Genomic DNA, 57,061 nt, shown 5'->3' on the forward strand with positions numbered 1-57,061 from the left:
AGATGGCCCTTCAAGTCGCTTCAATGAAAGCTCCTCCGCATAAGCGTCGAGGAGCTTTTTGCGTTTAGCTCCGTGTCCAACTCGCCGGCACGAAGCTTCTCAAGATAATCGTGACGCGTCAGCGCCTCGAAACGCTTCTCCATGATCGTCGCCGCTTCCATCGCCGCAGAGGCCGTTGCCTTTCTCGCCGGGCCGGTGCAGCCTACATCACCGGCTCGGGCAATCTCGTCGACGGCGGCATAAGTGCCTGAGTATCGTACGATGCGGCGACCTGCCGCCTCGTATGTCGCGTTCGGATTCTCCTGCCAAAGGGCAGACGATGATAAGGCATCTGGAAAACGGTTTCGCTGCGCTAATCATCAGGCTCACTGAAATTGAAGTGCAAGCTCGTGATTTCAGCTACGTTCCCCGTTCCGCCGTTGGGTTCTCCTAACGAGATTATTTTGGTGCCGCGTCTGGCGGCTGGAGCGGGCTGATTTTCGATGAAGCGCCATGTGACGAGACAGAACGAAACACGTGGATACGGAGAAATAATTTGAAGACGATCGGCATACTTGGCGGAATGTCCGCAGCCTCGACCCAAATTTATTATCATGAGCTCTGCAGGCTTACGCGCGAGAGCCTGGGAGGGCTTCATTCTCCTGAGCTTCTCATACGATCGGTCGACTTCGACGAAATCGAAAAGTTACAGGCATCCTCCGATTGGGATACGGCGGCAGAAATCCTGAGGGAAAAAGCCGTTGCTCTGGAGCGCGGAGGTGCCGACCTTCTCATCATGGCAACGAATACCATGCACAAGGTTGCGGACAAGATCTTGGGCGGGGTGTCGATCCCGTTCGTACACATCGCAGATGCGACTGCGACAGTTATCCTTGACAGCGGTTTCCGCAGGCCGGGACTGATGGCGACCGCCTTCACGATGGAACAGAACTTTTATACCGACCGCCTGGTCGCTCGAGGACTTTCGCCGATAATTCCTGAGGCTGACGATCGGGCGGAAACCCATCGCATTATCTATGACGAGCTGTGCCGTGATGTTGTTCGCGAGGAAAGCCGCTTGACGTATGAACTGATTGCGCAGCGGCTGATCGATCGAGGCTGCGACTGTCTTGTCCTCGGGTGCACGGAGGTGGGGATGCTGTTGAATCAGGATAATGTCGGGGTCCCCGTATTCGATACCACCCTGGTTCATTGCAAAGCTGCGCTTCAGGCTGCTTTGCAATGAGATGCCAGGCATTTTGACTATGCGACCCGCTCGCGAGAAAGCCTCGGGGAAATGGTCAGATCAGTTCTCCGAGGTGCTGTTGAACCCATTTCACCTCTTCCGACGCCGTGCGCCCGAAATGCCGTTTAAAATCGCGGCTGAACTGCGCCGGGCTGACATAGCCGACTGAAGCCGCCACCGTCGCGATCGTCCCGCTTTGGCGGGCGATCATAAGTCTCGCCTCATGGAGCCGCATCGCTTTTACGTATTGCATCGGACTTGAGCCGGTCAGGTTCTTGAAACGAACGTGGTAGGAAGGAACACTCATTCCCACGTCTCGAGCCAGATCCGCGACCGCAATTTCGGAGCCGTAGTTTGCCCGCAGCCACGCCACGCTCTCAACAAGTTTTCCGGACGTTCCTTTCCGCTGAAGGGCCGCAATCACCGCGCCGCCTTGCGGGCCGATCATGACGCGGTAGTGCAATTCGCGCAGGATCGAGGTGCCGAGCACAGCGACATCAACCGGGCTGCCGAGGGCCGTCAGTAAGCGCAGCAAGACGTCTTCGATACCGCTATCCATTTTGCTCGAAAAGAGGCCTCTCGGCTCGGCCTTTTCGGGGCTGGCGTATTGTTCGACCTGCAAGGCAATCTCGGCCGCCATCTGCATATCGAACTGGGGATAGACGGCCAGCAGTGGCCGCTGTGGACTGGCCGTAGACGTCATCCGGAAGGGAACGGGTACCGAAACGGCAAGATAGTGGTCCTCATCGTAGAGGTAGATTTCCCCATCTAGAATGCCGTGTTTGCTTCCTTGCAATACGAACACTGCCCCCGGCCAATAAAGAACCGGAATGTCATTAAGCACCGCTTCCGTCCGTAGGATACGCACACAACTGACCGCAGTTTGATTGTAGCCGAGACGAGGAGCTAGTTGTCCGGCCAGGATGACAAGCCGGTCATGCGGAGAGGGAGGCTTCTCGCTATTCATAGGATTTGGCAAAACTCTGAGAGAATCCGCAGTCGAACTAGCCGCTTTGCTAGAATATCTGTCACATGCAAGATTGATCAAGGAGTTTCAGAGATGTCGAGCAAAACCTTCTTCATCACCGGAGCGAATTCCGGTTTCGGCCTCGCCATTGCCACGGCCGCCACCCAGGCGGGCCACACGGTCATCGGGACCGTCCGCTCCGAAGCCTCACGAGATATGTTGTCCAGGACGCTTCCCGCACTCCATACCGTTCTTGGTGACGTCACCGAATTCGACCGCATTCCGGATGTGGTCCAACGGTCCAGTTGATGTCCTGATCAACAATGCAGGATATGGTCACGAGGGCGTGCTCGAGAAATCGCCAATCGAGGAGATGCGCCGCCAGTTCCACGTGAACGTGTTTGGCGCGGTCGCGGTCGCCAAGGCGTTTCTTCCGAGGTTCCGGCACGTCGCCGCGGGTTTATCATCAACGTCACGTCGATGGGCGGTATGATCACCATGCCCGGCATCGCCTGTTACTGCGGCAGCAGTTTGCCCTTCAGGGTATTTCCGAAGTCATGCGTTCGGAGATGGCGCCGTTCGGCGTTCACGTGACAACCCTTTGCCCTGGGTCGTTTCGAACAGACTGGGCAGGGCGCTCCATGGTCCGTACAGAGCGGTCGATTGGGGATTACGATAGCCTTTTTGATCCGATCCGCGAGGCGCGCCAGGCTGTCAGCGGTAAGCAAATCGGCGATCCGCAGAAGTTGGCTGCCGCGGTCCTAACGCTGGTCGCGTCCGAAAATCCTCCGCCGCAGCTTCTGCTTGGCAGCGATGCTCTCAAGCACGTGACGGCGCGGATCGACCGCCTGCAGCGGGAAATTGAAGTGTGGAAAGACATCACAGTGTCCACAGACGGACGATGAAAGAAACCAAAATATTTGTTATTGACGTTCTGCCTACTAGAAGGTAGACAGTTTGCATGAGCAATCTTTCGACCACCTCCGACGATATCTTGGCCTCTGCCCGAACCCTCATCATGAGCGGAGGCTATAATGGCTTCAGCTATGCAGACATCTCGAAAGTGGTCGGAATTCGGAAGGCCAGCATCCACCACCACTTCCCTAGCAAGGTCGATTTGGTACGTGAATTGGTCAAGCGCTATCGAGAAGACGGCCAGACAAGTGTAACGGTTCTTGAACAAAGCGTTCCAGATGCACTGGACATCCTGAAGGTTTATGCGAACCACTGGGCGAAATGCATCGAGGATGCCAGCAGGCCATATTGCGTGTGCGCGCTGCTTGCCAGTGAACTGCCATCCCTTCCGCCGGAAGTTGCAACGGAGGTCACGGCATTCTTTCGCTTTATCTCCTCCTGGCTTGCCTCGGTGATGGAACGTGGATCTACGCAAGGCACCCTAGTCCTTGCCAGCGCGCCTGAGGTCGAAGCCGAGGCATTTTTGGCGACGGTTTATGGGGCGATGCTTTCGGCGAGAGCCTATGGGAAGCCTGAAGTATTCGTGACAATACTCCAACCCGCACTCAGCCGACTGACGCCCACTGCTTCTCACTAATCCTGCGGTGGTTATGCCACCCAGGTAAAATCGCGTCCTTCAAAACTACCAACTAGTAGGAAGAATGAAATGAAGAAAATTTTCCCTGCACTGGCTCTTGGCCTTACGACTGTCCTTTCGGCACCTGTCCATGCTGAAGATAAAAAGGCCGCGCCGATCCACGTGCGCGGCAGTATCATCACCTACGCGGGATCCACGCTCAAGGTGAAGACGCGCGAAGGTGAGGCAGTCGATGTCGCGCTCGCCGACGACTGGAAGGTGGCAAGCGTAGCAAATGTCAAGGTGACCGACATCAAGCCGGGCGATTTTGTCGGCATCGCATCCTTGCCAAAGGCCGACGGTGGTGATGGTGCGCTTGAGGTTCTCATTTTCCCGCCGGCAATGAAGGGCACAGGCGAGGGTAGCTATGGCTGGGATCTTAAGCCCGAAAGCAGCATGACCAATGCGACGGTCGCAGATGCCGTCAAAGGCGTCGATGGCCAGACTGTTACCGTCACCTATCATGGCAAGGAAAAGAAAATCGCCATTCCGGATGGGACGCCCGTCGTGACGATTGCCGCGGCCACCAAAGATGATCTCATTCCCGGAGCCGTTGTCTTCATCACCGCCGAAAAGGCTGCAACCGGCCCGATCGCCCATCAGGTGGTCGTCGGCAAGAATGGCGTGGTTCCCCCCATGTAAGCCACGCCGTCACTGGCCGAAGCACCCGCCTTACTGCTTCGGTCAGCGACTACAGATCGACGCTGCTTGATCTGCAGCCGTAAAATGCCACAGATGAAAGGCGCTGAGATGAGCGCAAACGCTTCCAATGACAATGTTCGATTTCCTCGGACGATCTTCATTCGCCGCCACTCCGTTGTGACCCGGCTTACGCACTGGCTGAACGTGCTTTGCCTGAGCTTCCTTCTTTTAAGCGGGCTGCAGATCTTCAATGCCCACCCGGAGCTTTATTGGGGTCATCACGGCGCGAACGGCGACCCTGCCGTTCTGACAATTGGCTCCGACGACGATGGAGGCACGCCACGCGGCTTCGTGCGTGTCGCAGGGCTAGAGATCCCTACAACCGGCGTCCTCGGTGTTTCCAATGTTGATGGGGAACCGACTGCGCGAGCTTTCCCGTCCTGGGCAACAATCCCCTCGTTCCAGGATCTCGCGATGGGACGTCGCTGGCATTTCTTCTTTGCCTGGTTGTTTGTGATCAACGGCGTTCTCTACCTTGGATTCAGCCTGCTGAGCGGACATTTCAGGCGCGATCTTGCGCCTAAGGCGCATGAGCTCTCACCACGCCATCTTGGTCTTGAAGTCCTTGACCACGCTCGGCTACGCTTTCCGGAAGGGGATGAGGCCAGACATTACAACGCTCTTCAAAAGCTTACCTATCTGGCCGTCATTGTTGTCCTCCTGCCTCTGATGGTCCTGACAGGTCTGACCATGTCACCCGGGGTTGACGCCGCTTTCCCCGCCCTCATCGATATATTTGGCGGACGTCAGTCAGCGCGCACCATCCACTTCATCACAGCGTCAGCGCTTGTCATCTTCGTCATCGTCCATGTGGCAATGGTCGTCCTGTCGGGGACCTGGAACAACATCCGCTCGATGATCACTGGACGCTATGCGATCCAGGAAAAAGGCCCAAAATCATGAGCACGCTTTTTACGAGACGCCGCTTTCTGGTCGGTGGCACACTTGGCGCCAGTGCCTTGACTCTTTCCGGTTGTGATCTTCTGGATCAGAGCGCGGACGTCGCCAATGTCCTTCGCTCAGCCGAACGCCTGACCATGAAGGCTCAGAGACTACTCCAGGGTCGTGATGCTCTGGCGCGGGAGTTTGATGAAAAGGACATTTCCCCATCCTTTCGGGTGAATGGAACGAGTGCTCCCGATAGTGACGAATATCTTGAACTGGCCGAAGGCAAATTTACGGCCTGGCGGTTGAAAATCAACGGCCTTGTTGAGCGTGCGCGAGAGTTTTCGCTTGCTGATTTGAAGGCGCTCCCGGCCCGCACGCAGATCACCCGCCATGACTGTGTCGAGGGCTGGAGCGCTATCGGCAAATGGACGGGGGTGCCGCTTGCAAGCCTGCTGCGTCTGACCGGGCTCAAGCCGACAGCGCGCTATGTCGTACTACATTGTGCCGACGAACTCGAAAAGACGCTCGACGGGAGTGGCCGCTATTATGAGAGCATAGATCTCATCGACGCTGTTCATCCTCAAACCATTCTGGCCTACCAGATGAACGGCCAGGACCTCAGCGTCGGCCACGGCGCTCCCTTGCGCCTGAGGGTCGAGCGGCAGCTTGGTTACAAGCAGGCGAAATACATCATGCGCATCGAACTGGTCGACAGCTTCGCCGGCCTGTGGGGCGGGAACGGCGGTTATTGGGAAGACCGCGGGTACGAATGGTACGCCGGCATCTGAGGCAATTAAACGAAAAACCACAGGATCACAGCTCATGAGCAGACGCCAAGTTCAAAAAGTAATGCCCATCTCAGCGACCGCTTCTTCGCCCCCGGTTGAGATCGGCCAAACCAACTCGATCCTTTCTGATCCCGACGGCCGATGGGTCGCAAAGCGGCAGGGGGCGATCAACGAGGCGTTCGAAAAGCGCATGCGCTCGGAGAGCGATCACGGCATTGATTTAATGACTCCGTTGCACGGCAGCGCACAGGACGTCGAGTTCTTAGAGGAGCCAGCTGCGAAACTCTCCGGCGAACGCGACTGAATTGGTCGAAATGCGTGGGACGATAATACCGCATTTGGCAAACATGTCGGCTTCTTCTGACGGAACCCGCTTCAGTAATTTTTCATCCTTCGAGGAAATGGAAGAGAATAATGGTAAACGATCAGACCTCCCGTGCCGCCAGCGGCAACGAGCTATGGCTAAAGCAGTATTACTTTACGCGTGCGGCGTTTTCGGTGTTGTGGGTCACGGCCGCATTGACCGTCGGAAACCATTCCTTTGCGGTGGCTGCCGCCCTATTGATCATCTATCCGGCTTGGGATGCCGTCGCCAACGTCGTTGACGCTGCCAGGAGCGGTGGCTTTGCGGTCAACCGAAGCCAAACGATCAACGTTACTGCGAGCTCGATAATGACGCTTGCCGTAATCTTTGCGCTGACGATGAGCATGAACTGGGTTCTCGGCGCTTTCGGCCTCTGGGCGATCTTTTCAGGGCTACTGCAGCTTGGCGCTGCTGCCCGGCGTTGGAAAACGAGTGGCGGTCAATGGGCGATGATTTTGAGCGGTGGCCAATCCGCCGTGGCGGGCGCTCTCTTTATATTCCAAGCGCAGATGCCGCAGGAACCTTCTATTTCTACGGTCGCAGGGTACGCTGGCGTCGGGGCATTCTACTTCCTAGTTTCGGCAATATGGCTGAGTGTAGCCCTTTCGCGCCGCAGTATGCGCGGAGTCGAACTATAAGATACCAGCGTCTCATCATGAAACCTTCGCAGCAACTTTAGAGATATCCAGAATGATGAGCTATGATACGTCAGACCAACTTGCGTCCTATCGGAAGACCATCGACAATCTGGATTCAGCTCTCCTACATATCCTGGCCGAACGCTTTCGTTGTACCGAGAAAGTCGGCCATTTGAAAGCTGAACTGGCGATGCCGGCAATCGATAATGAGCGAGAGCGACGCCAATTGGATCGACTGAGGAATATCGCCAATGATGTCGGCCTGAGTCAGCACTTTGTCGAAGGCCTGATGAGAATGATCGTGGGTGCTGTGGTGGAGCGGCACAGGGAGATTGCGGCCGAGAAGTAAAGTGTCTGCCGAGCCTGTCTCCTACCGCAGCGGTTGAATGCAGTCGGTCGGCAGGGAAAATCAAATCTTCTTCGGGCGGCTTACCATGCGGGCGCATTCGCGAGATGGTCCGATACGGTCGAGATGAACGCACGAAGACGCTGAAGACGTCGTAGGTCCCGGTGATATCCCATCCAGATGTCTCGCGCCGGCGGGGGCTTGGGCAGTTCCAATCTGCGGATACCCGGGATCTGATTGCCCACTACGCGGGGCAGGACGGCGATCCCTACGCCCTGCTTGCACATTCGCCCCTGGACGTTGCGGTTGTTCGATCGCAGGACGGGTCTCGCGTTCGGGAAACTCTCGACGAGCCAAGCGATATCGGGGAACTGCCCGGTCGAAGTATCGTGGGTGATCAGCCGGAAACCAGTCCCGTCGCCATATTTGGGGTCAGGCGACTCCTCGGCGATGTAGACGCCGTATTCGAGCCTGAAGAGCCGCCGCTGAATGACATCGGCAGTGTTGAACGGAACGATACGAAAAGCGACGTCGGCCTCCCGTTGGGCGAGGTTGAACAGGCGAGTGCCGGTCAGGATCTCGACGTCTACATTAGGGTAGGCTTTCGAGAAATCTGCCAGGATGGGAGGCAGGACATAGGCCCCGAACCAGTCCGCTGATGAGATGCGCAGATTGCCTTTGAGGTTTTGCTCCTGCCCCGCAAGCCGGCGCTCCATGGCCAGCGCGCCTTCTTCCATCTGCTCTGCCAGCGCGATGATCCCATGGCCCTCCTCGGTCGGCACGAGACCGTCCGCGGTCCGCTGGAAGAGTGTGTGGCCGATCGCCTCCTCAAGGGCGCGCAGCCGTCTGCCGACGGTCGGATGGCTTGTATGAAGTGCACGCGCAGCGCCGCCGAGCGTGCCGGATCGCGCAATAGCAAGGAAGATTTTTACGTCACTCCATTCCACCGCCATGCCCTTACAAAAATGAACGTCGAAAATTCAATACTGTCACTTCAAGTACAAATATAAACTTCTAGATTCAAGTCATCTTTTGAAATCAAGCGGAGAAAACGTCATGAAAACCTGGCTCATCACAGGCTGCTCAAGCGGCTTTGGACAACGGCTCGCGCTCGCCGCAGCACAGCGGGGCGATCAGGTTGTCGCGACGGCCTGCAATGTCAAAGCAATCGAAAAGATGGTTGAGTCTTTCGGTGGCCGGATGATCAACTTGCCGCTCGACGTGACGGATGCGGCGGCAGCCAAAGCCGCAGTCGCAAAGGCGGTCGAGATATTCGGCGGCTTTGACGTGCTCGTGAACAATGCCGGCTACGGGCTGTTCGGCGCAATCGAGGAAGGCGCGCCCGAAGAATATCGGCCGATGTTCGAAGTGAACGTCTTTGGTCTGATCGAAACCACCAAGGCTGCTCTGCCGGTCCTGCGACGTTCGAGGGGAATGATCGTCAACATGTCGTCCGGCGCAGGGATCGCGGGCAGCGGCGGCGGAGGATATTACAATGCCGCAAAGTTCGCCGTGGAAGGAATTTCCGAAGCGCTCGCCGGTGAACTGAAGCCGGTCGGCGTCCGTGTACTGATCGTCGAGCCTGGGCCGTTTCGCACCGATTTTCTTGGACGTTCGATCGCGATGGTGGCCAAGGAGATGCCGGAATACGCCGCAAGCTCGCGCAAGCATTATCGCGAAACTAATAACGGCAACCAGGCGGGCGATCCCGACAAGGCAGTTGCGGTGATCCTGCAGGCAGTCGATGCCGATGACGCCCCGCTTCATCTGCCGCTCGGCCCGGTCGCGCATTCGATCGCCGAGCGAAAGCTGGCTTCCTTCCGCAGCGATATCGACGCCTGGCGCGATATCACGATCGCCACCGATTTCGACCAGGCTTAAGCGCTGGCCGCAGTTTCCTTCGAGCTTCAATACAGACTGGAAAAGATCATGATCCCAACTTTGAAAGGGTTTACCCAGCAGCTGGTGCCGGCAAATGGCATCAAGATCAACGCCGTCACGGGAGGCTCCGGTCCGCCGATCCTTCTGCTTCACGGATGGCCGGAAACGTGGTGGGAATGGCACCATGTGATGCCGCTACTGGCCGAGCATTTCAGCGTGGTGGCCATCGATCTGCGCGGCGCCGGCTTTTCCGACTGCCCGCTTGACGGCTATGACAAGTCGACGATGGCGTGCGACGCGCACGAGGTCATGGTTGCCCTTGGGCATGAACGCTACGCCGTGTGCGGCCATGACATTGGTGGAATGGTGGCTTTGCCCCAAGCCGCCATTTACCGGGAGGCTGTTACTCACCTGGCCGTCCTCGACGTTCCGCTGCCAGGCTGGAGCCAATGGGAGGCGACGACTGCGAAGATCTGGCACTTCGCCTTCCATATGAACCGTGACCTCCCTGAGCGCCTCATCCATGGTCGTGAGTACGACTATATCTCGGCCTTCATGGCGGAGCGATTCTACGATCACAGCACCTTCGAAACAGCGGACATCGAAATCTACGCGAAAGCGATGGCGCTTCCTGGGCGCACGCGTGGTGGCATGGAATGGTATCGCACCCTTGCCGGCGATCATGCCGCCGCGCTTGAGTACAAGAAGCAACCGCTCGACATCCCGGTGCTTGGACTTGGTGGCGACAAGCGCTTTGGCGCCCAAATGGTCCCGATGCTCAAGGAGTTCGCCAGCAATGTAACAGGCGGCGCGATTCCGCGATGCAGCCATTATGTCGCGGACGAGCGTCCGGATGAAGTGGTCGCCGCTCTGGTCGATTTCCTCAAGGCTAATTGAAGCTCTGCACCGCCCCGTCGCGGGCGGTGCAGACGACACTGCAGGCGAGTTGCGCCCGCACCCATCGCGTTCGATCGCTTAAACAAGAAAGGAAAACATCATGACCGCACCTGTCATTCACGGCGTCAACCACCTCGGCATCACGGTGCCCGACATCGAAGCAGCAAAATCATTCCTGGTAGAAGCTTTTGGCGGCCAGGTGATCTACCAGTCCTTCGGACCGCAGGATCCGCCGAGACAAGGACCAGAATTCGAGCGGGCCACTGGCGCTTTCCCTGGAACGATCGTGCGTGCGCAGGCGATGGTGAAGATCGGAACCGGACCGGATATCGAGCTCTTCGAAATGCACGGCCCCGAACAAGCTCAGCCGGTTAGACCGAGCGACATCGGCATCACGCACTTCGGTGTCTACACCGACGACATCGACGCATCGGTAGCGCGCTTCGAAAAGGCCGGAGGCACCGCGCTTACCGCGCCGCGCGCTATTCCGTACGCAACCGAAAAAGGTCCAGGAAACAAGGTCTGCTACTGCCGCATGCCATGGGGCACGACGATTGAGTTTATCACCACGCCCGACCGGATGGGCTATCACGACCAAACGGATCTGCGCAGGTGGCAGGACGGTGAATGAGCGTGAGCTTCGAACACAAAACGTCTCGCCGCAGCTTTCTATCGCTCTCGGCGATGGCTGCGGTCTCGGGGCTGGCAGGTTGCGCCTCCACCTCCGGCCCCGGCCGGCTGGTGGGGCCGCAACTGACGCCTGTCCCAGGTCCAATACGCCCCGTCCAGGTCGCCCCGGCGCCGACAGATGCCGAGTTGGCCGTCATGTACGGCCCGATTGAAGATGGCGGCTATCTGATCCCGGCGGTTCCCTACCAGCAGATCGATCCGCGCTACTATCGCCAGCAGGTCGTCGATCCGACTGGCGAGCGCCCCGGCACTATCGTCGTGGAAACACCCTCGCGCTTTCTCTACCTGGTTCAGCCGGGCGGAACGGCGATGCGCTACGGCGTCGGCATCGGCCGGGAAGGCTTCGCCTGGCAGGGCAAGGGCGTCATCCAGTGGCGTCAGAAGTGGCCCCGCTGGAAGCCACCGAATGAGATGGTTGCCCGTCAGCCGGAACTCGCCAAATACTCGATCGAGAACGGTGGTATGGAGCCGGGCCTGAAGAACCCAGCCGCAGTGACAGCCCCAGCCTTAGCGGACGCACGCAACATTGTGCTCGTCCATGGCGCGCTCGTGGATGGTTCGGGCTGGCGTGGCGTGTATGACATACTGACCCGCGACGGCTATAATGTCAGCATCGTCCAGCAGCCGCTGACAAGCCTGGACCAAGACGTCGCAGCTACCAGAAGCGTGCTTGATCAGCAGGACGGAGACGTCGTTCTCGTCGGTCACAGCTACGGGGATCTCGCAGGCCGCTGCAGTCGCAAAGGTTATCGAGGAAGCAGCCAAAGCTGCCAAGTAGCTGCGGCATGCATTCTGCATAACGCGCGTGTCTCGATGAACTTGCGAGCTGCGTCACGTCTGGGAACGTGACGCAGCTATTTTGAGACATGTACCTGAGCTTGGGAAAAGAGCCTTCCAAAACGCAGCCGTCTCTGGCTTAGCCATGAAGAGCGTCATCGGCTGAGTTGGCCTGACACCTTGTGAGGTTCATCACCGTTTTGAGCCACGTGATGAACCTCTTCGACAACTGCAAATATGCAGAGTTCACTCCGGCGGGCGAAGTGAAGGATTATCTGACATCGCTGGCCATTTCTACTTTGTTACCCAGCGGCGCTTGAGAATTCGCGACGCATGTTCCAGCGCCGCTAGCAACCAGCAAAGATTGCGAGGACCACTATGGATCGAGAGATCATCATACCCGACGAGATGCAGGAGATCGTCAGCCGAGCAGGCTATGCTCCCGCGGTTAAAGTCGGAGACACAATTTACGTCGTTGGCCAAGTTGGACGGACAAAGGATCTCAAGATTATTCACGATCCGTCAGAGCAATTCAGAGCTATGTGGGACAACTTGCGGATTGTCCTCGAAGCCGCTCATTGCACGTTCGATGACATCGTGGAAATGACAAGCTATCACGTCGAAATGTCCAGGCACATGGACGTTTTCCGGACTGTTAAAAACGAGGTGTTTCCGAAGGGAACCTATGCGTGGACTCGTATAGGTGTCTCCGAGCTCGCCCACCCGGGACTCCTCGCTGAGGTGAAATGTGTTGCCGTCAAGCGATAGCCACGGGTTCCTAAGAGACCCCGTGCGGCCAGATTAAGTCACGCGACTGGCTTCGGCAGGCGCGAATGGACGCATGGGCCAAGCGGTCCGGGTTGCAACTGCCGCCGCCAAAGATTCTCTCTTTGTGCGAGCGTTGGAAAAGACAAAGCCGGACGCTGATGCAGTTTTTGGTCAGAGCCATCGATGTCACCAACGCCATGAATTCGGTAGCCCTCGCAGAGGCATGTGCCGGGTTTGCAAAGCAGCTCTCGTCATGGGATCGACCCGTCAGTGCAGTATGAGGTCTCTAAAAGCTTCGGCGAGCATTCAAACAGAGCCAGCGCAGCCTGGCGGATGGCACCATAGTTCTATAATGGAACCTATGTCGTCGCGAACGATCCTTTACATTGAAACATAAAACTTACAACCGCTTAGAGAATCCGAGGCGGCGGACTATGGTTCGATTCCGCTCAAGAGCTTGGATCTGACGGTGAGGCTCTTAGAAAAATTTAGAGGCGTTCATTCATGCGCCGAGGTAGGGGATGTAGCAGGCAGTGAACGCAGGATAGGGCGGCGTCCGATCCGCCAGCGCCTATCTGAGGCTTCCGTCGGCAAGAGCTTGCGCCGCCGTCCACCGCGTAACAAGGCGTGAACAAGCTGGAGATAATTAGGCAGCTTCGAACCACTCCACGGTTTGCGACAAGCCCGGCCGCCTACTTCATCGGCCCCGCGCAACCTGTCGAAAGTTGGTGCGCCATTTGGAGCGAGCATCACCTCTCTGCCATCGCAAACGCACCGCTGCTTTGTACGCCTTGTTATCAACTATGGCCGTTCGTGAGCCATGAATATCTAACCCAAACGGCTCTGTTGCAAAATCCCGTTGATGTCCGAAAGATCGCCGAATTTTCAACGAGAATATTGATGAGCGATTTCAAGTGGCGTCATTTTCAGGGTGAAGTGATTTTGTGGGCGGTGCGATGGTATTGCCGGTATGGGGTCAGCTACCGCGACCTTGAGCAAATGACGGGCGAACGGGGTGTGCCAGTCGATCATTCCACGATTTATCGTTGGGTTCAGAGATATGCGCCGGAGATTGAAAAGCGGTTGCGATGGCACTGGCGCCGGCCGCAGTCAACGAGTTGGCGCGTTGATGAAACCTATGTGAAAGTCCGCGGACAATGGACGTATCTTTACCGGGCCGTCGACAAATTCTGCAACACGATCGATTTTTATTTGTCCCCGACCCGCAATGCCAAAGCGGCCAAACGCTGTCTCGGCAAGGCCTTGAACGGCTTGAAGGACTGGGAAAAGCCGACGACCTTCAACACCGACAAGGCTTCGACTTATGGCATTGCCATTGCGCAATTGAAGGCCGAGAGCAGATGTCCCGTAGAACTCGTGCACCGACAGATCAAATATCTGAACAACGTCGTTGAGGCCGATCACGGCAAGCTGAAGCAACTGATCAAACCGGTGAGAGGGTTCAAGACGCTGAAAACGGCCTATGCGACGATCAAAGGTTTCGAGGTCATGCGCGCTTTGCGCAAAGGACAGGCTGCGATTTTCAACCTGACGGGCGACATCCGTGGAGAAGCACGCATTGTTGAACGTGCTTTCGGCATCGGACCAAGCGTGCTGACGGAAGCGGTAGCACTGCTCGCTCAGAGTCTCGAAAACCGCGAGGCTGCCAGGTAAGCGACGTCCCAACCAACGGTCATTATGACCAAAATGGAAATTTGCAACAGAGCCCGCTGTCTTGCGGCTGAATGGGCACGCTATGATGTCACCGTAAATACCGTATCGCTGACGTTCATCCACACGGATGGTACAGCACCTTTTCTATCCGATGCCGACAATCACAAAGCGACGCTTGGTCACATTCCACTCGGCCGGATCGGCGAAACCGATGATGTGGTGGGTGCCGTCGTTTTCCTTGCATCGCCGGCCGCGAGCCTAATCACAGGCGCGAACTTGCTGGTGGACGGTGGATGGTCCGTCGCCTGAGGTTGAGGCGCTCCTGGAGTGGCGAGTCTTACGCGGACGAAAACGACAATCTCCCCGGATAAGGATCGCTAACGTCGTCAGCAAAGGCGATAGCGATCTAAGAGTTCGACCACCATTGCCTGGAGAAAACCTGTGCCCGGCCACTGGCGCAAAGCGGAAATCATTTCCTCTTTCGGCCTAAGGCTTGCAGCCAACAATCTACGTGTGATCAGGTCCATGCAACTAGATCCAACTGAAAGCCTCCCGCACGCGAAGCTTTTGCATTTGTGCCGCCGTGGGCGGATTTGGCCCAGCATCGACATGTTTTGATCTGCATTCATATTACTATTTACTAATTTAGATTCTGGTATACCGTCGGGGTGCGATCGGCACCTATGCCACACGTCGCTTCGCGACGGCCCTTGGAGGGGGCGCGCATGCGGCCGGCCGTAAGCCGCGAACGGGCCCTCGCAACCGCGGCCCTCGGGAGGAGTATTATGAAACAGCTGAAGCGGAAAAATGCAGCCTTGTTCTTCGCCGCGTTGATGCTGAGTGCAGCGCCGATGGCTGCATCACATGCGGCCGACAAGCCGACACTCGCATTCGTCGTCAATGGAGCGTCCGACTTCTGGAAAGCCGCCGAGGCGGGGGTGAAGAAGGCGCAGGGCGAGATGCCAGACTACAACATGGAGCTGAAATATCCTGAGCAGGCGGCTGTCGCCATTCAGCAGCGTCTCATGGAAGATCTCGTCAGCGCCGGCGTCAAGGGGATCATGGTCTCCGCTGTCGATCCCAAGACCCAGACGGACGGCCTCAACAAGATCGGCTCGCAGACGGCTCTCTTCACCACCGACAGCGACGCGCCGAAGACCAACCGCGTCGCCTATATCGGTTCTTCGAACGTCGACGCCGGCAAGCAGGCCGCCGAAATCGCCAAGAAGGCGATGCCGGACGGCGGTAAGTGCATGGGCTTCGTCGGTCTGCTGGGCGCCGATAACGCCCGCGAACGCATCGAAGGGATGAAGGAAGGGCTCAAGGGTACCAAGATCGAGCTTGTCGATGTTCGCGGTGACGACATCGACCAGACGCGCGCCAAGAAGAACGTGGAGGATGCGTTGGTGGCCAGCCCCGACCTGACCTGCATGGTCGGCTTCTACTCCTACAACACGCCGCGCATCTATGAGGCGCTGCGCGACGCAGGCAAACTCGGCCAGATCACCGTCGTCGGCTTTGATGACGATCCGATCACGCTCGGCGGCGTCAAGGAAGGCACGATCGCGGCAACCGTCGTCCAGCAGCCGTTCGAATGGGCCTATCAGGGCATGAAATTGATGGCCGCCTACCTCAAGGGCGACAAGTCCGGTGTTCCCGCTGATGGCTTGATCATCATCCCGACGGTGATCATCGGCAAGGATGACGTTGACAAGTATGCCGCCAACCTGAAGGCCATGGCTGGAAAATAACCTCCTTCGCGGCGGCGGCACTCACCGCCGCCGCGAAAGGCGTTTCATGCCGACAGTACCAGCAGCCATGGACAGGCGATGAACCATAGTTCCGACATCCCGTCACCGGGCGCGCCCGCAACGCCATTCCTTTCGCTTTCCGGCGTTGGCAAGACCTATCCAGGCGTCGTTGCGCTCGAAGGCCTGTCAATGGACATCATGCCAGGCGAGGTCATCGGCCTTGTCGGCGAAAACGGGGCTGGAAAATCGACGCTGATGAAGATTCTCGGCGGTGTGATCGCACCCGACCGGGGCACGATCCTGCTCGACGGGGCAGAGCTTCGTTTCCTCACTGTGGAATCGAGCATCTCGTCCGGTATCGCCTTCGTGCATCAGGAACTCAATCTCTTTGAGAATCTCGACGTCGCTGCCAATATCTTCCTAGGGCGCGAACCGCTGAAGGCGGGACCTCTTAAGCTCGTCGATCGCGATCGACTAAGGGACATGGTGAAGCCGCTCTTGAGGCGCGTGGGAGCGCATTTTTCCGCCGACACACCCGTGGCGTCGCTTTCGCTGGCCGAGCAGCAGATGGTGGAAATCGCCAAGGCGCTGTCCATCAACGCGAGGCTCGTCATCTTCGACGAACCCACTTCCAGCCTGCCGCTGGCTGAAACCGAGCGGCTGCTCAGCATCATCAAATTGCTGAAGGCGGATGGCATCAGTGTTATTTTCATCTCGCATCGGCTCCGCGAGGTTGAGCGCGTAGCCGACCGGGTCGTCGTACTCCGTGACGGCGCGCTTGTGGGCACGCTCGCCAAGAGGGACATCGGCCACGACCAGATGGTCAAGCTGATGATTGGCCGGATGCTTGCGGCGCGTACCGCAAAGCCGCAGCGCTCACCCGGCTCAGTTGCGCTGACGGTAAGTGCCGTGCGCACCGAGGCCTATCCCGGCCGTCCCGTTGATCTGGAAATCAGGTATGGAGAAATCCTGGGACTTGCGGGCCTCGTCGGGTCCGGCCGTACCGAGCTTGCCAGGGTGCTCTTTGGCATTGATCGCAGTTACGGCGGAGTCATCCTGCAGGACGGGCAGCAAATTGCAGTCCGTTCCGCGCGGGACGCCGTTGCTCGCGGCATTTTCCTGGTGCCGGAGGATCGAAAGCGCAACGGCATTCTTCTTGATTTCCCGATCGCCCAGAACATAACCCTTGCCGATCTTCCCATGCTCGCCAGCCGCTTCATGCTTTCCGCCGAGCGGGAGACGGCGGCAGCCGAAAAGCAGCGCATTCGCCTCGGCATCAAGGCGCCCTCTATTTCGAGCCGAACCGGCACACTGTCAGGCGGCAACCAGCAGAAGGTGGTGCTTGCCAAATGGTTGTCGATGAGCCCGAAGGTGATGATCTTCGACGAGCCGACACGCGGCATCGATATCGGCGCGAAGAACGAGATCTACGGCCTGATGCGGGCGCTTGCCGATGCCGGTGTCGCGATCCTGATGATCTCCAGCGACATGGAAGAGGTGATCGGCGTTTCTGACCGCATTGCCGTCATGCATGAGGGCCAGATCGCCGGCATTCTCGATGAGGACGAATTCAGTCAGGAAAGCGTCCTTTTGCTTGCTGTCGGCAAAGGCGTAAAATAGCCGCGGCACCAATATGATTAGGTATCGGGGAATGGATCTCGAATGATCAAGAAAGATCTTGGACTGCTGCTTTTGATCGTCGTCGTCGGCATCGTCGTCGCCATTATCAATCCGCGGTTCCTGCTGCCGATCAACCTGGCGAATACCGCCAACCTGATCGGCCTGTTCGGCATCCTGTCGATTGGCCAGGCCTACGTCATCATTACAGGCGGTATCGAACTTTCCGTGGGTTCGCTCGTAGCGCTTCTTGGCGTGCTGTTTGTCGATTTCGTCGCGGTCCAAGATATGTCATGGATGCTGGCGCTACCACTCATTCTCGTGCTCGGCGCGGCCATTGGTGCCATTCATGGCTGGCTGATCACCCGGCTGAACCTGCAACCCTTCGTCGTCACTCTCTGCGGCCTCCTTATCTATCGCGGGGCGGCGCGCTTCTATACGGCCGACGGAACGGCGGGTTTTGCGTTCGGCCAAAATTTCCCGGACCTTGAGTTCCTGACCGCCGGACGGTCCTACGGCGTTCCCAACACCTTCATAGCGCTCGTCATCATTTCCGTGGTCATGTGGGTGGTGCTGCATCGCTCTGTCTTCGGGCGTTATCTTTACGCGATCGGCAAGAACGAGGAGGCGGCCCGCTATTCCGGTATCCGCACCGGCCGGATGGTGATGTCGGCCTATGTCATCTGCGGCCTGCTTACGGCGCTCGCAGCAATCTATTTTGCCATGTACACACGCTCGATCTCGCCGGCCAGCCATGGCCAGTTCTATGAACTCTACGCGATTGCCGCTGCCGTACTCGGCGGCTTTTCGCTCCGCGGCGGCGAGGGATCGATCGTTGGCGTCGTGCTCGGAACGGTCCTGCTCCAGGAGTTGCAGAACCTCGTGAATCTGCTTGGCATCCCCTCGTCGCTGAATTTCGCCGTCATGGGTGGCGTGATCCTCATCGGCGTCCTGATCGACCAACAATGGCACGCGATCCGCGCACAGCGCCGGCTCGTCTCTGCCGCCCGCCACACCGAAGCCCGTATTCCGGACGAAGGCAAATTGCCGGTGGTTGCCAATCAGGACCAGGTCGGTGGATGAGACCAGTGGGCTGCCGTTAGCGAACCATGCAGCCTCTTGCGCATTGGCATGCTGGATGTTCGTGCCTTGCTGCTCGCCGATCTCAGCCAGTTCCAATTCGTCTGATCTTCTCGGCCTCATCGATTGTCTTGAACTCAAATGAGGTTTTGCCTCGACATGTGTATTCGACGGGCGGCGGGCTTCCCGTTCTTGCCGTTATGTGATGCGCGAGCGAGGCAAGAAATACAAGTCGCCGTGTGATCTGGCCCCGGCAACCAACGCATTTGGGAAAATCGATAGACGACGCCTTAGCCATCTGCACCGACGTCCTTCGTCAGCACGCGCCTTGATCAGTAGAACCCGATGAAGGGCTGCGCCAGCCAGAACGCCTTCTTCTTCAACTCGCCGATGAGCGCGGCCCTGCAGTCAGCCTTTAAAGAGATCGGCGAGCCGCTGTCCAACCTGCGCGTCATGAGGTAGCGCGGAACCGGTCCGCCGCTGAGAAGGGGGAACGACAGCGCGGCCGTTCGCGCCTCGCTGGTGCCGATTCTCTCAGTGGCAGCTTTGCACTACGTCGTGCCTATTGAGCTGCGATATCGGGATGGTGCAGGGATTTCGATCTGTCGGCGGTTTGGAATGAATTCAGTCCGTTTCGCTTATATGTGAAATATATTTCATCTAGTGAATTATATTGACATACATTTCGTCTTCGCCTTTATTGTTCTCATCGGACTTCGAGGAGGAAGTTCGGTTTCAACGCGATCAGCGGCGTCCAAGTGACGCCCTCAGGCTTTTGGGAGGGGCTTCGGCCTCGAGGAGGAATCTTGCGCAAATTTATCAGCTCGACCGCCATGGTGGTCCTTGCAGCAACGCTTTTTGCCGGCACAGCATCCGCGGAAACGGACAATCCGTTCCGCTGCAAGCCTGGTGAAAAATACGTCATGAACGTCATGGTCTCGGGCGTGGAATACTGGTTCCCGGTCTATGAAATGTTCAAGCAGGCAGGCCAGCAGCTCGGTTGCGAAACCGAATATACCGGCACGCCGGAATATGACGTCAACAAGCAGATCGCCACCTTCGACCAGGCTCTGGCCCAGAATCCGGCTGGCATCCTTGTCCATCCGATGAACTCCGATCCGTTCATCGAGCCGATCAACCGCGCCATCGAGCAGGGCACGGCCGTCGTCACGTTTGCCGCCGACTCGCCGCTTTCCAAGCGCGTCTCGTTTATCACCTCGGACAACACTCGCGAAGGCATCTATGCCGCCGACGCAATCGCCGAGAAGCTGGGTGGCAAGGGCGAATATGCAGTTCTGGAAAATCCGGGCCAGGACAATCACGACAAGCGCATCGCCGCCTTCATCGGCCGTATGGAAGAAAAGTGGCCGGACATGAAGCTGGTCGGTCGCGCCGCTTCCAACCAGGACCCGACCAAGGCCTATCAGGGGCTTTCAAGCATCATCCAGGCCAATCCGAATCTCGGCGCGGTCTTCATGCCGGAAGCGAACTCCGCGATCGGCGCCTCACAGGCGTCCAAGGAAAACGGCGGCAAGGTTCTTGTCATGTGCGCCGACGTCAACGCCAACATTCTCGACATGATCAAGGCTGGCGAAGTCTTCGGCTCGATCAACCCGAACCAGGGCATGCAGGGTTACATGGGCTTCATGCTGTTGTGGCTTGCCAAGCATCAGGAACTGATCGACCCGATGAACGACGCCAAGCGTTCGGGCTTCAACCCGATGAGCATCCCGGTGGTCGATAATGGTCTTTCGATCGTCACTGCCGAAAATGCCGACGACTTCTATTGGGATAAGTACCTGAAGCGCCGCGGCACGAAGGGTATCGAGGAGTAAGGGCATCGGCCCTTTGTCTCCTTCTCCCCGGCGGGGAGAAGGTGGCCCGGAGGGTCGGATGAGGGGGATGGATGGCTCTGAACTTGCCGCACTCCCCCTCATCGCCTTGCAAGCGAGGCACTTCTCCCCGTCGGGGAGAAGAGGCAGATTATCGCAGCCGCCTCGATCCGGGACCGGCTATGAATAAGGAAAATGAAGATGGCGGAGCCGGTGCTCACCATTCAAGGTATGACTAAGCATTTCGGGGCGATCCGGGCGCTGGCGGATGTCAACTTCACGCTCGAGCGCGGCGAAGTCCATGCGCTCTGCGGCGAAAATGGCGCCGGAAAGTCGACGCTGATGAACATCATCGCTGGCGTCCTACAGCCGACCGACGGCGAAATCCGCGTCGATGGAAAACCCATCCGCATCGCTTCACCGGCTGCCGCGCAGGCGCTCGGCATTGGTCTGGTGCATCAGGAAATCGCGCTCTGCCCTGATGCGACGGTGGCCGAGAATATGTTCATGGCCGCGACCAGTCGCCGGCGCTCCCCTTTCATGAATTACCGTGCTCTGGAGCGCGATGCCCAGCGGGTGATGAACCGGCTGGCTGCCATCGACGTCCGCCAGAAGGTCGCGGATCTGCCGATTTCCAGCCAGCAGCTTGTCGAGATCGCCAAGGCGCTGACGCTCGACTGCCGCGTGCTCATTCTGGACGAGCCGACCGCAGCGCTTACCGAAACCGAGGCGCAGCAGCTCTTCTCCATCATCCGCGACCTCAAGGCGAACGGCATCTCGATCATCTATATCAGCCACCGCCTGGCCGAGATCTTCAGCCTCTGCGACCGCGTGACCGTCTTTCGTGACGGCCGGTATGTCTGCACCGACAAGATCGACGATGTCACGGCCGATGATGTTGTGCGCCGCATGGTTGGCCGCGAGATCACCCAGCTCTATCCGGAAAAGCTCGGGGCCGAAGACGCCTCCAGCGAAACCATCCTCGAAGTGGATGGCCTCGGCGATGGCGCTCGATTCCATGATGTCAGCTTCGATCTGCGCCGGGGTGAAATCCTCGGCATCGGTGGCCTGATCGGCTCCGGCCGCACGGAGATCGCCGAAGGCATTTGCGGGCTTCGCGCACATACGGCAGGCGAAGTCCGCCTGCATGGCAAGCCGCAGGCGATCCGAGCCTATGCGGATGCGGTCAAGACGGGCATCGTCTATCTGTCGGAAGACCGCAAGGGGGCCGGCATCTTTCTGGAAATGTCGATTGCCCAGAACATCTCGGTGCTGAACTTGAAGGCGCTCACTAACCATGCGGGCCTGCTGAACGGCCGTACCGAGGCGGCGCTGGCGCAGGATTTCGCGCGGCGGCTTGCCGTGCGCATGGGCGGCGTCGAGGCGCCGGTAAAGTCGCTGTCCGGTGGCAACCAGCAGAAGGTGGCGATCGCCAAGCAGCTTGCGGTGAAGCCCAAGGTGGTTCTGATGGACGAGCCGACGCGCGGCATCGATGTCGGGGCCAAGACCGAAATCCATCGGCTGCTGCGCGATCTCGCGCGCTCAGGCATCGGCATCGTCGTCATCTCATCGGAAATGCCGGAATTGCTCGGACTTTGCGACCGCGTGCTGGTCGTCCGGGAGGGACGTCTTGCCGGCGAGCTTGGCCCGGAAGACATGACGGAAGAAGCCGTGATCCGCCTTGCATCGGGGATTAGTGCGGCAAGGACGGCAGATCATGCCGCGTAAGGAGGGAGAGACGGGAATGGCAATCGACACGATGGCGGCGGACATGCCGAAGACGGGGCACTGGAAACGCATCGGCACCATGCGCGAAGCGGGGTTGATCGCAATCATCCTGACGCTCTGCGTGATCATGAGCTTTGCCTCGCCGCACTTCCTCACGCTCGGCAACTTCCGCGCCATGCTGATGAGCTTTTCGGTGGAAGGCATCGTCGTCGTCGGCATGACGATCCTGCTCATCGTCGGCGGTATCGATCTCGCGGTCGGCTCGGTCGTCTGCTTTGCCATGGTGCTCTCCGGCTCGCTTTTCCTAGCCGGGCTCGATCCGTGGACGGCCTCGCTGATCGGCATTCTCGCCAGCGGCGCCATTGGGGCGATCATGGGGTTCTTCGTGACGGTGGTGGGACTCAACCACTTCATCACCTCGCTTGCCGGCATGGTGATCGTGCGCGGGCTTTGCCTGGTCATCACCAAGGGCACGCCGCTGTCGCTCTTCACGCTGCCGGCAGGTTTCAAGGCGGTCGGGCAAGGCACCTTCTACGGCGTTCCCTATGTAATCCTGATCTTCGTCGCCGTCGTCATCCTGTTTGATTTCCTGCTGCGCCGGGCAACGGCCTTCCGCAAGGTGTTCTATACCGGCAGCAACGAGAAGGCGGCGCTCTATTCCGGCATCCGCACCAACCAGGTGAAGTTCTGGGTGACGGTTCTGTGCTCGACGCTCGCCGGTGTCGCAGGCGTCATCTATATGTCCCGCTTCGGTGCCGCGACGCCCACTTTCGGCGTCGGCATGGAGCTGAACATCATCGCTGCGGCGGTCATCGGCGGCGCTTCGCTGAACGGCGGCTCGGGTACGATCTTCGGTGCCATCCTCGGCATCGCGCTGCTCTCGGTCGTCACCTCATCGCTGATCCTGCTCGACGTTTCCGTCTATTGGCAGGACATGATCAAAGGCTGCATTCTGCTCGCTGCCGTCTCCATCGACCATTTCCTGCACAAGCGGAAGGCCTGATATGCCGATTGCCAAACTGAAACCCAAGACAACTGCGCCGCGTGAGGAAATCGTCATCGCGCGCCAGATGCACCAGGCGCTCGTGCTGCACTTTCTCGAAGGTTTGACGCAGTCGCAGATTGCCGACCAGCTCGGCATCTCGCACGCCACCGTGAACCGGCTGATCAAGCGCGGCCGCCAACTCGGCCTCGTCGAAATCAAGATCAAGTCGCCGGTCGAACCGCTGGTGGATATGGAAGAACGCCTGCTGGCACTCGGCGGCATCGGTCGCGCCGTGGTGGTGCCGACCGTTTCCGATAATCCGCAGACGGCGCTGCAAGCGGTTGGGGAAGCGGCGGCACGGTTGCTGCTGGAGGAAATTGCTGATGGCGACACGATCTGTATCACCGGCGGCAAGGGTGTCGGCGCCGTCGTCGCCGGCCTGCAGCCCGCTCGCCGCTTCGATGTCGAGGTGATCCCGGCGACCGGCTGCGTGCAGGGCAAGCATTATACCGACGTCAACCACGTCTCGACCCTGATGGCAGACCGGCTCGGTGGACGCTCCTATCAGATCCATGCGCCGCTCTTTGCCGATGATGCCGAGCAGCGGGACATTCTGATCAATATGCGCGCCGTCGCCGATGTCTTCCAGCGGGCGCGGGAGGCCAAGATTGCGGTGGTCGGCATTGGCTCGATCCTCAGCACAGATTCGACCTATTATGATCTGCACCCCTCCTCCAGCGAGGACCGCAAGGCCATTGAACATTCCGGTGCGAGCGCGGAACTGCTCGCTCATCTGCTCGATGGTGAGGGCCGGGTCTGCGACTACAGTCTCAACCGAGTACTCGTTTCTCTGACGTTGGAAGAGTTCGCCTCGATCCCGACGAAGATCGGCGTGGCAAGCGGCCTCAACAAGGCCAGCTCGATCCTGAGCGTGCTGCGAGGCAACCACCTCGATATGCTCGTCACCGACGAGGCGACCGGGGCACGCATTCTTGAAATAGCATCCGAGGAAGGGTTTTCGGCATGAGCAGCGAACAGTTGATCCGCGAGATCGGGCGCTCCGGCGTCAAGGCGTCTGCCGTCGGGCTCGGCACCTGGGCGATCGGCGGCTGGATGTGGGGCGGGACCGACGAGCCGCAATCCATAGCCGCCATTCAGGCCTCGCTCGATGCCGGCGTGACCCTCATTGACACGGCTCCGGCCTATGGTCTCGGCCGCTCGGAAGAGATTGTCGGCAAGGCGATTGCCGGGCGCCGCGACAAGGCCGTCATCGCCACCAAATGCGGCCTTGTCTGGCATACGCGGAAGGGCAACCACTTCTTTGATCAGGACGGCAAACCGGTTCACCGCCATCTCGGGCGCGACTCGATCATCCATGAGGTCGAGGAAAGCCTGCGCCGGCTCGGCACGGACTATATCGATCTCTACATCACCCACTGGCAGGACGCGACGACGCAGATCGAGGAGACGGTGCGGTCGCTGGAAGAGCTGAAGGCGGCCGGCAAGATCCGCGCCATCGGCGCCAGCAATGTCGATCGCTCCGAGCTTCAGCAATATATCAGCACCGGATCGCTCGATGCGATCCAGGAGCGGTTCAGCATGATCGACCGCGAGATCGAGGCGGGCCTGCTGCCGCTCACCGTTCAAAATGGCGTGTCGACGCTCAGCTATTCCTCGCTGGCGCTCGGCCTGCTCTCCGGCACCATCGAACCGGACCGCGTCTTTTCGGGTGATGACCAGCGCAAGGACAACCCGCGCTTCTCCGTCGCCAACCGGCAGAAGGCGAAGGCGTTTTCCGAGGCGATCCGGCCGGTCGCGGAGCGGCATGAGGCGAGCATCGCGCAGGTGGTGATCGCCTGGACGCTGGCGCGGCCCGGCGTTACTTTTGGCCTCTGTGGCGCGCGAAACCCGGCGCAGGCGCTCGACAATGCGCGGGCCGGAACACTCAGGCTTACTGCGGAAGAACTTTCGGCCATCGACGTGGCGCTGGCTGCGAAACTGGCCAACATGGACGGATAACAGGCTGTCATCATGAACCGTGAAGAGACATTGGACGGGCTCCGCAATAGCCCGAAGGTGGACGTGTGCGTCCTCGGCGGCGGCATCAACGGGCTCAGCGTCTTTCGTGAGCTTGCGCTGCAGGGTGTGAACGTGCTGCTCCTCGAGAGGGGCGATTATTGCTCAGGTGCCAGTGCAGCGCTGTCGCGAATGGTGCATGGCGGCCTGCGCTATCTCGAAAATGGCGAGTTCAGCCTTGTCCGGGAATCGCTGGTTGAGCGTGACCGGCTGCTGCGCAACGCGCCGCATTACGTCGCGCCGCTGCCGACCACCGTTCCGATCTTCGATGTCTTCTCCGGCCTCGGCAACGGCATCGTGCGTTTCCTCGGCCTCACCCGCCGCCCGAGCCGCCGGGGCGCCATCACCATCAAGGCAGGGCTCGGCATCTATGATTTCCTGACCCGCAAGCGCGCATTGATGCCGAAGCATCAGTTTCGCGGTCGTCGCAGCACGCTTGCCAAATGGCCTGCGCTCAATTCCGCGATCCGCAATTCCGCCACCTATTACGACGCCTGGGTTAGTCACCCGGAGCGCATCGGTGTCGAGATCTTGCGCGACGGGCTCTCTGCCGGCCCGAATGCCGCTGCTTTGAATTACGCTACGATCGAGCAAGCCCCGGCCGGAGGTTTCCTCCTGCGCGACGACGTCTCCGGCGAGGTGCTGACGATCAAACCGTCTCTCATCATAAACGCCACCGGCGGCTGGATCGATATTGCCAACGGCGCGCTCTTTCCGGAGGATACACGGCCCGCGCCGCTGATGGGCGGTACGAAGGGCTCGCACTTGATCATCGATCATCCCGGCCTGCGCGACATGCTCGACGGCCACATGATCTATTACGAGAACGAGGACGGACGCATCTGCATCCTGTTTCCCTATCTCGGCAAGGTGCTGGTCGGTTCGACGGATATCCGGGTGGACGACCCTGGAACTGTTCGCTGCGAGGCAGACGAACGCGATTATATCCTACAATCGCTCGCCTTCGTGTTGCCGGGCATCGTCATTCGGCCGGAAGAGATTGTCTTCCAGTTTGCGGGCGTGCGGCCGTTGCCCGCCAGCACCGACAGTTTTACCGGCCGCATTCCGCGCGATCATTTCTGCACGATGCTTGAAGGCAGCGATGGCGGTCCCCCGGTGCTCTGCATGATCGGCGGCAAGTGGACGACTTTCCGTTCCTTCGGGGAACTCGCCGCCGACATGGCGCTGGAACGGCTTGGCTTGCCGCGCCGGCTGGATACAGCCGAACGCACGTTCGGGGGAGGGCGCGGCTTTCCTGATGATCGCGATGACTGGCTGCGGCAACTTTCGGCCACGACTGGCCTTGCCGCCGATCGAGTCGCCACGCTCTTTACACGCTATGGCACCGATGCCGCCGAGATCGCCCGCTTTATCTCCGCGGGTGCGGATCAAGCCTTGCCCCACGCCGGCTACAGCGCCCGCGAACTTATCCATCTCATCCGCTCTGAGGCAGTCGAGCATCTGGATGATCTGCTGCTGCGGCGAACGACGCTGGCCGTCAGCGGCGAGCTTTCGCTTGATGTTGCAGATGTCGCCCTTGCTATCCTCGCCGCCGAGAAGGGCTGGCCGCCCCAGCGCGCGGCCGAAGAGCGCGCCCGTTTTCTGACCCTCCTGAACGACCGCCACGGCGTTTCGGAGGAAACCCTTTCCGCGAGGAACGAACAAAGGAGTGAACTATGCGAGACATCAGCAAGGTCCGGATGAACCGGCTGTTCGGCAACGGCCGTTGCCTGGATGTGGCGATCGATCATGGCGTTTGTAACGAGCCGTCTTTTCTCGACGGGCTGGAAAATATGCCGGCCGTTCTGAAGGCGTTGGTCGATGCGAAGCCCGATGCGATCCAGATGAATTACGGCCAGGCCGACCTTCTGCAGGACCTGCCCGGCAAGGACAAGCCGGCGCTGGTCATGCGCATCGACATGGGCAATCCCTACAACCGCATCCGTCACCGGGATATGTGGGCCGTGCTGCAGAACGAGGTCGAGCCGCTGATCGGCGCGCTGCAGATGGATGCTGCCTGCGTCGTTGTCAATCTGTTCATGCTGCCGGACGAGCCCGATCTCTTCCGCCAGTGTGTCCAGAACATTGCCCGCGTCCGCGCCGACTGCGAGAAATACGGCATGCCGCTGATGATCGAACCGCTGGTGATGCAGCCGGTAACCGAGCGCGGCGGCTATATGGTCGATGGCGATGCTGAGAAGATCGTGACGCTGGCGCGGCTTGCCCGCGAAATGGGCGCCGATATCGTCAAGGCCGATCCGACGACCAACGCGGGGGACTTCCACCGCGTGGTTGAGGCAGCGCGCTGCCCGGTGCTGGTGCGCGGCGGCGGCAAGGAAGAGCTGTTCGCCGTCTTCGCCAAATCCGCCGCCTTGATGCGGCAGGGGGCGATGGGCATGGTCTATGGACGCAATATCTATCAGCATACCAATCCGAACGCCGTCGTGCGCGGTCTGATGGCGATCATCCATGAGGACAAGAGTGGCGAGGAGGCGTTTGCGCTTTATCAGCAGCGATGAGGTTGGGTTTCCTCTTCTCCCCAACGGGGAGGAGAGGGTATCGGCGCTGGGCTTTCGGCCCGAACCGCGCAAGACTGTCAGAACCTTGGGAGGCGTTCGGAATGGAAAGATATCTGTTGGGGCTCGATGCCGGAAACACCGTCATCAAGGCCGTGATCTTCGATCTTAAGGGCAGGGAGGTGGCCTATGCCGGAGAGGAGGGCCATAGCCGCATGCCGTGCCCCGGTCATGTGGAGCGCGATCTCGGCGAACTCTGGGCCAATGCCAAACGGGTGATACGCACCTGCCTCGACAAAGCGGGCATTGCTGCCAAGGATATCGCGGCCATCGGCTGCGCCGGCCATGGTAACGGGCTCTATGCGCTCGATCGCAACGGCCAGCCGCTTCTCGGCATCCAGTCGCTCGATACGCGCGCGACCGGGCTTGTTGAGGAATGGGTGGCCGAAGGGGTCGGCGACCGCACAGCGCCGATCGCTCGCCAGCGCCCCTGGCCCTCCCAAACGCCGACGCTGCTCGCGTGGCTGAAACGCCATCGTCCCGAGCTCTTCCAGCGCATCGGCACGGTGTTCTTCTCCAAGGATTTCGTCGTCAACCGGCTGACGGGAAACCGTGTCAGCGAGGTTTCCGACATGTCCGGCGCCGGCTTGCTGGATCTCGCCGCCCGCCGCTACGACAGAACGCTGATGGCGGCCTACGGGCTTGCCGACAGCATGCATATGCTGCCGCCGTTGATCGAAAGCACCGATATCGCAGGGCATGTAACGGAAGATGTGGCGACCGAGACCGGGCTTGCCGCGGGCACGCCGGTTGTTGGCGGGCTGTTCGATGTTGTGGCGTCGGCGCTCGGCTCGGGCGTGTCGCGCACCGGCAGCGCCTCGATCATCGCCGGCACCTGGAGCATCAATCAGGTGATCATCGATGGCCCCGACCTTGATGGCCCGGTTTTCATGTCCTCCACCTTCGACCGCAGCCGCTACATGGCGATGGAAAACAGCGCCACGTCGGCCGCCAATCTCGAATGGCTGGTGCGGGAATTCTTCGAGGACGAGCATCAGGAGGGCGTCTCGCCCTTCGACGCGGCTTGCGCGCTCGCGGCTGCGGTCGCGCCGGTTGCGGATGATCCGCTCTATCACCCCTATCTCTATGGCGCCCAGCAGGATGGCCATGCGCGGGCCGGTTTCTATGGCATGGCTGGCTGGCACACCAAGGGGCATCTGATCCGCGCACTTCTGGAAGGTGTCGCCTTCAGTCATCGTCAGCATATCGAGACCATCCGCAAGGCGGGTGCGACCTTCGAGGAGGCGGTGCTCTCCGGCGGTGGCTCGCGCAGCAGGCTCTGGCCGCAGATTTTTGCGGATGTACTGGGCGTTCCCGTCACCGTTGCTGTGTCGCGGGAGACCGGGGCGCTAGGGGCTGCGATTGCGGCCGGGACGGGTGTCGGGTTGTTTGCCGATTTCACCGAAGGAGCCACCGCCATGGTGCGGACCGATCGGCATTATCAGCCCAATGCAGTGCTTTCGGCCCACTACGCCCGTCGTTACGGACTTTACAAGGATATTAACGAGGCGATGACGCCGCTGTGGCGGCGGCTTTCGGAGGCGCAAAGTCTCGCAAAAGGAGTTGCAGCGTGACCATGCCCATGAATGAAGCGCCTATGGATGAAGGCGTTTACGATTTCATCGTCGTCGGTGCGGGGTCGGCCGGTTGCGTGCTGGCAAACAGGCTCTCGGCTGATCCGAGAAACCGGGTGCTGCTGCTCGAGGCCGGCGGCTCGGATCGGTATCACTGGGTGCATGTGCCGATCGGCTACCTCTATTGCATGGGCAATCCGCGCACCGACTGGATGATGAAGACGGCAGCTGAGGCCAGCCTCAATGGCCGGACGCTCAATTATCCGCGCGGAAAGGTGCTCGGCGGCTGCTCCTCGATCAACGGCATGATCTATATGCGCGGGCAGGCGGCGGATTTCGACGGCTGGCGGCAGGCAGGCAATGCTGGTTGGGGCTGGGATGACGTGCTGCCCTGGTTCCTGAAATCGGAAGACAATTATCGCGGAAAATCGGCCTTGCACGGGGCGGGAGGCGAGTGGCGCGTCGAACGCCAGCGGCTGTCCTGGCCGATCCTCGATGCCTTTCGCGATGCGGCCGAGGAACTCGGTATCCGCAAGACCGACGATTTCAACGACGGCGACAATGAAGGGTCCGGCTATTTCGAGGTCAATCAGAAGGGCGGCCTGCGCTGGAACACGACGAAAGCCTTCCTGCGCCCGGCGATGAAGCGGGAGAACCTGCGCGTGCTGACGGGCGCGGAGACCGAGCGGCTGGAATTTGATGGCAAGGCTGTATCCGGCGTGCGCTTTCGCCTCAATGGCCGCTCCTGCGTCGCCCGCGCGTCGCGCGAGGTCATTCTGTCTGCGGGTTCGATCAACTCCCCGAAAATTCTGGAGCTTTCGGGGGTCGGGCGACCGGATGTGCTGTCGAGCCTCGGCATTCCCCTGCATCACGAGCTTCAGGGTGTCGGCGAAAACCTGCAAGACCATCTGCAGATCCGAACCGTCTTCAGGATCGAGGGTGCGCGCACGCTGAACCAGCTTTACCATAACCTGTTTACCCGTGCCGGCATGGGTTTGCAGTATGCGATCAGCCGGTCCGGTCCGCTCTCGATGGCGCCAAGCCAGCTCGGGATCTTCGCCAAAAGCGATCCGTCCGTGGCTACCGCCGATCTCGAATATCACGTTCAGCCGCTCAGCACCGACCGGCTCGGCGAGCCGCTTCATCGTTATCCTGCCGTGACTGTCTCTGTCTGCAACCTCCGGCCGGAAAGTCGCGGCACGGTGCATATAACGACACGTGATGCCTCGGCCGCCCCTGAAATTCGTCCCAACTATCTTTCGACCACGGGCGACCGGCTGCTCGCGGCAAATTCGATCCGTCATGCGCGCAGCCTGATGGAAACGAAGGCTATCTCCCGCTTTCGACCGCAGGAGATGCTGCCGGGCCGGGAATATCAGAGCGATGACGAGTTGATCCGGCGTGCAGGTGACATCGCCACCACGATCTTTCATCCTGTCGGCACCTGCAGGATGGGAAGCGATCCGATGGCGGTGGTGGATGCAAAGCTGCGCGTGCGCGGGCTTGAGAAGCTGCGCGTCGTCGATGCCTCGATCATGCCGACGATCGTGTCCGGCAATACGAACTCCCCGGTGATCATGATCGCGGAAAAGGCAGCGGAGATGGTGCTGAGGATGCAATAGCGGGACGATGTTTTCTTCCATCCGACTAGACATCCGGGAGCATCTACAGGTACCGTGATCACGACAGGCTGATCACGGGGCTGATCGAAGCTTCGCTCAGTGATTCTGGATCGCTATGATCCTGCTCCCTCTCCCGTCCGGCCGTGTTGATCTCCTTTCGCGCCCAGAGGCTGGTGCTGGCGATAATGGCGCCACCGATGACCAGCACTCCGGCCCATAACAGGGATAGGTCGAACGCGGCCGTTGTGAATGAAGCGACGAAAAGGGCTCCGACAAACGGCTCGACATAAGAGAAGGCCCCGAGCGCCTGAATGTCCCCTTTCTTCAGCCCATGGTCCCAGAAATAGATGGCGAGCCCCATAGGCAAGCAGCCAAGCGCAGCCATTGCCAGCCATTCAGCCGTCGTGGGCCTAACCCACTCTTCAAACGACAGGTGGGCGACGTATGAGACGATGGCGGAAGCGGCGTAAAACATTCCGAGAGCCGAGGAAGGAACTTCCGGCAGTGTTCTCGTCAGAACAGAATAAATCCCCCAGAGCGCCGCCGCAACGCCGATCAGCGAGAGATAGAAGGTCGCTCCCGCCGAAAAGGACGCTTCGCTGCTGCCGGTATCTACCAGACTGATGACGCCCGCCAACCCCATCAGCGCGCCGACAATGTGCCACCATCGGAGCCTCTCTCCCGGGAGGAAAGCAGACCCGAGCACGATCATAAGCGGTGTCGTTCCCTGAAGAAGGGCCGCGGCTGCCGCGGGCGCCTTCTGCGTGGCGTAGTAAATGCAGGCATGGTAGCCCACCAGCGAAATCACCACGAGCAGCCAGACGCGGGGTGGTTGACGAAATGCGGCAAGCGGGTGGCTGCCTGTGACAAGCCACACGAAAGGCGACATGGCGGCGGCGAAGAGAAATGCGGTCGCCACTGTCTGAAGAGGCGGAATGGCCGTGGTGAAGGTAACGAGTGTCGTCTCGGTGGCCCAGAGGATGACTCCCACAGCTCCGACCAGCGAGGCGACCAAACGGCTGGAGCTGAATAAAGACATCGCGCTTTGCCTTTATTCACCCAGTGCCACGACGGTGTCGGCATAGAAGCCGTTGAACTGCGTGCGCATCGACAGGCTGTACGCACCCATCATGCCGATTTCGATCCAGTCGCCCTCGCGAACGTCTTCAGGCAGATTGAACGGTGCTCCCAGCACATCGTTCGAATCGCAGGTGGGCCCATAAATCTTGAAATCGACATTGGGGGCCGCCCAGCGTGTGCCGTTCCTGATAAGCCGGGTCGGTCGGTGCTCCTTGGGGTGACCGAGCTCCTGCAACGTACCAAAAACGCCATCATTGACGAAAATGTTCGATCCCCGGCGCATCACCACCTGAACGATTGTCGTCCCCGCTGTTGCCACGAGGCTTCGGCCCGGCTCGCAAAGCACGATGCAGCCGCGCGGCAGCTCGATCATTCGCACCGCTCGGACGATGTTCCCGAAATAGTGCTCTCGCGCCTCGATCTTGTCGCCGGGATAAGGTGCTGGAAAACCGCCCCCGACGTTCAGCACGCTTAAGGGAACGCCCGCCTTGGTCGCGATCTTTCCAGCGAGTTCCACGGCGGCGGCAAACGCGCCGGGTGCCAGACATTGCGAGCCGACATGGAACGAGATCCCGGCCCTGATGCCTCGCGCGTGAATGGCCTTCAACATTTCGGCTGCGTCGTTGGGCTGGGCACCGAACTTGGTGGCGAGAACATACCTTGCGTCAGCGGGACGGGTAGCCAGGCGGACGGCGATCACCAGGTCGTCCCTGGAGCCGGCTTCGTCGACGATCTTTTCAATCTCTTCCATACAGTCGGCGGTATAGAAGCGAATGCCATGATGTTCGCTTGCAGCACGTATGGCGGGCCGTGTTTTCGCCGGGTTGTTGAAAAACTGGCCGGCAGCCTTCCCAAACATGCCGTCGATCAGACGGATCTCATCCAGCGACGCGACGTCAAAATCGGTAATGCCGGAACGATAGAGGGTCTCGAGCACGAATGGGTGAGGATTGCACTTGACCGCATAGAGCGCTCGGCCAGGAAACGACTGAAAGCTCTGCGCAGACTCCCGCAACTTCGCGGGCGAAATGCAAAAAACCGGTTCTGTTGGCTGCAATTCAGCAATAATAGTGTTCACGTCAGGATAGCTCGCGAGTGGAGTACCTGTGTGGCGAGCCTTCTCCAGCGATGGAATGGAACTTTGTATCCGTGCCTGGAGCTGGCGCGGGGACAAATCCGGCTCGTCTAGGACGGCAGACGCGGTTTGCGCAGTCATTTCAATTTTCCTGTTTGATTTCTGTTTGCGGCTAGGCTGCTACAATTGATAATATGTCCGACCCTTCCCAGCGATCGATGAACGCGGTGAGTTCCGTTGCTGTGATGGGCTTACTGAAATAAAATCCCTGGAGTTGGTCGCATCCTTCCTTGGTGAGGAAGGTGGCCTGCTCGATCGTCTCCACTCCCTCGGCGGTCGTCACCATGTTCAAGCTCTGACCGAGACTGATGACCGACTTCACAATCGCGCCGGACTTATCCTTGCTGCTCATATCTCCGATGAAGGATCTGTCGATTTTGATTTTGTCGAACGGAAACGAGTTGAGATAACCCAAGGATGAATACCCGGTGCCGAAGTCGTCCATCGCAATCCTGACACCGAGGCTCTTCAAACCGTTCAATATCTCGAGCGCGGCTGTGGCATCGTTGATAAGGACACTCTCGGTAATTTCCAGTTCCAGACGTGCTGGATCAAGGCCCGTTCGAACAAGAACACCCTTTACGCTGTCGACAAGGTCACGGCCTCGAAATTGGACAGGCGAGAGGTTGACGGCGACCCGGAGCTGCGGCCACTCCAGCGCCTGCAGACAAGCTGTTTCAAGAACCCATTCGCCAATGGCGACGATCAGGCCCGTCTCCTCTGCGAGTGGAATGAATTCCGCTGGTGAGACAAGACCCCGTGTCGGGTGGCGCCACCGCACTAGCGCCTCGACTGCTGCCACTGCACGCGCCTCAAGATCGATGAGTGGCTGGTAGTGAACTTCAAGCTCGTTCTTGAGGACTGCCTGGCGCAGGTCATATTCCAACGCCTTGCGGGCTTGAAGCTCCACGTCCATCTGCGCTTCGAAAACCCTATAGGTCGCGCGGCCGGCTTGCTTTGCCCTGTAGAGCGCGATGTCGGCATTCTTCAGGAGCCGCTCGGGATCGTTGTCACGAGTATCCGCAACCGCGATGCCAACGCTGACGCCGATATGAAGGTCCTGGCCGTCGAGTTGGAATGGGGCTCTCACAACCTCGATAAGCCGTCTGCTGAGTTGTTCGGATTCAAGAGGCTGGTTCACACCGACCTGGATGATCGCGAATTCGTCGCCGCCGAGCCGGGCGACGGTGTCGCTCGCACGGACACAGGCCAAAAGCCTGCTCGACAGTTGCTGGAGAAGGATGTCGCCGGCACCGTGCCCAAGTGTATCATTGATCTCTTTGAAGTGATCGAGGTCGAGACAGATGATGGAAACGCGCGATGTCTCGGCGGCATTCGCCGCCAAGGCAATGTTGAGCCGTTCACGGAAAAGTACGCGGTTCGGCAGGCCGGTCAGAGCATCATGGTGTGCCAGGTGCGTTGCGCGCTCCTGTGCCTTGACCTCCTCGGTGATGTCGGTTGCCGTACCACGGAAACCGAGGAATTCACCGCTCGCACCTGTAATGGGACGTCCTGCGAGCCGGCAGATGCGCGTTTGGCCGCCTGCGTCGCGATAACAGCATCTCAGATCCCGGAATGACGTCCGCTCGTTGGTTTCCTCGATCAGCCGGCGCCAGCCGTCGGTATCGGCGTCGCTGGAAAAAAACTGTTCAAGCGTCTTGCCCAAAACGCTCGCCGCCGCAACTCCTGTCACTTCCGTGAAGCGGGTCGAGAAGTATACCAGCCGCAGAACGTTGTCGCTCTCCCAGATCCAGTCAGAGGATGCCTCCGCGACATCCTTAAAGCGAGATTCACTCTCCTTGAGCGTCTGTGCATACGCTTCGACTGTCCTGGCCGACTCCTCCAGAGCGCGAGTGGACCGGCGGGCATTGCGGACCACCAGCATGGAAAAAGCGGCGAGGATAACAAGCGCGACTGCCAACGGCGGCAGGATGAAGCGGAGCAACTGGTAACCAGGCTTGGCTGGAAACCAGGTAATCGAGCCGAGGTAAACCCGGTCCTGCGTGAGCAAGGGGATCGAAGCCTCTGCGTCGGTGGGTTTGGTGGGCGAGATCGCCAGCCCATCTAAAAGATAGTCGCGGCCGATGCGGTCAAGGAACTTCTGATCTAGTTTCTTGGCAAACACCAGCATCGACAAATCCCTAGGCCGAACCGTCGATCTTTCGATGGAAGGGGGAAGAATTCCGGTGGCGGCGACAATGAACACGTCTTCCCCGGACTTGATGATGCTTGTGACTGGATCAGTCTGTATCGAGGCGACATGTAGGAGATCTTTCAAGCCATGCGGCATCACTTGAAGCGCATCGACCTTTTGGGGCGTTCCGTGGACCACCGCGTATACGGTCTTGCCGCTTGGATTGATCGCAAAGGCCATCTCGTAGCCTAGACCTTCGTAAATGTTCGCCCCAACGTTTCCGTCGGTCGCGGCCCATTCGGCGTTCACGGTGTCATGGAGGTTCTTGTAGACATCTTCCCAAACCGCGTAGTCGCGGAGGTTGCGGGCAACTTCCCTCGCCTTAACCTGAAGGGCGGTGGTTGCGAGTTTGGTCGAGGCTTCGACCTCAAGTTTGTTCTGACCGCTTGCGGATACAAGCACGAAACCCAGCACGACCGCGATTGCGACCACCACGATGCTGGCCATGGGGAAAATAATACGTCTGGTGAAAGTCTCTGCCGACAGAGTCTGACTGTTTAAACTGACTGTATTCATGGCGCCCCGCCCCAGTTCTGTTTCATAAACTCTATGCTTCAACTGCAAACGATACGTTAAAATCTGGAGTTGCATAACTATACGGTTAATTCAAAGCTTACATTTGATGCGAATTACTACGGTCTATAATTCTCGCAGGTCGATCCCGGGCTACGGACTGGCTGGCAGATCGTAGACGAGTGACGTGCCCCCGTTAAATTAGGCTGACGTGCCCCCCCGCTGCGGTTCAGCACCAACGCCGCGTCTGGCATTTCTCGGCACCCCTAGGATTGCATTGCAATCTCATCTGCGTGGCGACGTTGCAAAAGATCTGTCGCAAAAACTCCGCATCGCAGGTGGATTCAGACGCCAAACCACCTTTCGACGCTACCGGCGACTGCCAGCCGCTGTCGATCCGATGTTGCGGGCGAGGAGGCGAATGCGGAACATCATTTCGAGGCTCTGAATGGCGAGTATCAGTTCGGCAGACTGCATGGTGGTCATCCACCGAGGAGACCGGTTGCACGCAGGATCTCGTTGATCCGTGCTGTTTCCATTTGATTGAGAGCGGCGCGCGGGCGCGGCATGACGGCGGTATCGATGATGCCAAGGCTCTTCATTGCGGTCTTGAAGCCACCGATGCCGGAGGCGCCGCCGCTGACGCGGCCCTGGGCAACCCAGACGATTTCGAAGAGACGGCAGAGCCGCTCCTGCTCCTTGCGTGCTGCCACCCAGTCGCCACGCTGGGCTGCATCCCACAGGCGTACGTAACCATGCGGATCGACGTTTGCGATACCCGGAACAACGCCGTGGGCGCCCATCAGCAAGGCACTGTCGACGGCAATCTCCGACCCCGTCATCAGGAACACGTCCGGCTGGTCGGCAAGATCTAGCAGCGCATAACGGAAATTGCCGTCGTCGCCGCTGGAATCCTTGAGGCCGATAATCGTGCCTTCTCTTGCCAATGTCACCGTCGTCTGGCGTTGCAGCTTGACGTGCACGCAGACAGGAATGTCGTAGGCGACGAGCGGGACATCGACGGCGTCACGGATAAAGCGGAAGTGGTCCAGGATCTCCGATTGGCTGGTGACGGTGTAGAAGGGCGCGGTGGCAACCACGGCATCGGCGCCCGCCCGCTTGGCGACGTCTGCATGATGAATGACGCGATCCGTGGTCGGATCGATGACGCCGACGATCAGCGGCACGCGCCCGTTCACCACCTTTGCTGAGTGCTCAATGATCTCGCGGCGCATCTTGTCGTCGTGAAAGATCACCTCGCTTGTCGAACCAAGCACGAAAACGCCGTGGCATCCGCCCTCGATAAGATGCTCCAGAACCCGCGCATAGGACGGATAATCGACCGTGAAATCCGCATTGAGAGGCGTCACGACTGGGGGAATTACACCCTTAAATTTTGTCATTGTCTCTTTCTTTCGCGGGATCAGTTTGGTTCAGCGCGGGGTCAAAAACGGCCCCAAGACCGTCGCCGATGAAGTTGATGGCAAGCACCGCGACGATGAGTGTGCCGCCTGGGAACAGCCGCTGCCAGGCCGGGCGGGTGAAGCCCGACGTCACGGCTGTTGCCATCATCGGCGATCGCGATCGACGAAAGTCGGGGCAAAGGTTTCATTGCGTTCCTCCCACATTTGAACGTGTCTTGCTGGTTGCGATAACCTGGGTGATATCCTCGTAATGGTGGTCGAGGCGCCGGCGGGCCTCGTCCAGTTCCCGGGCTTCAACAGCATCGACAATGGCGGCGTGATCCCGCCACGTGGCCATCGGATCGACATTGACGAGATTGACGAAATCCGAGGCCTTATAGAAAGCGAGCCAGAACACGTCGATCAGCCGGCTCAGCGTCTCGTTCTCCTGGCAGCGGAAGAGCAGGCGATGAAAAAGCTGGTCGTCCTCGGCAAACGATTCCCCGCGTTCGGCATGCGCCTTCATCCGATTGACGGTAGCGCGCAGCTCAGCAATGTCGTCCGTGCCGATTGTCTCAATCGTCTTTCCGATCAGGCCGACCTCCAGGGTTCGGCGGATCTCAATGACTTCCTCGATCTGGCGAAGAGCGCCTCCAAGACCATAGGCAAGATTGTCCAGCAACGGCTCAAACGAGAACGCTTTGACGAATATCCCGACGCCGCGCCGCGATTCCAGCACGCCGAGAGATTCAAGTGCCTTGATACCCTCACGCAGGGAGTTGCGGCTGACACTAAGCTGGGTCGCAAGCTCGCTCTCGGCCGGCAGAAGGGTTCCCGGTTTCAGGTCATTGTCACTGATGAAGGCGCGCAGGCTCTCCTGCACGGAAACATGCAGCAAGGGGGCTCTCGTCAAAGGCTTCATGATCTTGAGTGGCATGTCGATCTCACTGCGGAAACTCCTGATGGCGCGATACATATCTACTTGTAGGATATCCGTCAAATGAACCTGTGTCGGGAGTGCCAAGGGAGATTCGTGCTCGGGATTTCATTGGGAAAGTTAGGCGTGGGGGGCGGTGCTTAGTCTTCTGACAGTCGCGGTCGCCCTACATCGACCACTCGACCGGTTTGCCGATAGCTTGCAGCCAGAATCTAAGCGGTATTGAGGTTTGCGTAAACGCTGCCGGGCCTAGCCCGTCAAGTGCCATAGCTTTTTGTTATCGTAATGATCAGTAAATCCAACTTAGCATTATGGCCTGGTTCCGATATGAAGGGGTAAAGGGAGGAGACGCGTCGACCGGTACCCTCGGCTTGAGTGCCGAAAACCGTTTCCAGACGGCGCAGCTGGACCTGATGGTTTGGCAGATCTCCCTTTGGACGGCAGAAAATTCAAAGCAATCAAGGAGAACGTTATGGACCAGAAACCCGACAGCGCAGGCAAATGTCCTGTCGCGCACGGCAGCACGCCCCGTGGTCGATCCAACCGCGACTGGTGGCCGGACCGGCTGGACGTTCAGATTCTTCACCAGCATTCCGGTCTTTCCGATCCGATGGGCAAGGCGTTCGACTATGCCGAGGAATTCAAGACGCTCGACCTCGATGCGCTGAAGAAGGACCTTCACGCGCTGATGACCGATTCGCAGGACTGGTGGCCGGCCGACTTCGGTCACTACGGCGGTCTCTTCATCCGCATGGCCTGGCACAGCGCCGGCACCTATCGCATTACGGACGGCCGCGGCGGTGCCGGTGCCGGTCAGCAGCGGTTTGCGCCGCTCAACAGCTGGCCCGATAATGCCAACCTCGACAAGGCCCGCCGTCTTCTGTGGCCGATCAAGCAGAAATACGGCAACAAGATTTCCTGGGCCGACCTGTTGATCCTGACGGGCAACGTCGCGCTCGAGTCCATGGGCTTTAAGACTTTCGGTTTTGCCGGCGGCCGCGCCGACGTATGGGAGCCGGAGGAACTCTTCTGGGGTCCTGAGGGCACCTGGTTGGGCGATGAACGCTATAGCGGTGAACGCGAATTGGCAGAGCCGCTAGGCGCCGTGCAGATGGGCTTGATCTACGTCAATCCCGAAGGTCCGAACGGCAATCCCGATCCGGTCGCCGCGGCGCGTGACATCCGAGAAACCTTCGCCCGCATGGCGATGAACGACGAAGAGACCGTGGCACTGATCGCCGGCGGTCATACCTTCGGCAAGACTCACGGTGCCGGCGATCCCTCGCTGATCGGCGCGGATCCGGAAGGCGGGGCGATCGAGGATCAGGGCCTCGGCTGGAAGAGCTCGTTCGGCACCGGTGTCGGCAAGGACGCCATCACCGGCGGTCCTGAAGTGACCTGGTCGCAGACCCCAACCAAGTGGAGCAACTACTTCTTTGAGAATCTGTTCGGCTACGAATGGGAGCTGACGCAGAGCCCGGCCGGCGCGAAGCAGTGGAAGGCCAAGAACGCCGAGGCTTCGATTCCTGATGCCTACGACGCGTCGGAGAAGCATCTCCCGACGATGCTGACCACCGACCTGTCGCTCCGTTTCGATCCGGTATACGAGAAGATATCTCGTCGCTTCCTCGAAAATCCGGATCAGTTTGCGGATGCTTTCGCTCGCGCCTGGTTCAAGTTGACCCACCGCGACATGGGCCCGAAGGTGCGCTACCTCGGCCCGGAAGTCCCGGCGGAAGACTTGATCTGGCAGGATGTGATCCCGGCCGTTGATCACAAGCTGGTTGACGATGCGGACATCGCCGAACTGAAGGAGAAGGTTCTCTCAACCGGCCTGTCCGTGCAGGAGCTGGTCTCGACCGCCTGGGCATCCGCCTCCACCTTCCGCGGCTCCGATAAGCGCGGTGGCGCCAATGGTGCGCGCATCCGGCTTGTGCCTCAGAAGGACTGGGAAGCGAACCAGCCGGCGCAACTTGCCAAGGTGCTCGGTGTCCTCGAGGGAATCCAGAAGGACTTCAATGCTGCCCAGACGGGCGGCAAGAAGATTTCTCTCGCCGACCTGATTGTTCTCGCTGGTGCCGCCGGTGTCGAAAAGGCGGCAAAAGCTGGCGGTCAAGACGTCACCGTTCCGTTCACGCCTGGCCGCATGGACGCCTCGCAGGAACAGACGGATGCGGCCTCCTTCGCTGCGCTTAAGCCGCGCGCCGACGGTTTCCGCAACTATGTCGGCGGCTGGCAGTTCATGAAGCCGGAAGAAGCTCTCGTCGATCGCGCCCAGCTGTTGACACTGACCGCTCCGGAAATGACGGTTCTCGTCGGCGGACTGCGCGTGCTGAAGGCCGGCCAGCCCGAGCACGGCGTCTTCACGTCTCGTCCCGAAGCGCTGACGAACGACTTCTTCGTCAACCTGCTCGACATGGGCACCCAGTGGTCTCCGGTTGTCGGCAAGGAAGGCGTTTACGAAGGACGCGACCGCAAGACAAACGAACTCAAGTGGACCGGCACCCGCGTCGACCTGATCTTCGGTTCGCACTCGCAGCTTCGTGCCCTTGCGGAAGTCTATGGCCAGTCCGATGCCAAGAAGAAGTTCGTCAAGGACTTCGTGGCAGCCTGGACCAAGGTGATGAACGCTGATCGTTTCGATCTCGTTTGATCGTTAAATCTTGCTTGGACGCGGCCCGGGCCGCGTCCAAGCTCTTTCGCACACAGGACCACCTTGATGGGGGCTGATGTGCGAAGATGGAGGGCGATCCGATTGCCCGTCAACAGTGGCTCCGCCGGGACAGGCCGTCCGCGCGACGCCGCAAGGATTCGCATGTCCGACGAAACGTGCTGTTCCGGATCATTGCGGGCGGCCGAAGCTGAGTATGGCCTAGAGCCGACACGCTTCCTGTGCCGCCACGTCGCTGCGTAGAGTTTCGGTCGACGCCAAATTCAATCTAAAATGGACATTTTCGAAGCATGCGGGAAATGTTATGTGTTTCCGTATAGGGCCAGCTAGACAGAAAAGTCCTCCATGGGCGGGAACGCGGATACGACGGAGCATATTCGCCGGCTGCAACACGGCCTGTCGCCGCCCGTGGTCGCGGAAGCTTTTTCTGGTGACACGCGGCTGGTAAGCCGCTGGCACAATGTTCCTTTTGAGTATGATCTGCCGCCGCTCGAACACCATGTCATTTCCGCGATCTATGCCGGCTCCGGCACAGCTTCGGTAAAAGTGGGTGGCCAGGTGATCTCGGGCGTTCCCGGGATGGGTACCGTCACGTTGGCTCCGCGGGGGCACGGCGGCTTCTGGCGAGCCGACTGCTCCATCGAAGCCTCGAATGTCTTCCTCGGCCATGACCGCGTTCGCGCATGCGTCGACCAAATCGGAAATAGCCGCGAGCCCGAACTCGTCCACCGCGTACATCACTACGACCCGAAACTTTTCGCGCTCATGTCGCTGATCAACGACGAGATTGGCTCGTCTGACGCGATCTCGCATCTCTACATCGAGCAGCTTCTTGATCTCCTGTGCCTGCAGCTGCTTCGTGCCCATTCCGCAGCCGCGACGCCGATCGCGCCGGGGCCACGGGGCGGGCTTTCGGGATGGCAGGTGAAGCGGGTGACCAGCTACATGCGCGACAGACTGGCGGACGATATCAGGATCCAGGAGCTGGCGGATCTCGTCCATCTCAGTCGCTTTCATTTCTGCACGGCCTTCCGTATCGCCACGGGCCACACGCCTTACGAATGGTTGACCCGCCAGCGAATTGCCTATGCCAAGACACTCCTCAAAGACAGAAGGTTGCGGATCGGAGATATCGCGCTTGTCGTCGGATATGAGACGCAATCTGCTTTCTCCGTAAGCTTCCGCAAGGTCGTGGGCATCACGCCGCGTGAGTTCCGCCAGAGGCTTTGACGATTCCTAGTATCTGTTGGTGCGGCGTCCTTGGGACGGCGGCATCTGCTTTTGCTCTGTCGATTGTCGCAACATCCAAACAATGTCGCAACATCGCGAAAGTCACTGAGCAACTCAAAGCCTATTCTTCGTGCGGTTATCAGAGGTGGGGCGTCATCCAACTCGATCCAAATGAATTTCGATGACCGTCTGCCTTCTGTGAGGGCCGGATCGGTACGCCGCACCGTCATGCGGCGGCATGATATTTTTATGCTGATTTGTAGTGCTGAATTTGCGCGCCCGACGATCCGCTGATGTCGGAAACGGCGCGTGAGGGGAAACGAAGTCATGCAACTTACCTCCCGTCAGGCGCAAGCCATTCTGGACGGTGGCGAAGCCAAGGCCAATGAACTCGGTCTTCCGGTGGTCGTCGCCGTGCTGGATACCGGTGCTCACCTGAAGGCTTTCCGCCGTATGGACGGAGCCGTCCTCGCCTCGATCGATATCGCTATCCGAAAGGCAACCACCGCCGCATTGTTTCAGGCAAACAGCGAGGCGGTCTGGGAATACTGCAAGCCAGGCGCGCCGGCGCAGGGGCTGCAGCTGACAAACGGCGGCCTTGCCACCTTTGGGGGAGGTATTCCGCTCCGATCGCTAGACGGCACGGTGATCGGCGCTCTTGGCGTATCCGGCGGCGCCGTCTCGCAGGATATCGAGGTCGCCCAGGCGGCGCTTGGTGCGTTTGAGAAACTGATCCGCTGAGCACTGCGATCCTCATCACGACTAGCAACAGGCAAGGAAGGAAGTACGATGTCCAAGACCGTCCTCATCACCGGCGCGGGGTCCGGCTTCGGTGAAGCTGCCGCCATCGGCATGGCTCAGAATGGCCACCGCATCATCGCCACGGTGCAGGTTTCGCCGCAGGTCATGCCTTTGCGTGAGAAAGCCAAAAAGCTCGGCCTCGACAATCTTCGCGTTGAACGCCTCGATTTGACCGATCCATACGATATAGCGCAGGCGCAGTCCTGGGACTTCGACGTGCTTTGGAACAATGCTGGCCAAGGCGAGGCGGGTCCAGTTTGGGAGATTCCGATTGATCTCGTGCGCCGCAACTACGAGGTCAACGTCTTCCTGCCGCTTGTGCTGACGCAGGGCGTCGTGAGGAAATGGGTGGCCGAAAAGAAGAAGGGTAAGGTCGTCTTCACCTCTTCCATGGGCGGCCTGTTTACGCCGGCAAATTGGGGCACTTATGTCTCGACCAAGCACGCGCTAGAGTCGATTGCTGAAGCATTGCAGCAGGAGTTGGCGCCCTATGACATCAAGATCCAGACGATCAATCCGGGCGCCTATTACACCGGCTACAACGAGACCATGGCCGACAACCCGTTCCGCTGGCTGGACGACAGCAAGAACGTCACCAAGCGCGAGGCTCTACGCAAGGGCTTCGACGATTTCTTTGCTACGCCGGAAGGCAAGATGGATCCTCAGGAGATGATCGAGCGGATGATCGAGATCGTTCCGGCGGACACCGGAAAGTTCCGCAACGTCGTTCCGAAGAAGATCGAGGACATGCTCAAGGCCCACCAGCTCGCCGCTTGGGAAAATCAGATCTGAAGTTGCTAACGGTGAGAATTTGCGTGGGCTGGCGCGCGACGACCTTATGGCGCCGGCCTTTCTGAGACGATGGGAGAGATCAAATGACAAGTTTCGGATTTGCGCAGATCACGGCTACGGCGGCAGGACTGTTGCTGACCTCCTTGCCTCCTGTCGTGCAGGCCCAGACGGCGAGCGACGAGACGGGAAACAAGGCGATCGTCCAACGCGCGTTCGATGCCTGGACGTCCGGCACTGGCAGCCCATACGACCTGCTTGCCGAGGATGCCAGCTGGACCATCGCCGGCAACTCACTGGTTTCAAAGAACTATCCGAGCCGTGAGGCCTTTATCACGGAGGTCATCAGGCCGTTCAATGCTCGTATGAGCGTCGGCTTGAAGCCGGCGATCCGCAATATCTATGCGGACGGCAACACGGTCGTGGTCTTCTTTGACGCCAGCGGCACGGCACGTGACGGCAAGCCCTACGCGAACACCTATGCATGGTTCCTTGAATTGGATGACGGCAAGATAACCGAGGCATCGGCCTTCTTCGACAGCATCGCGTTCAATGATCTTTGGAACCGGGCGCCGGTAAATCCCTAAGCCTTGAGACATCTCCCAGCACGTCATGAAAGGAGTGATAATGAAGACGTGGTCATTACCGATGTCCGCGCCGCGGCGCCCAACGCTTCGAATCTCAGATCGCCGAAGGGCTCTATGCTGGCAAGGAGTATTTTCAGGGCAATCAGCCGGCGCCCGCCCCTGTGACAGTACCACGTCGATCCTCTACAGCCGGTAGTGTGGAAGTAGCAGCTCTTCTTCGATGACCTGCGTCGGAGAACGATTAAAGCAGCTCCAATCGGCTGCTCGGCCGGCGGAGGCGGGTATCGTGCTTATTGCGCGGGTCCGAGCTTCCAGTCAGAGTCGCCGGACGGGCAGGCAAGGCCCTTGAAGCGGGTTTCTCCCTCGAGCGTGCGCTGGGTCGTTACAAAGGCGCGGCATGAACTTTCGGGATCAACGCCGATTTCTTCAATCACGCCGGCACTTCCGGTCGATGGGTTAGCCCAGGCAAGGGGCTTCACTCCGACGGGGCCGCGGCTGACTGTATCAGCAATAACCGCCTGATCCGTCTTCGCGGGTGTCGGAATCGACTGTGTGACGGCGGCGGTTTCCAAGGGCTCGACCCTGGTACATCCCGCCAGCAGCACGGCCAGAAGAGCCAATTGCAATGCGCCTTTACTTTTCCGCGTCATCTGGACTTTCCGATGATTGTTCTCCCGCATCGTAGCGTGCAATTCTGACAGCTAGCTGAGGAGCTACTATAGAAATGGGAGCAGTGCCAGTCCGTTCCGTCGATTCCGATGTTTTGCTGGCATGTTCCACCACAATCTGGTCCTTTCCCGACTCAGGCCGGAACTCGATGCTGATGCCGCTTCCTGTGCCGTCGGGGTCTTTGGGAAGGCCTTCAATGAGCTTCGATTGCGGGCCTAAACCTAACCTGGATGGTTGCCAGATGTCTGGTTAGCAAGCCAGCTCCTTACCGCAGCCACAGATGCGAGATGACGAGGCTTGCGTGGCGAGACCACGTAAAAATCGGTGCCAACAGTAAGTTCCGTTGGCAGCACGCGGAGAAGGCGACCGGCTGCTAAATCGTCTTCCACGAAGAACGTGCTCGTCAGAGCAAGGCCCTGACCGGCAATCGCGGCCTCAATCGCCAGCGACGTTTGATTGAACCGAATGTTCTTGGCGCCTGTCAGCGGAGTTGCAGGAAACGCCAACGCGAGAAACTGCGGCCAAAAATCGTGGCCGTCGTGAAGAAGCGGGTAGCGTGAGAAATTGCCACCTTGAGAGGGGCGGCCGAGCTTCTCCACTAGCAGCGGGCTGCCGACGGCAATAATGACGTGGTCGAACAAAAGTTCTGCGTTCAGGTTCGGCCCAAAGGGAGGTCGGCCATGACGGACGGCGAGATCCACTGCGTCGGTTTGGAAATTGGCAATGCGATCACTCGCCAGAATGCGCAGATCGATGTTCGGATGGGTTGCGGTAAAATCGGGCAGGCGCGGGATCAGCCACTTCGAGGCGAATGTCGGCGTAACGCTGATCGTCAGACGGAGCGGTTCCGGCTTCAGCGTTTCGGTTGCTTCGGAGATCAGTTCGAATGCGCGACGGATATTCGTCACGTAGCTCTGACCCGCCTCCGTCAACGCCAGCGTTCGCGGAAGCCTGTCAAACAGCTTCAAGCCTAGCTCTGCTTCCAACCCCCGTATCTGTTGGGCTACAGCCCCCTGAGTCACCCCGATTTCCTCCGCTGCCAGGCGGAAGTTCAAGTGCCGCGTGACGACCTCGAACACGCGAAGGCCATTAAGAGAGGGAAGACGCCTGATACCTTCTGTCATTCGATAGATTTTCTACTGCTTGCTGAGAACGGAACTCGTTCGCATTGCTGATGTCGTAGTGATATCACGCTTCACATGCGGCTGTAGACGGCAATAGTGCGGATCCCTCTGAAAATAGGAGAGAGTATAATGTCAGTAGAAAAGGTAGCGGTGATTACGGCCGGCGGCAGCGGAATGGGCGCCGCCGCGGCGAAGCGTCTTGCAGCCGACGGGTTCAAGGTGGCAATCCTGTCATCGTCGGGCAAGGGGGAGGAGCTTGCCAAGACACTCGGGGGTGTCGGTGTGACCGGCTCGAACCAATCGCCCGACGATCTCGGCAAGCTCGTTGAGCTTGCAGTCTCGGCGTGGGGACGCATTGATGTGCTCGTAAATAGCGCCGGCCACGGCCCTCGCGCGCCCATCCTCGACATATCAGACGAGGACTGGCACCGCGGCATGGAGGTCTACCTCCTGAACGTCATCCGCCCGACGCGCCTGGTGACGCCGCACATGCAGAGGCAGAGGGTCGGATCCATCATCAACATTTCCACGGCATGGGCTTTCGAGCCGAGTCCAATGTTCCCGACGTCGGCGGTGTTCCGCGCCGGGCTGGCGTCGTTCGCTAAGATATTCGCGGAGACATATGCGGCTGAAAACATCCGCATGAACAACATTCTTCCCGGCTGGATCGATAGCCTGCCCGCCACCGAGGAGCGCCGCGATAGCGTTCCCATGAAGCGCTATGGCACGAGCGAAGAGATTGCCGCGACTGTTTCGTTCCTTGCGTCGGCGGGCGCAGCCTACATGACAGGACAGAACATTCGCGTTGACGGCGGACTGACCCGTTCGGTGTGATGCCGGCGGGCACTGCTGGAGAGCACATTGCCTCCGGGGTGGCGTACCACAGAACGTCGATCAGAAGCGGATAACCGCTCCGAAAATCGGGCCGTGCTCGATCACGTCGTAAAGCCGTCGTTGCTATAGTCGACACCGAGGGCGCGGTAACCCGCAACTGCGGAGATCGTGTCATTGAACTTATGGTCAACGCCTGCCAGCACGTCCCAATCCACATCGGCGCCACCGGCGCCGATCATGCTCCAGCCGGTGAGGGAGACTTTGTCGGTCAGCCAGTAGTTGCCCTTAGACGACGCGACCCCGTCCACCCAGTTAGCAGAGTCGGTCCGCGACACGTTGCCGATAAGGCTGCCGCTCAGCCCGATCGTCGTTTCGGCATGCCAGTATCTGGCGCCGGCAATCACATCCAAGCGAGCCTTCGGATCTTCGGTCGCGCAGTCTGAGGCTGCGGTGCCGTGGCGGGCAAGAGATCCGCGGCGTGCAGAGGCGCCACGAACGCCAAAGCGGCAACGGTGCATGCGATCAGCGAAATCCTGCTACTGGCGTCGGGCTTGTCCGCTTGATCCCCGCCAGAACCTTTTTCGCTCCATCAATTCATCCAGGGATGATTGGGCGGCGCTGACCAGTTTCTCGCTGTTGCCAAGGACGATCAGGGAGTCGGCGTCGGGATGTGACTCCAGCTCCAGGGTGCGAACGACTGTCGGCGCGGTTGCCATGTCGTTCAGAAGGCCGAGTTCGTCCTGCAGTTGTTCCATCGTCTTGATGAACTTGCCGTATCGTCGCTCTGCCTGCCTACTGGTGAACAACGAGCCCAGGAATTCGCTTGCATATCTAAGCTTCTTCGCCGCCTTGCGCGCTTCGTGCCGATGCTCGTCGTCGGCTTCCGCCAGAGATTTACCCCGCTTTTTCAGCTTCTTGCGTTGACGGTCGAGAACCTCGATTGCGAAATCGACCACCGGTCCGTTACGGATCTCCGCCGTTTCCGGCAGCGTGAGATACTCCCCGCAGTGGAGCCATTCGTTCAGGTCAAGCATAAGGGCCTTGGCGCGGAAGCCGTAGAGCGCGTTAAGCACCTCTTTATAGGCGCCGTCGCGCGCTTCGAGCAGGCGGCCCTTGATGTCGCCGCTTCCGAGCCTGGCAATCATCACATCAATATTGCGCGCCGCTCCGAGAACGCCAGTCAGCCACTTCAACTCGTCCTTCAGTCGCTGGGACTCCGCATCGACCAGGATCTGCTTGTAGAGCGAGAAGGCCGAGCGCAGTCGCCGCAGCGCCACGCGAGCCTGATGGAGTGCCAGCGGATTTGCATTATCCAGGAGGATGGATTCGTTCAGCCGGAAATGCCGAAAACATGCTTGAACAATGACCTGGAACGAAGCCCCGACCCGCAGGTCGCGATCGAGATGCACGGGTTCAGCCTTGAAAACCGATGCCTGCTCGCCGAGCAGGCGGTATCCTCTCTCCGCCTTTGAAGCGACACCAAAGCGGACCGGGACAAGCGCTTCGATCTTGCGAGCAAGGATGAACAGCGCGCTTGGCTTGCCGTCCTTCAGTTCCAGCTCCAATTCCCGTATCTGCATCTGGCGATCGCCGGCGACGATCAAGCCTGTGTCCAGGGCAACTTCAATCTTGCTCCCGTCCTCGTCGACGTTCCACCGGTGCCGTTCCACCGGGGTGGAAAACTGTTGGATGAGAGCGCTGTCTTCGATATCGAGCTCGGCCCGCAGCGGCGTCGTGTAATCAATCACAGGCGTGTCGCCTGTTACCGCCGCTTCCCATTCGGAGCGCGCAAAGATGGCACTGTTCAGGCCCGTCGCCTTTACGGTTTGGACGTGCGCTGCGCCAACCGTACGGATCCGCAGAGAATAGCCGCCCTCCCATACCTCGTGGTCGGGCGTGTCAAAATAGATGGACGTCAGGGGACCCGCCGACACCGGGTTGCCCAGCAAGCCGGATCCCAGCAGTGTGTCAACCGCGTCAGCGCTCAGCTCAAGCTTCAATTCTGTTTCGGTTGCCAAGTGCGGTCTCCGCTCGGTCACATGATGATCGGTGGATACAATTCTCTGACGAGAGATAGAGCGGTGCCATGCGGACAAAACGTCTTGATGACAAAATCCTCAGTGGCAGTACGACCGCAGCGACATCCCACAGGAAAATCTGGCCGTCAGAGCTCAGACGATCGACCGGAGCAAGAATTTGGCTTGGGCTTCGTTCGATCTAGGATCCCGATTGGCGAGCCGCGCTATCCAAAACAGCGAAATCCTCGTCATCCAGAGCGATGCTCGCCGCAGCGACATTCTCCTCAAGATGCTTCACCTTGGAGGTTCCGGGGATCGGCAACATCACGGGGCTGCGCTCGAGCACCCAGGCCAGCGCAATCTGGCTCGGCGTCGCCTCATATTTCTTGGCCAGCCTGTCGAGGATGGAGCCTGGCCGGGCAAGCTCACCCGCCGCCAGCGGGTACCACGGAATGAAGCCGATGCCCTCGCGCTCGCAGTAATCGAGCACGTCCTCGCTGCCACGGTCGACGAGGTTATAGCGGTTCTGAACTGTCGCGACAGGGAATACCTTTCGAGCCGCCTTAATGTCTTCAACTGAAACTTCGCTTAGGCCGGCATGAGCAATGAAGCCCTGGTCCAGAAGCGTCTTTACCGCGCCGAACTGCTCGTCGCGAGGAACTTTCGTGTCTATGCGGTGCAACTGCCACAGATCGATTCGGTCGATGCGAAGTTTCTTGAGGCTGCCTTTCGCTCGCTCGAGAAGATAGTCCGGCCGCCCATTCGGCGTCCAGATATCCGGTCCTTCGCGGGTCAGACCGGCCTTGGTCGCAATCAACAGCTCCTTGTAAGGATGCAGCGCTTCGCTGATGAGCTCCTCGGACACGTCGGGGCCGTAGGAATCGGCTGTGTCTATGAAATTGACGGCGATCTCCGGTAACCGGCGCAAGGTTGCCAGTGCTTCGGCCTTGTTCGCAGGCGGTCCCCATATGCCGGGCCCCGTGACACGCATCGCGCCGAAGCCGAGACGATTGATGGTGATGTTGCCGATCGAAAATTGACCCGATGCGGCGGCTGAGATCGTGGAACTGTCTGGCACTGACCTTCTCCCGATTGCCTGTCTGGTTGGTGGGCTCAATCGGGCTTAAGTGGAGCGGGCTAGGCACTATGCAAGTCACCAAGGCGCAATCTGCCACTGCCTTCCGCACGCTGGTCCCCAAGGCGGCAAAGTGCGGTCCGGCGCCCGGAATCTCAGTGGACAGCGACAGCGCCGGGTCTCGGGATCAGGGCCGCCCTGAATCTCCCGGACGTCCTGAGATCATGCGCAGCCATGGCGGTAGGTGGAAGACGCACATCAGCAGATACATCGCCGTCATGCCGTCCATTGGAAAAACGTCCGGCATTGCGGAGCAGATCATATCTGCTCCGCCGCCTGCCAAGGTGACAATCGCCATGATGGCGAAGATTGGCGCCGCTGCAAGGCACAGCCAGTCGCCGAGGCTTGCTGGGTTGTCTGTCGGCGTCTTGACCGAGGCGCCGTGCCGTGTTTGGCCGGAGGAAGGCATGACCGTCATCCCCGGCCGTATTCGTCGTGAAGCCGCCACCAGATGCCTTGCTCGTTGCGGCCCAGGGGTGCGCGGTCGAGCCACTGATACACGCCCCAAATACCGTCCACGCCGCGTGCATAGCTGGAGTAGGTGTGGTAGACCACGCCGCCATCGAGCACGAAGGCGCTGAGGCCCGGCCGGTCGCGCGTGTAGGTGGCGACGTCGGTTCCGGTCATTGCGGCGATCTGAGCGACTGGGCTCTCGCTGCCGCGCAGTTTCCATTCCTGCACGGTCTGGCCTTCGAGAGGCACGCGAGCTGGCGGTTCACGGCGGTAGTTGTATTCTATCCCGCCTTCGCGCTGCTGCTGCTCGCTGAACAAGACGCTGAAGTCGAGGTTGAAATCGCTACCGAAAGAGGATGCCCAGTCGAAGGTCCATCCCATCCGTTCCTTGAAAGCCTGCAGCTTTGGAAGCGGCGCGCGGGAAACGGCGGTGAAGGCAACGTCATGGTTCTCGAGGTGAACGACGACGCCGTTGAAGCCATCGGCGATCGACGAGCAGGACGGGCACCCGGCGGTATAGTCGGGGCCGAACATGAAGTGGTAGATCAACAGTTGAGAACGGCCCTTGAAGAGATCGATGAGCGAAGCGCTGCCGTTGGCGGTCTCGAACCGGTAGTCCTTGTCGATCCTGACCCACGGCAGCTCCTGGCGGCGTAGCGCCAGCATATCGCTGCGCCGCGTCAGTTCCTTCTCTTCCGCTAGCAGCTCGAGCCGTGCCGCAAGCCATTCTTCGCGTGTGCCTGTAATGTGCATCGTCATCATGCTTCTCCTCTTGGTGTCCGTTGGCGTAGCATGCCGCCACTTGCGGCTGCTTGGTGGTCGTGAGCAGACTATGGCCAGAGCGGGAGAAGGTGGGAGTTACAAGTTTGACGGGATTCCGATGGACTCGATGATCATCGCTGCGGCGAGGCTGCTTGCGACCGGCGATCTTCTCGGTGCCTTGAAGAGGGTTGCGTTGCGCAATGATGCGCCGGCGCTCGCCCTTCGTGGCATCGCGATGGCGCAGCTTGGTGATCTCGCCCGGGCAAAGGTTTTGCTGAAAACGGCTGCCCGCGCGTTCGGGTCAAAGGAGCCGGTCGCGCGGGCACGCTGCCTCGTGGCCGAGGCGGAAATCGCGCTTGTCTCGCGTGATCTGACCTGGCCGGCCAAGACACTCGCCGTCGCGCGGGAAGTGCTCGAAGCTCACGATGATCGCTTGAACGCAGCGCATGCGCGACATCTGGAGGCAAGGCGGTTGCTACTCATCGGCCATCTCGATGAGGCCGAACGCCTACTCGCCAGCGTCGATCCGGCAGCGCTTCCACCGCCGCTGCGGACTGCCCACGAGCTGGTCGTTGGAGGGATTGCCATTCGGCGTCTTCGCACGAGTGCTGCAAGTACAGCTCTCCGCCGGGCGGAAAATGCTGCGCGCGAGGCGGGTATTCCTGCGCTCGATGCCGAAGTCGAGGCCGTGTCCCAGGTTCTGAAAACGCCGGCAGCGCGGCTGATCGGACAGGGAGGGGAGCGCTTCCTGCTGCTGGAGGAGGTAGAGGCGGTTCTGACGTCAGGAGCGCTGGTCGTCGATGCATGCCGTTACGTCGTGCGCAATGGTGACGAGGTTGTTTCGTTGACGACGCGTCCGGTGTTGTTCGCGCTCGTTCGTGCACTTGCGGAGACCTGGCCGAAAGACGTGTCGCGGACCATGCTTCTTGCCCGCGCGTTTGGGGCGAAACATGTCGATGAATCGCATCGAGCCAGACTGCGTGTCGAAGTCGGGCGGTTGCGCGGCGAGCTTCATCGCATAGCGGATATCAATGCGACCAAGGACGGTTTCGTGCTCGCGCCGCGTCGGGCAACCGACGTGGTCATGCTCGCCCCGCCCGTCGAGGAACAGCATGGCGAGATCCTCGCATTTCTCGCCGATGGGGAGGCCTGGTCGAGTTCGGCGCTCGCAATCGCGATTGGTACCAGCCCACGCACGGTGCAGCGGGCGCTTGATGCACTCGCGGAAACAGGCAAGGTGCAATCCTTCGGACGCGGGCCGGCGCGCCGGTGGACGATCCCATCGCTGCCGGGGTTCCCGTCAACTTTGTTACTCCCAGGTCCACTACCCAACGACTAGGATAGGCTCATGAAACACTCCAAAGCTGAAATCCTTCGTGAATATGGCCCCTTTCCGGATGTGAAGCAGGTGGGCGGCGTCACCTATGATGGTCGACATGTCTGGTTTGCGTCCGGCGACAAGCTTAATGCCTTCGATCCCGATGCAGGCGAGGTTGTCCGCTCGATCGACGTTGCGGCACATGCCGGAACCGCTTTCGATGGACGGTATCTTTTTCAGATTGCGGAGGATCGAATCCAGAAGATCGATCCGAAGACCGGTACTGTGCTCTCGACGATCCCGGCACCCGCGAACGGTGGTGATTCCGGGCTCGCCTGGGCTGAAGGAACGCTCTGGGTAGGAGACTACCGTGGCCGAAAGATCCATCAGATCGATCCGGAGACCGGCGCACTTCTTCGCAGCATCGAGTCCAACCGTTTTGTTACCGGCGTGACCTGGGTCGATGGCGAGCTTTGGCATGCCACCTGGGAAAGCGATGAGAGCGATATCCGACGCATTGAACCCGAAACCGGACGGGTGCTGGAACGCATCGACATGCCGGCGGGCATAGGCGTATCGGGACTTGAGTCCGATGGCACGGATCGGCTGTTTTGTGGCGGTGGCAACAGTGGCAAGGTCCGGGCCATCCGCCGGCCCGGAGTTAGCCAAACCTGATGTCTCCTGCCGTCTAGTCCAATGTCCTGCGGAAGCGGCGGACAGCAATCAGCATGGCGACTGTCATCAGGCAGGCGAGGGCGATCGTGTCATAAGCAAGGATCTGGATACTGGCGCCCTTCAGCATGATCGCCCTGACAATGCGGATATAGTGGGTCAGCGGTAGCGCCTCACCGATCCATTGCGCCCACTTCGGCATGCCGGCGAACGGAAACATGAAGCCCGACAGCAGGATATTCGGCAGGAAGAACATCATCGCCATCTGCATGGCCTGCAGCTGATTGGCAGCGATCGTCGAGAAGGTGTAGCCGATCGACAGGTTGGTGATGACGAAGAGCGTGGTCGCAGCCGCGAGCGAAGCCGGGCTGCCAAGGATTGGAACGCCGAAGACAAGCAGGCCGGCCGCGATGATAAGAAGCGACTGAACGAGGCCGATCAGCACATAGGGCGCAATCTTGCCCAGCATGATTTCCAGCGGCTTGATCGGCATGGAGAGCAGGTTCTCCATCGTGCCGCGTTCCACCTCGCGAGTGACCGAGAGAGCCGTGAAGATCAGCAGCGTCATCGTCAGGATTGTGCCGAGCAGGCCGGGCACGATATTCAGGGTCGATGAGCCGGCCGGATTATAACGACGGTGCTGGACGATGGAGAAGGCGGGCTTGGTCGGCTCGGCGAATTCGACCTGCCGGTCGTTGGCAAGTGCCGACGTCACGATGCCGGAGAGCGCACCGAGCGCCGAGCTCGATGCGACCGGATCGGTGGCATCGGCAGCGACCAGCAGGGAGGGTGTATCGCCGCGCCGAAGCGAGCGTTCGAACCCTTCAGGAATTTCTACGACGAACAGAGCCTTGCCGGATTCCAGAAGCGAATCCATGTCTTCGGCATGGGTAACGACAGAACGAATCTCGAAGAAGTCGGTATTCTCCAGCGCCGCCAAAATCGACCGGCCGATATCGGTGTTCTCGCGCATCAGCACCGCGGTTGGCAGGTTGTGCGGCGTCGTGTTGATCGCAAAGCCGAACAGGAACAGCTGCATGATCGGCAAGGCGACCATCGTCGCCAGCGTTATGCGGTCGCGGGTCATCTGGATGAATTCCTTGATCGTCATCGCCCAGAAACGCCCGAAGGAGATACCGTTGCCGTTCGCCGTTGTCGTTGTCATTGGAAATTGTCCTCCGAGCGGCGCATCAGATCGATGAACGCATCTTCCAGCGTCGCTTCGCCCTCTTGCCACTTGAGATCGGACCGTTCTCGGTATGGCGCGATTGCTTTTTCAAGCGCCTCGGGATCGCGACCGGCAACATGCAGGCTGGTCCCGAAGGGCGCGATCATGTCGACCCCTGGCTCGTTCTCCAGTTCGGCTTGGAGGCGATGCACGCCCGCTCCGGAGACGGTCCAAGTGACCAGACCGGTGCTGGCGATCACCTCGTCCACCGTTCCCTGCGCCAGCAGTTTGCCGTAGGCAATATAGGCGATCTCATGGCAGCGCTCTGCCTCGTCCATATAATGGGTGGACACCAGCACCGAGAGGCCGTCGGCGGCAAGCGCGTGAATCTCGTTCCAGAAGTCACGGCGGGCTTTGGGGTCGACGCCTGCCGTCGGTTCGTCGAGGAGGAGCAGGGCCGGTTCCGGTAGGATGCAGGCGCCAAGTGCGAGGCGCTGCTTCCAGCCTCCCGAAAGTTCCCCAGCCAGCTGCTGTTCCCGACCTTTCAAGCCGAGACGTTCGATTGCGGCGCTTGCTCTGCCGCGGGCATCTGCCAGGCCGTAGACGCGGGCGACGAACTCCAGGTTCTCCCGGATCGACAAATCCTGATAGAGCGAGAACTTCTGCGTCATGTAGCCGACGCGACGGCGGATGCGATCGCTTTCGGTTAGGATGTCGAAGCCAAGGCATGTGCCATCGCCGCTGTCTGGTGTCAGCAGGCCGCAGAGCATGCGGATCGTCGTGGTCTTGCCGGAGCCGTTCGGACCGAGAAAGCCGTGAATGCGGCCCTTCTTCACTGACATCGACACATCGTCGACCACCTTCCGGCTGCCGAAACTCTTGGTGAGGTGATGGACGTCGATCACTGTCTCGGGAGCGTCGATGGGCATTGCCGTGTCGCTCATGGGCGGGCTCCCGTGGTGACATCCACCGGCTGGCCAGGGCGCAGCGCCTTCGGGTCGGCGGGGATTGCCTCGACGCGGTAGACGAGTTTGGCACGCTCTTCGAGGCTGTAGATTACCGGCGGTGTATACTCGGCGTTCTTTGCGATGAAGCTGATCTTCGCATCGGTGGGTTGGCAGGCGTTACAGGCGACGCGGATCGATTGATCAAGCGAAAACAGCGCAATCTCGCCTTCGGGCACGAAGAAGCGGATGCGAATGTTCTCTGGCGGTAGGAGGGCCACGATCGGCCGTCCGGCGGGCACGATCTCACCGGCGCGGTAATAGACGGTCTCGATGCTGCCTGTTGCCGGAGCAGACACGAAGCGGCGGGCAAGCGCGGCTTCCGCAGAGGCTAGATCGGACTTTGCCGCAGCGACCGCCTCCCTTGATTGGCGCAGCATTTCAACACGAGCCGGCAGGTTCGCAAGCGTAATCTGGCTGCGGACATTATCGAGGACGGCACGGTTGGCGGCTTCGGTGGCCGTCGCCGTGTCGAGGTTTGCCTTTGTCGCCGTACCGCGCTCGACCAGCACGCGGGTGCGATCGAGATCCTGTGCGGCAAGCTCAAGTCGGGCGACCGCCTCGCGTTCGCTGGCGCGCAGCATGTCTATTTCTTCCGGCCGCTTTTGCTTCGCCTCGGCGAGTTCTAGTTCGGCCTGCAGACGAGCCAGCGAAGCGCGTGCGGCGCCGACAGCGGCCTCTTCGGTTTGAGAATCCAGACTGAAAAGCGGCGAGCCGGGCGCAATTGCCTGCCCTTCGGCGACATCGAGTTTAACCACACGGCCGCTGGTGTCGGCACCGATGAACAGCGTGTCGGCCTCGACCCAGCCCTGGTAGGCGCGCTGGGATTTGTCGGAGAACAGGAAAGGCAGGGCGGCAAGGGCCGCGCCGGCCACGATGACGACGATAAGGATTCGTTTCATGTCGTGCCTCCTTCCGGCACGAAGAGCGTGTCGAGGAACGTGTCGAAGAGTTTCTGCGTGTCGAGGTGCTCGTAGCCTTCGAAAAGCGTCGCCCAGACGATCGACATCAAGGCCGGTGCCATGACCAATTGCGGGACGTCAGCGACGGCGGGATTGCGAAGCTCGCCGCGCGCGGCGGCACGGGCAAGCAGGACACGCACGATCGCGAGGCCTTTGGTGATAATCTCGCGGTAATAGAATTCGGTCACAACGGGGAACATCGGACCCTCGGCGAGGATCAGCCGCAACAGGTGCCGGCGCTCCGTCTCCAGGACCTCGCGCTTGAAGAGCGCATAGAACATCGAAACGGCAGCACGCGGCGGGATCGCCTCCTTCTGGACCATGCCGCCGACTTCACCGAGGAGCGGCGAGGCGATGCCGGACACGAGCTCGATGAAGAGTCGCTCCTTGTCGGGGAAATGCAGATAGACCGTACCTTTGGCGATGCCGGCGCGAGCCGCGACATCCTCCATGCGGGTCAAGGCAAAGCCCCGCTCGGCAAAGCAGGCGAAGGCCGCCGCCAGGATCTCGGCCCGGCGCTGCTCCGGATCTCGTCTTTCTCGCTTTTTCTCGGGCATTGGCTTCA

The 57,061-nt window shown here is 59.7% G+C and carries 55 protein-coding genes and 2 pseudogenes; 37 read left to right on the forward strand and 20 right to left on the reverse strand.

The window, feature by feature from the left end; translation table 11 throughout:
* Positions 1-110: 110 nt before the first annotated feature.
* Positions 111-251: a hypothetical protein gene (locus tag K9B32_RS18965; protein ID WP_224564975.1), complete on the forward strand. Its 141-nt coding sequence runs from the start codon at positions 111-113 to the stop codon at positions 249-251.
* A gap of 284 nt (positions 252-535) precedes the next feature.
* Complete coding sequence (locus tag K9B32_RS18970) at positions 536-1,225, forward strand: aspartate/glutamate racemase family protein (RefSeq protein WP_224564977.1); 690 nt, start codon at positions 536-538, stop codon at positions 1,223-1,225.
* 55 nt (positions 1,226-1,280) lie between these two features.
* On the opposite strand, the gene K9B32_RS18975 is transcribed toward K9B32_RS18970, so the two are convergent.
* Entirely contained in the window at positions 1,281-2,192 is a 912-nt protein-coding gene (locus tag K9B32_RS18975) for an AraC family transcriptional regulator (RefSeq protein ID WP_224565188.1), read from the reverse strand.
* Between the two features lie 93 nt (positions 2,193-2,285).
* On the opposite strand from K9B32_RS18975, the pseudogene K9B32_RS18980 reads away from it, so the two are divergent.
* The 8 genes and pseudogenes from K9B32_RS18980 to K9B32_RS19015 all read left to right on the forward strand — a co-directional run bounded on the left by K9B32_RS18980 (position 2,286) and on the right by K9B32_RS19015 (position 7,512).
* Positions 2,286-3,097 (forward strand): annotated as a pseudogene (locus tag K9B32_RS18980) (oxidoreductase).
* A 56-nt stretch (positions 3,098-3,153) separates the two neighbouring features.
* Positions 3,154-3,744 (forward strand): TetR/AcrR family transcriptional regulator, encoded by a 591-nt coding sequence (locus K9B32_RS18985; protein WP_224564979.1) that lies wholly within the window; start codon positions 3,154-3,156, stop codon positions 3,742-3,744.
* 69 nt (positions 3,745-3,813) lie between these two features.
* On the forward strand, positions 3,814-4,425 hold the full coding sequence (locus K9B32_RS18990; RefSeq protein WP_224564981.1) for a hypothetical protein: 612 nt from the start codon (positions 3,814-3,816) through the stop codon (positions 4,423-4,425).
* 108 nt (positions 4,426-4,533) lie between these two features.
* Positions 4,534-5,388: a cytochrome b/b6 domain-containing protein gene (locus K9B32_RS18995; RefSeq protein ID WP_224564983.1), complete on the forward strand. Its 855-nt coding sequence runs from the start codon at positions 4,534-4,536 to the stop codon at positions 5,386-5,388.
* The gene (locus K9B32_RS19000; RefSeq protein ID WP_224564984.1) at positions 5,385-6,161 is read left to right on the forward strand and encodes a molybdopterin-binding protein; all 777 of its coding nucleotides are present in this window, start codon (positions 5,385-5,387) and stop codon (positions 6,159-6,161) included. Before K9B32_RS18995 ends, K9B32_RS19000 begins: the two co-directional genes overlap by 4 nt.
* 34 nt (positions 6,162-6,195) lie before the next feature.
* Entirely contained in the window at positions 6,196-6,465 is a 270-nt protein-coding gene (locus K9B32_RS19005; RefSeq protein ID WP_224564986.1) for a hypothetical protein, read from the forward strand.
* A 110-nt stretch (positions 6,466-6,575) separates the two neighbouring features.
* Positions 6,576-7,163: a DUF308 domain-containing protein gene (locus tag K9B32_RS19010; RefSeq protein ID WP_224564989.1), complete on the forward strand. Its 588-nt coding sequence runs from the start codon at positions 6,576-6,578 to the stop codon at positions 7,161-7,163.
* A gap of 55 nt (positions 7,164-7,218) precedes the next feature.
* Positions 7,219-7,512: a chorismate mutase gene (locus tag K9B32_RS19015; protein WP_411969727.1), complete on the forward strand. Its 294-nt coding sequence runs from the start codon at positions 7,219-7,221 to the stop codon at positions 7,510-7,512.
* A gap of 80 nt (positions 7,513-7,592) precedes the next feature.
* Here the strand turns inward: K9B32_RS19015 and K9B32_RS19020 are convergent, their stop codons facing one another.
* Positions 7,593-8,456, reverse strand: coding sequence for a LysR family transcriptional regulator (locus K9B32_RS19020; RefSeq protein ID WP_224564993.1), 864 nt, complete (start codon positions 8,454-8,456; stop codon positions 7,593-7,595).
* 109 nt (positions 8,457-8,565) lie between these two features.
* Here K9B32_RS19020 and K9B32_RS19025 point away from each other — a divergent pair, with 109 nt between their 5' ends.
* The 10 genes and pseudogenes from K9B32_RS19025 to K9B32_RS19070 all read left to right on the forward strand — a co-directional run bounded on the left by K9B32_RS19025 (position 8,566) and on the right by K9B32_RS19070 (position 18,647).
* Entirely contained in the window at positions 8,566-9,390 is an 825-nt protein-coding gene (locus K9B32_RS19025) for an oxidoreductase (protein ID WP_224564995.1), read from the forward strand.
* Positions 9,391-9,438: 48 nt separating this feature from the next.
* Positions 9,439-10,287 (forward strand): alpha/beta fold hydrolase, encoded by an 849-nt coding sequence (locus K9B32_RS19030; RefSeq protein WP_224564997.1) that lies wholly within the window; start codon positions 9,439-9,441, stop codon positions 10,285-10,287.
* Positions 10,288-10,387: 100 nt separating this feature from the next.
* Positions 10,388-10,918 (forward strand): VOC family protein, encoded by a 531-nt coding sequence (locus K9B32_RS19035; protein WP_224564999.1) that lies wholly within the window; start codon positions 10,388-10,390, stop codon positions 10,916-10,918.
* On the forward strand, positions 10,915-11,826 hold the full coding sequence (locus K9B32_RS29135; RefSeq protein ID WP_411969724.1) for a L,D-transpeptidase family protein: 912 nt from the start codon (positions 10,915-10,917) through the stop codon (positions 11,824-11,826). Before K9B32_RS19035 ends, K9B32_RS29135 begins: the two co-directional genes overlap by 4 nt.
* Positions 11,827-12,132: 306 nt before the next feature.
* Positions 12,133-12,522 carry a RidA family protein gene (locus K9B32_RS19045; RefSeq protein ID WP_224565001.1) on the forward strand — a complete coding sequence of 130 codons (390 nt, stop codon included), beginning with the start codon at positions 12,133-12,135 and terminating at the stop codon, positions 12,520-12,522.
* Positions 12,523-13,422: 900 nt separating this feature from the next.
* Entirely contained in the window at positions 13,423-14,196 is a 774-nt protein-coding gene (locus tag K9B32_RS19050; protein ID WP_224565190.1) for an IS6 family transposase, read from the forward strand.
* Positions 14,197-14,220: 24 nt separating this feature from the next.
* Positions 14,221-14,505 (forward strand): annotated as a pseudogene (locus K9B32_RS19055) (SDR family NAD(P)-dependent oxidoreductase); the annotation flags it as partial.
* 476 nt (positions 14,506-14,981) lie between these two features.
* A complete protein-coding gene (locus tag K9B32_RS19060; protein ID WP_004671359.1) occupies positions 14,982-15,947 on the forward strand; it encodes a sugar-binding protein in 966 nt (321 codons plus the stop codon).
* Positions 15,948-16,025: 78 nt separating this feature from the next.
* Positions 16,026-17,567 (forward strand): sugar ABC transporter ATP-binding protein, encoded by a 1,542-nt coding sequence (locus K9B32_RS19065; protein WP_224565003.1) that lies wholly within the window; start codon positions 16,026-16,028, stop codon positions 17,565-17,567.
* A gap of 42 nt (positions 17,568-17,609) precedes the next feature.
* Positions 17,610-18,647, forward strand: a complete 1,038-nt coding sequence (locus tag K9B32_RS19070) for an ABC transporter permease (RefSeq protein ID WP_224565004.1) — start codon at positions 17,610-17,612, stop codon at positions 18,645-18,647.
* 329 nt (positions 18,648-18,976) lie between these two features.
* Here K9B32_RS19070 and K9B32_RS28970 read toward each other — a convergent pair whose 3' ends face one another.
* On the reverse strand, positions 18,977-19,099 hold the full coding sequence (locus K9B32_RS28970; protein ID WP_263491008.1) for a hypothetical protein: 123 nt from the start codon (positions 19,097-19,099) through the stop codon (positions 18,977-18,979).
* A gap of 351 nt (positions 19,100-19,450) precedes the next feature.
* Here K9B32_RS28970 and K9B32_RS19075 point away from each other — a divergent pair, with 351 nt between their 5' ends.
* The 9 genes from K9B32_RS19075 to K9B32_RS19115 all read left to right on the forward strand — a co-directional run bounded on the left by K9B32_RS19075 (position 19,451) and on the right by K9B32_RS19115 (position 31,037).
* Positions 19,451-20,479, forward strand: a complete 1,029-nt coding sequence (locus K9B32_RS19075) for a substrate-binding domain-containing protein (RefSeq protein ID WP_224565007.1) — start codon at positions 19,451-19,453, stop codon at positions 20,477-20,479.
* Between the two features lie 198 nt (positions 20,480-20,677).
* The gene (locus K9B32_RS19080) at positions 20,678-22,204 is read left to right on the forward strand and encodes a sugar ABC transporter ATP-binding protein (RefSeq protein ID WP_224565009.1); all 1,527 of its coding nucleotides are present in this window, start codon (positions 20,678-20,680) and stop codon (positions 22,202-22,204) included.
* A 16-nt stretch (positions 22,205-22,220) separates the two neighbouring features.
* Positions 22,221-23,207 (forward strand): ABC transporter permease, encoded by a 987-nt coding sequence (locus K9B32_RS19085; protein WP_224565011.1) that lies wholly within the window; start codon positions 22,221-22,223, stop codon positions 23,205-23,207.
* A 1-nt stretch (position 23,208) separates the two neighbouring features.
* Positions 23,209-24,216 carry a sugar-binding transcriptional regulator gene (locus K9B32_RS19090; protein ID WP_224565013.1) on the forward strand — a complete coding sequence of 336 codons (1,008 nt, stop codon included), beginning with the start codon at positions 23,209-23,211 and terminating at the stop codon, positions 24,214-24,216.
* Positions 24,213-25,208, forward strand: a complete 996-nt coding sequence (locus K9B32_RS19095; protein WP_224565015.1) for an aldo/keto reductase — start codon at positions 24,213-24,215, stop codon at positions 25,206-25,208. Before K9B32_RS19090 ends, K9B32_RS19095 begins: the two co-directional genes overlap by 4 nt.
* A 12-nt stretch (positions 25,209-25,220) precedes the next feature.
* Positions 25,221-26,969, forward strand: coding sequence for a glycerol-3-phosphate dehydrogenase/oxidase (locus tag K9B32_RS19100; RefSeq protein ID WP_224565017.1), 1,749 nt, complete (start codon positions 25,221-25,223; stop codon positions 26,967-26,969).
* The gene (locus tag K9B32_RS19105) at positions 26,942-27,784 is read left to right on the forward strand and encodes a class I fructose-bisphosphate aldolase (protein WP_224565019.1); all 843 of its coding nucleotides are present in this window, start codon (positions 26,942-26,944) and stop codon (positions 27,782-27,784) included. Before K9B32_RS19100 ends, K9B32_RS19105 begins: the two co-directional genes overlap by 28 nt.
* Before the next feature lie 101 nt (positions 27,785-27,885).
* Complete coding sequence (locus K9B32_RS19110) at positions 27,886-29,415, forward strand: FGGY-family carbohydrate kinase (protein WP_224565021.1); 1,530 nt, start codon at positions 27,886-27,888, stop codon at positions 29,413-29,415.
* 2 nt (positions 29,416-29,417) lie between these two features.
* Positions 29,418-31,037 carry a GMC family oxidoreductase gene (locus K9B32_RS19115; RefSeq protein WP_263491010.1) on the forward strand — a complete coding sequence of 540 codons (1,620 nt, stop codon included), beginning with the start codon at positions 29,418-29,420 and terminating at the stop codon, positions 31,035-31,037.
* A gap of 58 nt (positions 31,038-31,095) precedes the next feature.
* On the opposite strand, the gene K9B32_RS19120 is transcribed toward K9B32_RS19115, so the two are convergent.
* From K9B32_RS19120 to K9B32_RS19145, 6 genes are all read right to left on the reverse strand, one after another.
* Positions 31,096-32,076: a DMT family transporter gene (locus tag K9B32_RS19120; RefSeq protein ID WP_224565025.1), complete on the reverse strand. Its 981-nt coding sequence runs from the start codon at positions 32,074-32,076 to the stop codon at positions 31,096-31,098.
* A gap of 12 nt (positions 32,077-32,088) precedes the next feature.
* Positions 32,089-33,333, reverse strand: coding sequence for a type III PLP-dependent enzyme (locus K9B32_RS19125; RefSeq protein WP_224565027.1), 1,245 nt, complete (start codon positions 33,331-33,333; stop codon positions 32,089-32,091).
* A 31-nt stretch (positions 33,334-33,364) separates the two neighbouring features.
* Positions 33,365-35,962 (reverse strand): EAL domain-containing protein, encoded by a 2,598-nt coding sequence (locus K9B32_RS19130; RefSeq protein ID WP_224565029.1) that lies wholly within the window; start codon positions 35,960-35,962, stop codon positions 33,365-33,367.
* Between the two features lie 479 nt (positions 35,963-36,441).
* Positions 36,442-37,362 (reverse strand): dihydrodipicolinate synthase family protein, encoded by a 921-nt coding sequence (locus tag K9B32_RS19135; RefSeq protein WP_224565031.1) that lies wholly within the window; start codon positions 37,360-37,362, stop codon positions 36,442-36,444.
* Positions 37,349-37,531: a hypothetical protein gene (locus K9B32_RS19140; protein WP_224565194.1), complete on the reverse strand. Its 183-nt coding sequence runs from the start codon at positions 37,529-37,531 to the stop codon at positions 37,349-37,351. Before K9B32_RS19140 ends, K9B32_RS19135 begins: the two co-directional genes overlap by 14 nt.
* A 36-nt stretch (positions 37,532-37,567) precedes the next feature.
* Positions 37,568-38,299 carry a FadR/GntR family transcriptional regulator gene (locus K9B32_RS19145; RefSeq protein ID WP_224565033.1) on the reverse strand — a complete coding sequence of 244 codons (732 nt, stop codon included), beginning with the start codon at positions 38,297-38,299 and terminating at the stop codon, positions 37,568-37,570.
* Between the two features lie 472 nt (positions 38,300-38,771).
* Here K9B32_RS19145 and katG point away from each other — a divergent pair, with 472 nt between their 5' ends.
* The 5 genes from katG to K9B32_RS19170 all read left to right on the forward strand — a co-directional run bounded on the left by katG (position 38,772) and on the right by K9B32_RS19170 (position 44,377).
* On the forward strand, positions 38,772-40,952 hold the full coding sequence (gene katG / locus K9B32_RS19150) for a catalase/peroxidase HPI (protein ID WP_224565036.1): 2,181 nt from the start codon (positions 38,772-38,774) through the stop codon (positions 40,950-40,952).
* 363 nt (positions 40,953-41,315) lie between these two features.
* On the forward strand, positions 41,316-42,200 hold the full coding sequence (locus K9B32_RS19155) for a helix-turn-helix transcriptional regulator (RefSeq protein WP_224565038.1): 885 nt from the start codon (positions 41,316-41,318) through the stop codon (positions 42,198-42,200).
* Between the two features lie 327 nt (positions 42,201-42,527).
* On the forward strand, positions 42,528-42,941 hold the full coding sequence (locus K9B32_RS19160) for a GlcG/HbpS family heme-binding protein (RefSeq protein ID WP_224565040.1): 414 nt from the start codon (positions 42,528-42,530) through the stop codon (positions 42,939-42,941).
* Between the two features lie 48 nt (positions 42,942-42,989).
* Positions 42,990-43,793, forward strand: a complete 804-nt coding sequence (locus tag K9B32_RS19165; RefSeq protein ID WP_224565042.1) for an SDR family oxidoreductase — start codon at positions 42,990-42,992, stop codon at positions 43,791-43,793.
* Between the two features lie 83 nt (positions 43,794-43,876).
* Entirely contained in the window at positions 43,877-44,377 is a 501-nt protein-coding gene (locus tag K9B32_RS19170) for a nuclear transport factor 2 family protein (protein WP_224565044.1), read from the forward strand.
* 290 nt (positions 44,378-44,667) lie between these two features.
* Here K9B32_RS19170 and K9B32_RS19175 read toward each other — a convergent pair whose 3' ends face one another.
* Entirely contained in the window at positions 44,668-45,027 is a 360-nt protein-coding gene (locus K9B32_RS19175) for an RT0821/Lpp0805 family surface protein (protein ID WP_224565046.1), read from the reverse strand.
* Between the two features lie 240 nt (positions 45,028-45,267).
* Positions 45,268-46,170, reverse strand: coding sequence for a LysR substrate-binding domain-containing protein (locus K9B32_RS19180; protein ID WP_224565047.1), 903 nt, complete (start codon positions 46,168-46,170; stop codon positions 45,268-45,270).
* Positions 46,171-46,299: 129 nt separating this feature from the next.
* On the opposite strand from K9B32_RS19180, the gene K9B32_RS19185 reads away from it, so the two are divergent.
* Entirely contained in the window at positions 46,300-47,004 is a 705-nt protein-coding gene (locus K9B32_RS19185) for an SDR family oxidoreductase (protein ID WP_224565049.1), read from the forward strand.
* Between the two features lie 101 nt (positions 47,005-47,105).
* Here the strand turns inward: K9B32_RS19185 and K9B32_RS19190 are convergent, their stop codons facing one another.
* The 5 genes from K9B32_RS19190 to K9B32_RS19210 all read right to left on the reverse strand — a co-directional run bounded on the left by K9B32_RS19190 (position 47,106) and on the right by K9B32_RS19210 (position 51,369).
* A complete protein-coding gene (locus tag K9B32_RS19190) occupies positions 47,106-47,414 on the reverse strand; it encodes a hypothetical protein (protein WP_224565051.1) in 309 nt (102 codons plus the stop codon).
* Between the two features lie 126 nt (positions 47,415-47,540).
* A complete protein-coding gene (locus K9B32_RS19195; protein WP_224565053.1) occupies positions 47,541-49,022 on the reverse strand; it encodes a CHAD domain-containing protein in 1,482 nt (493 codons plus the stop codon).
* Between the two features lie 199 nt (positions 49,023-49,221).
* Positions 49,222-50,100: an aldo/keto reductase gene (locus K9B32_RS19200; RefSeq protein WP_224565055.1), complete on the reverse strand. Its 879-nt coding sequence runs from the start codon at positions 50,098-50,100 to the stop codon at positions 49,222-49,224.
* Positions 50,101-50,284: 184 nt separating this feature from the next.
* Entirely contained in the window at positions 50,285-50,566 is a 282-nt protein-coding gene (locus tag K9B32_RS19205; RefSeq protein WP_224565057.1) for a hypothetical protein, read from the reverse strand.
* A gap of 5 nt (positions 50,567-50,571) precedes the next feature.
* On the reverse strand, positions 50,572-51,369 hold the full coding sequence (locus K9B32_RS19210) for a DUF899 domain-containing protein (RefSeq protein WP_007791285.1): 798 nt from the start codon (positions 51,367-51,369) through the stop codon (positions 50,572-50,574).
* A gap of 121 nt (positions 51,370-51,490) precedes the next feature.
* On the opposite strand from K9B32_RS19210, the gene K9B32_RS19215 reads away from it, so the two are divergent.
* Together K9B32_RS19215 and K9B32_RS19220 are read left to right on the forward strand one after the other, a co-directional pair.
* Positions 51,491-52,711 carry a helix-turn-helix domain-containing protein gene (locus K9B32_RS19215; RefSeq protein ID WP_224565059.1) on the forward strand — a complete coding sequence of 407 codons (1,221 nt, stop codon included), beginning with the start codon at positions 51,491-51,493 and terminating at the stop codon, positions 52,709-52,711.
* Between the two features lie 9 nt (positions 52,712-52,720).
* Positions 52,721-53,365, forward strand: a complete 645-nt coding sequence (locus K9B32_RS19220) for a glutamine cyclotransferase (protein WP_224565061.1) — start codon at positions 52,721-52,723, stop codon at positions 53,363-53,365.
* A 13-nt stretch (positions 53,366-53,378) separates the two neighbouring features.
* Here the strand turns inward: K9B32_RS19220 and K9B32_RS19225 are convergent, their stop codons facing one another.
* The 4 genes from K9B32_RS19225 to K9B32_RS19240 are packed head-to-tail and all read right to left on the reverse strand — an operon-like array spanning position 53,379 to position 57,053.
* Complete coding sequence (locus K9B32_RS19225) at positions 53,379-54,527, reverse strand: ABC transporter permease (RefSeq protein WP_224565063.1); 1,149 nt, start codon at positions 54,525-54,527, stop codon at positions 53,379-53,381.
* Positions 54,524-55,474, reverse strand: a complete 951-nt coding sequence (locus K9B32_RS19230) for an ABC transporter ATP-binding protein (protein ID WP_224565065.1) — start codon at positions 55,472-55,474, stop codon at positions 54,524-54,526. Before K9B32_RS19230 ends, K9B32_RS19225 begins: the two co-directional genes overlap by 4 nt.
* On the reverse strand, positions 55,471-56,436 hold the full coding sequence (locus K9B32_RS19235) for an HlyD family secretion protein (protein WP_224565067.1): 966 nt from the start codon (positions 56,434-56,436) through the stop codon (positions 55,471-55,473). Before K9B32_RS19235 ends, K9B32_RS19230 begins: the two co-directional genes overlap by 4 nt.
* The gene (locus tag K9B32_RS19240) at positions 56,433-57,053 is read right to left on the reverse strand and encodes a TetR/AcrR family transcriptional regulator (protein WP_224565069.1); all 621 of its coding nucleotides are present in this window, start codon (positions 57,051-57,053) and stop codon (positions 56,433-56,435) included. Before K9B32_RS19240 ends, K9B32_RS19235 begins: the two co-directional genes overlap by 4 nt.
* Positions 57,054-57,061 lie beyond the last annotated feature (8 nt).

Origin of the sequence: Rhizobium sp. 3T7 (assembly GCF_020166565.1) — a bacterium.
GTDB lineage: Bacteria > Pseudomonadota > Alphaproteobacteria > Rhizobiales > Rhizobiaceae > Rhizobium.

Coding starts and splice junctions, on each gene's coding strand:
- K9B32_RS18985 (WP_224564979.1), top strand. CDS start 3,154: ATGAGCAATCTTTCGACCACCTCCGACGATATCTTGGCCTCTGCCCGA.
- K9B32_RS19225 (WP_224565063.1), bottom strand. CDS start 54,527: ATGACAACGACAACGGCGAACGGCAACGGTATCTCCTTCGGGCGTTTC.
- K9B32_RS19120 (WP_224565025.1), bottom strand. CDS start 32,076: ATGTCTTTATTCAGCTCCAGCCGTTTGGTCGCCTCGCTGGTCGGAGCT.
- K9B32_RS19005 (WP_224564986.1), top strand. CDS start 6,196: ATGAGCAGACGCCAAGTTCAAAAAGTAATGCCCATCTCAGCGACCGCT.
- K9B32_RS19060 (WP_004671359.1), top strand. CDS start 14,982: ATGAAACAGCTGAAGCGGAAAAATGCAGCCTTGTTCTTCGCCGCGTTG.
- K9B32_RS19105 (WP_224565019.1), top strand. CDS start 26,942: ATGCGAGACATCAGCAAGGTCCGGATGAACCGGCTGTTCGGCAACGGC.
- K9B32_RS19000 (WP_224564984.1), top strand. CDS start 5,385: ATGAGCACGCTTTTTACGAGACGCCGCTTTCTGGTCGGTGGCACACTT.
- K9B32_RS19210 (WP_007791285.1), bottom strand. CDS start 51,369: ATGACGATGCACATTACAGGCACACGCGAAGAATGGCTTGCGGCACGG.
- K9B32_RS19125 (WP_224565027.1), bottom strand. CDS start 33,333: ATGACTGCGCAAACCGCGTCTGCCGTCCTAGACGAGCCGGATTTGTCC.
- K9B32_RS19140 (WP_224565194.1), bottom strand. CDS start 37,531: ATGATGGCAACAGCCGTGACGTCGGGCTTCACCCGCCCGGCCTGGCAG.
- K9B32_RS19085 (WP_224565011.1), top strand. CDS start 22,221: ATGGCAATCGACACGATGGCGGCGGACATGCCGAAGACGGGGCACTGG.
- K9B32_RS19015 (WP_411969727.1), top strand. CDS start 7,219: ATGAGCTATGATACGTCAGACCAACTTGCGTCCTATCGGAAGACCATC.
- K9B32_RS19045 (WP_224565001.1), top strand. CDS start 12,133: ATGGATCGAGAGATCATCATACCCGACGAGATGCAGGAGATCGTCAGC.
- K9B32_RS19095 (WP_224565015.1), top strand. CDS start 24,213: ATGAGCAGCGAACAGTTGATCCGCGAGATCGGGCGCTCCGGCGTCAAG.
- K9B32_RS19130 (WP_224565029.1), bottom strand. CDS start 35,962: ATGAATACAGTCAGTTTAAACAGTCAGACTCTGTCGGCAGAGACTTTC.
- K9B32_RS19215 (WP_224565059.1), top strand. CDS start 51,491: ATGGACTCGATGATCATCGCTGCGGCGAGGCTGCTTGCGACCGGCGAT.
- K9B32_RS29135 (WP_411969724.1), top strand. CDS start 10,915: ATGAGCGTGAGCTTCGAACACAAAACGTCTCGCCGCAGCTTTCTATCG.
- K9B32_RS19155 (WP_224565038.1), top strand. CDS start 41,316: ATGGGCGGGAACGCGGATACGACGGAGCATATTCGCCGGCTGCAACAC.
- K9B32_RS19010 (WP_224564989.1), top strand. CDS start 6,576: ATGGTAAACGATCAGACCTCCCGTGCCGCCAGCGGCAACGAGCTATGG.
- K9B32_RS19220 (WP_224565061.1), top strand. CDS start 52,721: ATGAAACACTCCAAAGCTGAAATCCTTCGTGAATATGGCCCCTTTCCG.
- K9B32_RS19135 (WP_224565031.1), bottom strand. CDS start 37,362: ATGACAAAATTTAAGGGTGTAATTCCCCCAGTCGTGACGCCTCTCAAT.
- K9B32_RS19110 (WP_224565021.1), top strand. CDS start 27,886: ATGGAAAGATATCTGTTGGGGCTCGATGCCGGAAACACCGTCATCAAG.
- K9B32_RS19145 (WP_224565033.1), bottom strand. CDS start 38,299: ATGCCACTCAAGATCATGAAGCCTTTGACGAGAGCCCCCTTGCTGCAT.
- K9B32_RS19180 (WP_224565047.1), bottom strand. CDS start 46,170: ATGACAGAAGGTATCAGGCGTCTTCCCTCTCTTAATGGCCTTCGCGTG.
- K9B32_RS19170 (WP_224565044.1), top strand. CDS start 43,877: ATGACAAGTTTCGGATTTGCGCAGATCACGGCTACGGCGGCAGGACTG.
- K9B32_RS19080 (WP_224565009.1), top strand. CDS start 20,678: ATGGCGGAGCCGGTGCTCACCATTCAAGGTATGACTAAGCATTTCGGG.
- K9B32_RS19035 (WP_224564999.1), top strand. CDS start 10,388: ATGACCGCACCTGTCATTCACGGCGTCAACCACCTCGGCATCACGGTG.
- K9B32_RS19175 (WP_224565046.1), bottom strand. CDS start 45,027: ATGACGCGGAAAAGTAAAGGCGCATTGCAATTGGCTCTTCTGGCCGTG.
- K9B32_RS28970 (WP_263491008.1), bottom strand. CDS start 19,099: ATGACGCGCAGGTTGGACAGCGGCTCGCCGATCTCTTTAAAGGCTGAC.
- katG (WP_224565036.1), top strand. CDS start 38,772: ATGGACCAGAAACCCGACAGCGCAGGCAAATGTCCTGTCGCGCACGGC.
- K9B32_RS19050 (WP_224565190.1), top strand. CDS start 13,423: ATGAGCGATTTCAAGTGGCGTCATTTTCAGGGTGAAGTGATTTTGTGG.
- K9B32_RS19165 (WP_224565042.1), top strand. CDS start 42,990: ATGTCCAAGACCGTCCTCATCACCGGCGCGGGGTCCGGCTTCGGTGAA.
- K9B32_RS19090 (WP_224565013.1), top strand. CDS start 23,209: ATGCCGATTGCCAAACTGAAACCCAAGACAACTGCGCCGCGTGAGGAA.
- K9B32_RS18995 (WP_224564983.1), top strand. CDS start 4,534: ATGAGCGCAAACGCTTCCAATGACAATGTTCGATTTCCTCGGACGATC.
- K9B32_RS18975 (WP_224565188.1), bottom strand. CDS start 2,192: ATGAATAGCGAGAAGCCTCCCTCTCCGCATGACCGGCTTGTCATCCTG.
- K9B32_RS19025 (WP_224564995.1), top strand. CDS start 8,566: ATGAAAACCTGGCTCATCACAGGCTGCTCAAGCGGCTTTGGACAACGG.
- K9B32_RS19100 (WP_224565017.1), top strand. CDS start 25,221: ATGAACCGTGAAGAGACATTGGACGGGCTCCGCAATAGCCCGAAGGTG.
- K9B32_RS18990 (WP_224564981.1), top strand. CDS start 3,814: ATGAAGAAAATTTTCCCTGCACTGGCTCTTGGCCTTACGACTGTCCTT.
- K9B32_RS19160 (WP_224565040.1), top strand. CDS start 42,528: ATGCAACTTACCTCCCGTCAGGCGCAAGCCATTCTGGACGGTGGCGAA.
- K9B32_RS19115 (WP_263491010.1), top strand. CDS start 29,418: ATGCCCATGAATGAAGCGCCTATGGATGAAGGCGTTTACGATTTCATC.
- K9B32_RS19235 (WP_224565067.1), bottom strand. CDS start 56,436: ATGAAACGAATCCTTATCGTCGTCATCGTGGCCGGCGCGGCCCTTGCC.
- K9B32_RS19070 (WP_224565004.1), top strand. CDS start 17,610: ATGATCAAGAAAGATCTTGGACTGCTGCTTTTGATCGTCGTCGTCGGC.
- K9B32_RS19030 (WP_224564997.1), top strand. CDS start 9,439: ATGATCCCAACTTTGAAAGGGTTTACCCAGCAGCTGGTGCCGGCAAAT.
- K9B32_RS19230 (WP_224565065.1), bottom strand. CDS start 55,474: ATGAGCGACACGGCAATGCCCATCGACGCTCCCGAGACAGTGATCGAC.
- K9B32_RS19240 (WP_224565069.1), bottom strand. CDS start 57,053: ATGCCCGAGAAAAAGCGAGAAAGACGAGATCCGGAGCAGCGCCGGGCC.
- K9B32_RS19065 (WP_224565003.1), top strand. CDS start 16,026: ATGAACCATAGTTCCGACATCCCGTCACCGGGCGCGCCCGCAACGCCA.
- K9B32_RS19185 (WP_224565049.1), top strand. CDS start 46,300: ATGTCAGTAGAAAAGGTAGCGGTGATTACGGCCGGCGGCAGCGGAATG.
- K9B32_RS19205 (WP_224565057.1), bottom strand. CDS start 50,566: ATGCCTTCCTCCGGCCAAACACGGCACGGCGCCTCGGTCAAGACGCCG.